The organism is Xanthobacter sp. SG618, from assembly GCF_012932745.1.
Taxonomy (GTDB): domain Bacteria; phylum Pseudomonadota; class Alphaproteobacteria; order Rhizobiales; family Xanthobacteraceae; genus Xanthobacter; species Xanthobacter flavus.
The window spans coordinates 1-57011 of sequence record NZ_JABBHL010000005.1; the positions used below are offsets into that span (position 1 = coordinate 1).

Annotated in this window: 51 protein-coding genes and 1 pseudogene (1 of these 52 running past the window's edge); 17 read left to right on the plus strand and 35 right to left on the minus strand. The window is 68.5% G+C overall.

The annotated features are described in order from the left end of the window. Positions 1-132, plus strand: a pseudogene (locus tag FHT36_RS24535) (electron transfer flavoprotein subunit alpha/FixB family protein); the annotation flags it as partial. Between the two features lie 90 nt (positions 133-222). Then, complete coding sequence (locus FHT36_RS14505; protein WP_169123228.1) at positions 223-1104, plus strand: 3-hydroxybutyryl-CoA dehydrogenase; 882 nt, start codon at positions 223-225, stop codon at positions 1102-1104. A gap of 71 nt (positions 1105-1175) precedes the next feature. On the opposite strand, the gene FHT36_RS14510 is transcribed toward FHT36_RS14505, so the two are convergent. Together FHT36_RS14510 and FHT36_RS14515 are read right to left on the minus strand one after the other, a co-directional pair. After that, entirely contained in the window at positions 1176-2525 is a 1350-nt protein-coding gene (locus tag FHT36_RS14510) for an ATP-binding protein (RefSeq protein WP_169123229.1), read from the minus strand. Further along, positions 2522-3244 carry a response regulator gene (locus tag FHT36_RS14515; protein WP_348644468.1) on the minus strand — a complete coding sequence of 241 codons (723 nt, stop codon included), beginning with the start codon at positions 3242-3244 and terminating at the stop codon, positions 2522-2524. The genes FHT36_RS14510 and FHT36_RS14515 overlap by 4 nt, the downstream gene beginning before the upstream one ends. A gap of 199 nt (positions 3245-3443) precedes the next feature. On the opposite strand from FHT36_RS14515, the gene FHT36_RS14520 reads away from it, so the two are divergent. From FHT36_RS14520 to FHT36_RS14550, 7 genes are all read left to right on the plus strand, one after another. Then, entirely contained in the window at positions 3444-4070 is a 627-nt protein-coding gene (locus tag FHT36_RS14520) for a hypothetical protein (protein ID WP_169123230.1), read from the plus strand. Positions 4071-4251: 181 nt separating this feature from the next. Then, on the plus strand, positions 4252-5313 hold the full coding sequence (locus FHT36_RS14525; RefSeq protein ID WP_169123231.1) for a LacI family DNA-binding transcriptional regulator: 1062 nt from the start codon (positions 4252-4254) through the stop codon (positions 5311-5313). Positions 5314-5322: 9 nt separating this feature from the next. After that, complete coding sequence (locus FHT36_RS14530) at positions 5323-6348, plus strand: ABC transporter substrate-binding protein (RefSeq protein WP_246702245.1); 1026 nt, start codon at positions 5323-5325, stop codon at positions 6346-6348. A gap of 21 nt (positions 6349-6369) precedes the next feature. Continuing rightward, positions 6370-7188 carry an ABC transporter permease gene (locus FHT36_RS14535; RefSeq protein ID WP_169123232.1) on the plus strand — a complete coding sequence of 273 codons (819 nt, stop codon included), beginning with the start codon at positions 6370-6372 and terminating at the stop codon, positions 7186-7188. Between the two features lie 9 nt (positions 7189-7197). After that, a complete protein-coding gene (locus tag FHT36_RS14540; protein ID WP_169123233.1) occupies positions 7198-7989 on the plus strand; it encodes an ABC transporter permease in 792 nt (263 codons plus the stop codon). Continuing rightward, the gene (locus FHT36_RS14545; RefSeq protein ID WP_169123234.1) at positions 7986-9026 is read left to right on the plus strand and encodes an ABC transporter ATP-binding protein; all 1041 of its coding nucleotides are present in this window, start codon (positions 7986-7988) and stop codon (positions 9024-9026) included. The genes FHT36_RS14540 and FHT36_RS14545 overlap by 4 nt, the downstream gene beginning before the upstream one ends. Positions 9027-9029: 3 nt before the next feature. Next, positions 9030-9854, plus strand: a complete 825-nt coding sequence (locus tag FHT36_RS14550) for a phosphodiesterase (protein ID WP_169123235.1) — start codon at positions 9030-9032, stop codon at positions 9852-9854. A gap of 58 nt (positions 9855-9912) precedes the next feature. Here the strand turns inward: FHT36_RS14550 and hemA are convergent, their stop codons facing one another. Beyond that, positions 9913-11196 carry a 5-aminolevulinate synthase gene (hemA, locus tag FHT36_RS14555; protein ID WP_169123236.1) on the minus strand — a complete coding sequence of 428 codons (1284 nt, stop codon included), beginning with the start codon at positions 11194-11196 and terminating at the stop codon, positions 9913-9915. An 828-nt stretch (positions 11197-12024) separates the two neighbouring features. Between hemA and FHT36_RS14560 the strand changes: the two genes are divergently transcribed. Continuing rightward, positions 12025-13155 carry a type III PLP-dependent enzyme gene (locus tag FHT36_RS14560; protein WP_169123237.1) on the plus strand — a complete coding sequence of 377 codons (1131 nt, stop codon included), beginning with the start codon at positions 12025-12027 and terminating at the stop codon, positions 13153-13155. A gap of 270 nt (positions 13156-13425) precedes the next feature. Continuing rightward, positions 13426-13980, plus strand: a complete 555-nt coding sequence (locus FHT36_RS14565) for a GNAT family N-acetyltransferase (protein WP_169123238.1) — start codon at positions 13426-13428, stop codon at positions 13978-13980. Between the two features lie 83 nt (positions 13981-14063). On the opposite strand, the gene FHT36_RS14570 is transcribed toward FHT36_RS14565, so the two are convergent. The 4 genes from FHT36_RS14570 to FHT36_RS14585 form a co-directional block, all read right to left on the minus strand. Next, positions 14064-14426 carry an MmcQ/YjbR family DNA-binding protein gene (locus FHT36_RS14570; RefSeq protein WP_169123239.1) on the minus strand — a complete coding sequence of 121 codons (363 nt, stop codon included), beginning with the start codon at positions 14424-14426 and terminating at the stop codon, positions 14064-14066. 36 nt (positions 14427-14462) lie between these two features. Further along, the gene (locus tag FHT36_RS14575) at positions 14463-15893 is read right to left on the minus strand and encodes a homospermidine synthase (RefSeq protein ID WP_169123240.1); all 1431 of its coding nucleotides are present in this window, start codon (positions 15891-15893) and stop codon (positions 14463-14465) included. A 249-nt stretch (positions 15894-16142) separates the two neighbouring features. Next, complete coding sequence (locus FHT36_RS14580; protein ID WP_169123528.1) at positions 16143-17360, minus strand: MFS transporter; 1218 nt, start codon at positions 17358-17360, stop codon at positions 16143-16145. A gap of 191 nt (positions 17361-17551) precedes the next feature. After that, entirely contained in the window at positions 17552-18769 is a 1218-nt protein-coding gene (locus FHT36_RS14585) for a polyhydroxyalkanoate depolymerase (protein ID WP_169123241.1), read from the minus strand. Positions 18770-19151: 382 nt separating this feature from the next. Here FHT36_RS14585 and FHT36_RS14590 point away from each other — a divergent pair, with 382 nt between their 5' ends. After that, positions 19152-19802 (plus strand): glutathione S-transferase family protein, encoded by a 651-nt coding sequence (locus FHT36_RS14590; RefSeq protein ID WP_169123242.1) that lies wholly within the window; start codon positions 19152-19154, stop codon positions 19800-19802. Between the two features lie 15 nt (positions 19803-19817). Then, on the plus strand, positions 19818-20606 hold the full coding sequence (locus FHT36_RS14595; RefSeq protein WP_348644469.1) for a sulfite exporter TauE/SafE family protein: 789 nt from the start codon (positions 19818-19820) through the stop codon (positions 20604-20606). Between the two features lie 12 nt (positions 20607-20618). Here the strand turns inward: FHT36_RS14595 and FHT36_RS14600 are convergent, their stop codons facing one another. The 3 genes from FHT36_RS14600 to FHT36_RS14610 all read right to left on the minus strand — a co-directional run bounded on the left by FHT36_RS14600 (position 20619) and on the right by FHT36_RS14610 (position 23746). Then, positions 20619-21770: a patatin-like phospholipase family protein gene (locus FHT36_RS14600; RefSeq protein WP_169123243.1), complete on the minus strand. Its 1152-nt coding sequence runs from the start codon at positions 21768-21770 to the stop codon at positions 20619-20621. Positions 21771-21841: 71 nt separating this feature from the next. Next, positions 21842-22591, minus strand: a complete 750-nt coding sequence (locus tag FHT36_RS14605) for an acetoacetate decarboxylase (RefSeq protein WP_169123244.1) — start codon at positions 22589-22591, stop codon at positions 21842-21844. A gap of 150 nt (positions 22592-22741) precedes the next feature. Beyond that, the gene (locus tag FHT36_RS14610) at positions 22742-23746 is read right to left on the minus strand and encodes a WD40 repeat domain-containing protein (protein WP_169123245.1); all 1005 of its coding nucleotides are present in this window, start codon (positions 23744-23746) and stop codon (positions 22742-22744) included. A 133-nt stretch (positions 23747-23879) separates the two neighbouring features. Here FHT36_RS14610 and hrpB point away from each other — a divergent pair, with 133 nt between their 5' ends. Further along, positions 23880-26387, plus strand: coding sequence for an ATP-dependent helicase HrpB (gene hrpB, locus FHT36_RS14615; protein ID WP_169123246.1), 2508 nt, complete (start codon positions 23880-23882; stop codon positions 26385-26387). A 69-nt stretch (positions 26388-26456) separates the two neighbouring features. On the opposite strand, the gene FHT36_RS14620 is transcribed toward hrpB, so the two are convergent. Beyond that, a complete protein-coding gene (locus FHT36_RS14620; RefSeq protein WP_024276778.1) occupies positions 26457-26849 on the minus strand; it encodes an acyl-CoA thioesterase in 393 nt (130 codons plus the stop codon). Between the two features lie 310 nt (positions 26850-27159). Between FHT36_RS14620 and FHT36_RS14625 the strand changes: the two genes are divergently transcribed. Then, positions 27160-28281 (plus strand): linear amide C-N hydrolase, encoded by a 1122-nt coding sequence (locus FHT36_RS14625; protein WP_210257783.1) that lies wholly within the window; start codon positions 27160-27162, stop codon positions 28279-28281. Positions 28282-28305: 24 nt separating this feature from the next. Here the strand turns inward: FHT36_RS14625 and FHT36_RS14630 are convergent, their stop codons facing one another. The 9 genes from FHT36_RS14630 to tesB all read right to left on the minus strand — a co-directional run bounded on the left by FHT36_RS14630 (position 28306) and on the right by tesB (position 40321). Beyond that, complete coding sequence (locus tag FHT36_RS14630) at positions 28306-29247, minus strand: hypothetical protein (protein ID WP_169123247.1); 942 nt, start codon at positions 29245-29247, stop codon at positions 28306-28308. A 195-nt stretch (positions 29248-29442) separates the two neighbouring features. Continuing rightward, a complete protein-coding gene (locus FHT36_RS14635; RefSeq protein WP_229646150.1) occupies positions 29443-30735 on the minus strand; it encodes a pitrilysin family protein in 1293 nt (430 codons plus the stop codon). A 116-nt stretch (positions 30736-30851) separates the two neighbouring features. Then, positions 30852-32261 (minus strand): pitrilysin family protein, encoded by a 1410-nt coding sequence (locus FHT36_RS14640; protein ID WP_246702246.1) that lies wholly within the window; start codon positions 32259-32261, stop codon positions 30852-30854. 127 nt (positions 32262-32388) lie between these two features. Next, on the minus strand, positions 32389-33114 hold the full coding sequence (locus FHT36_RS14645) for a hypothetical protein (protein ID WP_169123249.1): 726 nt from the start codon (positions 33112-33114) through the stop codon (positions 32389-32391). Between the two features lie 52 nt (positions 33115-33166). Then, positions 33167-33697: a signal peptidase II gene (gene lspA, locus FHT36_RS14650; RefSeq protein WP_169123250.1), complete on the minus strand. Its 531-nt coding sequence runs from the start codon at positions 33695-33697 to the stop codon at positions 33167-33169. Positions 33698-33802: 105 nt separating this feature from the next. Further along, on the minus strand, positions 33803-36922 hold the full coding sequence (ileS, locus tag FHT36_RS14655; protein WP_169123251.1) for an isoleucine--tRNA ligase: 3120 nt from the start codon (positions 36920-36922) through the stop codon (positions 33803-33805). Between the two features lie 330 nt (positions 36923-37252). Then, complete coding sequence (locus FHT36_RS14660) at positions 37253-38749, minus strand: ammonium transporter (RefSeq protein ID WP_169123252.1); 1497 nt, start codon at positions 38747-38749, stop codon at positions 37253-37255. Positions 38750-38778: 29 nt separating this feature from the next. After that, positions 38779-39117: a P-II family nitrogen regulator gene (locus FHT36_RS14665; RefSeq protein WP_024276769.1), complete on the minus strand. Its 339-nt coding sequence runs from the start codon at positions 39115-39117 to the stop codon at positions 38779-38781. Between the two features lie 328 nt (positions 39118-39445). Then, positions 39446-40321: an acyl-CoA thioesterase II gene (tesB, locus tag FHT36_RS14670; protein ID WP_169123253.1), complete on the minus strand. Its 876-nt coding sequence runs from the start codon at positions 40319-40321 to the stop codon at positions 39446-39448. Positions 40322-40527: 206 nt separating this feature from the next. Here tesB and FHT36_RS14675 point away from each other — a divergent pair, with 206 nt between their 5' ends. Next, entirely contained in the window at positions 40528-41832 is a 1305-nt protein-coding gene (locus FHT36_RS14675; protein ID WP_169123254.1) for a ubiquinone biosynthesis hydroxylase, read from the plus strand. 54 nt (positions 41833-41886) lie between these two features. Next, positions 41887-43764, plus strand: a complete 1878-nt coding sequence (locus FHT36_RS14680; protein ID WP_169123255.1) for an ABC-F family ATP-binding cassette domain-containing protein — start codon at positions 41887-41889, stop codon at positions 43762-43764. Here the strand turns inward: FHT36_RS14680 and FHT36_RS14685 are convergent. From FHT36_RS14685 to atpA, 15 genes are all read right to left on the minus strand, one after another. Then, on the minus strand, positions 43733-44677 hold the full coding sequence (locus FHT36_RS14685; protein ID WP_169123256.1) for a LysR substrate-binding domain-containing protein: 945 nt from the start codon (positions 44675-44677) through the stop codon (positions 43733-43735). The two genes, FHT36_RS14680 and FHT36_RS14685, sit on opposite strands and share 32 nt — an antisense overlap. Positions 44678-44759: 82 nt before the next feature. Further along, positions 44760-45827: a YeiH family protein gene (locus tag FHT36_RS14690; RefSeq protein ID WP_169123257.1), complete on the minus strand. Its 1068-nt coding sequence runs from the start codon at positions 45825-45827 to the stop codon at positions 44760-44762. Positions 45828-45914: 87 nt separating this feature from the next. Next, a complete protein-coding gene (locus tag FHT36_RS14695) occupies positions 45915-46472 on the minus strand; it encodes an SH3 domain-containing protein (protein ID WP_169123258.1) in 558 nt (185 codons plus the stop codon). 85 nt (positions 46473-46557) lie between these two features. After that, complete coding sequence (locus FHT36_RS14700; RefSeq protein WP_024276763.1) at positions 46558-47331, minus strand: ferredoxin--NADP reductase; 774 nt, start codon at positions 47329-47331, stop codon at positions 46558-46560. 7 nt (positions 47332-47338) lie between these two features. Further along, positions 47339-47674: a ferredoxin FdxA gene (fdxA, locus tag FHT36_RS14705; protein ID WP_169123259.1), complete on the minus strand. Its 336-nt coding sequence runs from the start codon at positions 47672-47674 to the stop codon at positions 47339-47341. A gap of 214 nt (positions 47675-47888) precedes the next feature. After that, on the minus strand, positions 47889-48764 hold the full coding sequence (locus tag FHT36_RS14710; RefSeq protein WP_169123260.1) for an ABC transporter ATP-binding protein: 876 nt from the start codon (positions 48762-48764) through the stop codon (positions 47889-47891). Between the two features lie 7 nt (positions 48765-48771). Further along, on the minus strand, positions 48772-49737 hold the full coding sequence (locus tag FHT36_RS14715) for an ABC transporter permease (RefSeq protein ID WP_246702247.1): 966 nt from the start codon (positions 49735-49737) through the stop codon (positions 48772-48774). Positions 49738-49742: 5 nt separating this feature from the next. Next, a complete protein-coding gene (locus tag FHT36_RS14720; protein WP_169123261.1) occupies positions 49743-51176 on the minus strand; it encodes an ABC transporter substrate-binding protein in 1434 nt (477 codons plus the stop codon). 169 nt (positions 51177-51345) lie between these two features. After that, positions 51346-52122 carry a Crp/Fnr family transcriptional regulator gene (locus FHT36_RS14725; protein ID WP_169123262.1) on the minus strand — a complete coding sequence of 259 codons (777 nt, stop codon included), beginning with the start codon at positions 52120-52122 and terminating at the stop codon, positions 51346-51348. Between the two features lie 80 nt (positions 52123-52202). Beyond that, positions 52203-52814 (minus strand): nucleoside deaminase, encoded by a 612-nt coding sequence (locus FHT36_RS14730; RefSeq protein ID WP_246702248.1) that lies wholly within the window; start codon positions 52812-52814, stop codon positions 52203-52205. A gap of 146 nt (positions 52815-52960) precedes the next feature. Beyond that, positions 52961-53383, minus strand: a complete 423-nt coding sequence (locus tag FHT36_RS14735; RefSeq protein ID WP_169123263.1) for a F0F1 ATP synthase subunit epsilon — start codon at positions 53381-53383, stop codon at positions 52961-52963. A gap of 132 nt (positions 53384-53515) precedes the next feature. After that, positions 53516-53749 (minus strand): hypothetical protein, encoded by a 234-nt coding sequence (locus FHT36_RS14740; RefSeq protein ID WP_168457145.1) that lies wholly within the window; start codon positions 53747-53749, stop codon positions 53516-53518. A gap of 27 nt (positions 53750-53776) precedes the next feature. Next, positions 53777-55213: a F0F1 ATP synthase subunit beta gene (gene atpD / locus FHT36_RS14745; RefSeq protein ID WP_169123264.1), complete on the minus strand. Its 1437-nt coding sequence runs from the start codon at positions 55211-55213 to the stop codon at positions 53777-53779. Between the two features lie 33 nt (positions 55214-55246). Beyond that, a complete protein-coding gene (locus FHT36_RS14750) occupies positions 55247-56122 on the minus strand; it encodes a F0F1 ATP synthase subunit gamma (protein WP_169123265.1) in 876 nt (291 codons plus the stop codon). Positions 56123-56158: 36 nt separating this feature from the next. Continuing rightward, positions 56159-57011, minus strand: partial view of a F0F1 ATP synthase subunit alpha gene (gene atpA / locus FHT36_RS14755; RefSeq protein ID WP_169123266.1) — the 3' portion only. 680 nt of this gene lie beyond the right edge of the window; 853 of the gene's 1533 nt are visible here — the last part of the coding sequence; the start codon falls outside the window, past its right edge — the gene reads right to left on this strand; it ends in the stop codon at positions 56159-56161.

The window sequence follows — 57011 nt, forward strand, 5'->3', positions numbered from 1 at the left end:
TCCAAGGTCATCGTCGCCGTCAACAAGGACGAGGAAGCCCCCATCTTCCAGGTGGCCGACTACGGCCTCGTCGGCGATATCAACACCGTCATCCCTGAACTCAAGGCGGAAATCGCCAAGGTTAAGGGATAGGATCATTCTGGCTGCGGCCGGAGAACCACCGGCCGCAGTTTCGGGGATGCCCGCCCCGGTCACCGGCAAACAAGGCGAAACGAGAGAATCATGCCGCTCGAGATCAAGAAGGTCGGGGTCATCGGCGCAGGCCAGATGGGCAACGGCATCGCGCACGTGTGCGCGCTCGCCGGCTACGACGTGGCGCTGAACGACGCGGACCCCGACCGCATCCGCTCCGGCCTCGCCACCATCAATGGCAACATGGCCAAGCAGGTGGCGAAGGGCTCCGTGTCCGAGACCGACCGGCAGGAAGCCCTCGCCCGCATCGTCGCCGCGGACAAGACCGAGGACCTCGCCGACTGCGACCTCGTGATCGAATCGGCCACCGAGCGGGAAGAGGTGAAGCGCAAGATCTTCTCCGCGCTGTGCCAGGTGGTGAAGCCGGAGGCGATTCTCGCCTCCAACACCTCCTCCATCTCCATCACCCGCCTCGCCGCCGCCACCGACCGGCCGGAGCGCTTCATCGGCATTCACTTCATGAATCCGGTGCCGCTGATGGAGCTGGTCGAGCTGGTGCGCGGCATCGCCACCGACGACGAGACCTTCGAGGCCTCCAAGACCTTCGTCACCCGCCTGCACAAGACCTATGCGGTGGCCGAGGACTTCCCGGCCTTCATCGTCAACCGCATCCTGCTGCCGATGATCAACGAGGCGATCTACACCCTCTATGAGGGCGTGGGCTCGGTGGATTCCATCGATCGCGCCATGAAGCTTGGCGCGAACCACCCCATGGGTCCGCTGCAGCTCGCCGACTTCATCGGCCTCGATACCTGCCTCGCGGTGATGCAGGTGCTGCACGAGGGCCTCGCCGATTCCAAGTACCGGCCCTGCCCGCTGCTGGTGAAGTATGTCGAGGCCGGCTGGCTCGGCCGCAAGACGCAGCGCGGCTTCTACGACTATCGCGGCGAGAAGCCCGTCCCCACCCGCTGAGGCTTGGGATGGCGAGGCCAGCCCCGGCCTCTCCCTGAGATCCGCCCGGCCGAAGGCGGCCGGGCTCCCGATCATTCGTCGGCGCCCTGCCCCGCCTCGGCCGCCGGCAGTTCCACCCGCTGCAACAGGCCGCCCCCGGGACGGTTCGAGAGGGTGAGCCGCCCCCCATGGCGGCCGATGATCTCGTTGGCGATGGCGAGGCCCAGGCCCGCCCCGGGGATCTTCACCTGCCGCGCCGGGTCGACCCGGAAGAACGGCTCGAACACCTGCCCCATCAAGGCCTCGGGAATGCCGGGGCCATCATCCTCAATCACCAGCACCACCCGCTCCGCATCCGCGCTGACGGCGAGCCGCGCGCCGCCGCCATGGGTGGCGGCATTGACCGCGAGGTTGCGCACCGCGCGCTTGAGCGACAATGGCCGCCCCGCCACATAGGCTGGCACCGCCGCGAGAAGCGCGACGGCGAGCCCGATCTCCTTCAATTCCATCGCCACGTCGGCGGCGAGGCGGTCGATGCGCACCGTCTCCAGCGTGCCGCCCTCCACCTCCTCGCGCACGAGGCGGATGGCGCTGTCGGCGATGCGGTCCAGCTCCGCGAGGTCGGAGAGCCACTGGGCGCGCTCCTCCTCATCCGGGATGAATTCGGCGCGCAGGCGCATGCGCGTGAGGGGCGTGCGCAGATCATGGGCCGCGCCGGCGACAATGCGCATCCGGCTGTCCATGGAGGCCTTCAGCCGCGCCGACAGTCGGTTGATGGCAGCCGCCGCGGCGCGCACCTCGGCCGGCCCCCGCTCCGGCAGCACAGGCAGCTCGCCATCGGGGCCGATGCGCCGCGCCGCCTCCTCCACCAGCGCCAGCGGCCGGGTGAGGCGGTGCACGGCGAGGATGACGACCCCGGTGACGCCGAGGATCATGAAGGCAAGCCACACCGCAAAGCCCACCGCACCGCCAGGCGGGCCGGGCGGCGGACGGGGCGGCCGGCGGCCATCCACCACCAGCCAACGCCCGTCCGGCAACCGCAGAGCCGTAACCCCCGCCGCGCCGTCGGGGCCGGGATCGTCGGGAGGGGCGGAACCCGGCGGCCCGGACGGCGGTGGGCGACGCAGCACCTGGACGGGCAAGGTGGAGCCGAGCCGAGCCAGCGCCTCGCTCATCAGCCGCGTCTCAACCGGATCGATGTCGCCCGCGGGCGGGTCGTGCCGCAGCAGCGCCGCGCCGATTTGCGACCGGACCTCGGTGCCCTGCGGAACGGCTGCCGCCAGATCGGCCATGAGGAGCAGGTCGGCGGCATGGGTGCCATGGTCGCCGAAGGGGGGCCACTCCGGACGGACGATGAAGAAGGACGCTCCGTTCGCCAGCGCGATCACCACCAGCACGGCCACCACGAGGATGGCGGTGACCTGGGCGCGCAGGGTCCTCACGGGGCCTCCTCGATATCCACCCGCACGGAGAGCTGGTAGCCGCCGTTGCGCAGCGTCTTCAGGATCTGGAACGCGCCCTGGTCGCCGAGCTTGCGCCTGAGCCGGCTGACCAGCACGTCCACCGAGCGGTCGAACGGGCCGGCCTCGCGCCCGCGGGTGATGTCGAGCAGCTGGTCGCGGGAGAGAATGCGGCCGGGCCGCTCCAGAAAGGCCATCAGCAGGTCGAACTCGGCCCCGGTGAGGGGCACCTCCGAGCCGTCCGCCGCAGTGACGCGGCGCAGGTCCGGCTCGGCCCGGAAGCCGGCGAAGCCGTAGGCGCGCACGGCGGAGGTCGTGGGATCGGTGACGCTCGTGCGCCTGAGGACGGCGCGGATGCGGGCCACCAGCTCCCGCGGGTTGAACGGCTTGCCGAGATAGTCGTCCGCCCCGATCTCGAGGCCGATGATGCGGTCCACGTCCTCCTTCAGGGCGGTGAGCAGGATCACCGGCACCCGCGAGCGGGCGCGCAGGGCGCGGCAGAGGTCGAGGCCGGAGGCGTCGGGCAGCATCAAATCCAGCACCACGAAATCGATGCGCTGGGTGGTGAGCTTCTCGTCCATCTCCCGCCCATCGCCGGCTGCCGTCACGCGGAAGCCCTGCGCGGCGAGATAGCGGCTGAGCAGCTTGCGGATTTCGAGATCGTCGTCGACGACGAGAATATGCGGTCCGTCCTGTTGCACCGGTTCCTCCGTTCGGACCGATGCTATCCCGCCTCCCCTGCCACCGCACGCATCCATGCTTCCCAGCGTTGCCACGGGGTGCCCGGCAACATTGCGTTACAAATTCCGCCCGGCGGGACAAGTAGCGATACCTCCCCGACCTCATTTGGCTACGAGCCGCCTCCATCCTCGCGGCAACCTGATGGACAGGAGGCACGCCATGACGTGCAACGCACCGATACGGAAGACGCCGCGCCAGAGTTTCCGGGCCCTCATGCTCGCCGGGGCGACCCTCGGCATTCTGGCGGTGGCCGGTTTCATCGTGTCCTCGCCGGGATACGCCAAGGTGGACGACCACATGCCCCCGCAGGACCAGGTCGCGGCCGGGCCGGATACCCCGCCCATGCCCTTCGGCCCGCCCGTGCCTTTCGGCCCGCCCGGCCCGCCCCATGGCCCGGGGGGTGGACCGATCGGTGGACCGCTGACCCTTGCCCGCCACCTTGCCGCCGCCGAAACCGCCCTCGGCATCCGCGCCAACCAGCTGGACGCCTGGCGCGACTTCACCGATGCGCTGCAGGAGGCCCTGCCGCCTCCGCCGCCGCCCCCTCAGCCCGGCGCCGCGCCGCTCTCCCTCGTCACCGCATTCGGCGTGCGCAGCGAAGAGGCCGGCAAGGCCGGTACCCGGCTCCTCAAGGCCGTGGACGCCCTGAAGGCGCGCCTCTCGCCCGACCAGATCGAGAAGCTGGGCCGCCTCGAATTCGCACTTCTGCCGCCGCCTCCGCCGCCCCCCGGCGTGCCGTTCGGCGGCCACCCCGATCGCCCCACGCCGCCACCCGCGCGTCCGTGAGGCCAAGAGAAGGAAGGGAATCTCGCCGCCCTTGATCTTCCCTTCCCCGCAGCGGGCGTGCCTCGGCACGCCCGCTGTCCGCATTTCACGTCCCGTCCCAGCCCGTCACACGCCTGTCGCGCGTTGCACCTATTGATCTGAAAACGGTTTCACGCTCCATTGGAGCCCACCGGGGTCGGACGTGCCGCGCATCGTCACCATCAGGACCGTCGCCGAACGGGCGGGCTGCTCCATCGCGACGGTCAGCCGCGTCATCAACCGCTCGGCGCCGACCAGCGCCGAAGTGGAGGCCCGGGTCCGTGCGGCCATCGACGAGCTGGGCTTCCGCCCGAGCGAGATCGGCCGGGCGCTGAAGACGCTCAAGACCCGCACCGTCGGCGTCCTGATTCCGAGCCTCACCAATCCGGTCTTCGCCGCCTCCGTAGCGGGAATGCAGGCGGCCGCCCGCGAGCGCCGCCACACCCTGCTCCTGACCGCCACCGACTACGATCCCGCCGCCGAGGCGGAGCTGGTGGAAACGCTGGTGGCGCAGAATGTCGCCGGCCTCGTGCTCACCGTCGCCTGCGCCAGCCACAACGCCACGCTGGACCTGCTGGAGGCGGAGAATATTCCCTTCGTCCTCGTCCACAACGAGCCGGAGGGCGATGCCCGCGCCGCCGTGTGCGTGGACAATGCGGCCGCCACCTCCGCCCTGACGGAGGCGATGATCGCAGCCGGCCACCGCAACATCGCCTATCTCGCCGGCCGCTTCGCCACCTCCGACCGTTCGCTCAGGCGCTATGAGGGCTATCGCGCGGCCATGGAGAAGGCCGGGCTCCATGCCGCCGCGCCGCTGGAACTCGACTATCTGGGCGACGCGCCGAGCCATGCCGCGGCGCTGGCCGGGCTGTTCGGCGGCATATCCGCCCCCACCGCGGCGCTCTGCTCCAACGATCTGCTCGCCCTCTCCGTCACCGGCGCGCTGCGCGACCTCGGCATCCGCGTGCCGGACGACGTCTCGGTGGCCGGGTTCGACGGCATCGCCCTCGGCCGCGCCATGAGCCCGAGCCTCGCCACCGTGGACACCCCCACCCGCCGCATGGGCGAACAGGCGGTGGAGTTGCTGTTCGAGATGATCGAGACCGGCGCCGCCCCCCACGTGGAGCGGCTGCCCTTCAGCCTGCGGTCCGGCGGCACCCTTGCCGCCGCGCCGAAGCCGACCCGCCGACAGGAACCTACCCCGCCGTCCCTGCCCAACACGTGAGGCCCAGCCATGCGCCACCTCAAGACCCTTTCCGCCGTGACGCTTTCCGTCCTGACCCTCGCCGCTGTCGCCGTCGCGCCCGCCCGGCCGGCCGCTGCGGCGGACGCCATCTGCTACAATTGCCCGCCCGAATGGGCCGACTGGGGCGCCATGCTGAAGGCCATCAAGGCCGACACCGGCATCGACGTGCCGCAGGACAACAAGAATTCCGGCCAGTCCCTCGCCCAGATCCTCGCCGAGAAGGCGAGCCCGGTGGCGGACGTGGCCTATCTCGGCGTCACCTTCGGCATCAAGGCGAAGGATGCCGGCGTCACCCAGCCCTATGAGCCCAAGGGCTTCGCCGACATTCCCGAAGGCCTGAAGGACAAGGACGGCAACTGGTTCACCATCCATTCCGGCACGCTCGGCCTGTTCGTGAACAAGGATGCGCTGGGCGGCGCGCCGGTGCCGGCCTGCTGGGCGGACCTGCTGAAGCCCGAATACAAGGGCCTCGTCGGCTATCTCGACCCCACCTCCGCCTTCGTGGGCTATGTGGGCGCGGTGGCGGTGAACGGCGCCATGGGCGGCTCGTTCGACGACTTCAAGCCGGGCATCGAATACTTCAAGAAGCTCCAGGCCAACCAGCCCATCGTGCCCAAGCAGACGTCCTACGCCCGCGTGGTCTCCGGCGAGATCCCGATCCTGTTCGACTACGACTTCAACGCCTATCGCGCGAAGTACAACGAGAAGGGCAACTTCGCCTTCGCCATCCCCTGCGAGGGCTCCGTCGTCGTTCCCTACGTGATGACCATGGTGAAGGGCGCGCCGCACCCCGAGGCGGCCAAGAAGGTGCTCGACTACGTGCTCTCCGACAAGGGACAGGCCATGTGGGCCAAGGCCTATCTGCGCCCCGCCCGCAACATCGCGCTGCCGCCGGAAATCGCCAGCCGCTTCCTGCCGGCCGCGGACTATGCCCGCGCGAAGCCCGTGGACTATGCCCGCATGGAGACGGCACAGAAGGCCTTCTCCGACGCCTACCTCAACAACGTGAAATGAGGCGGGCTCACGCCTGACGCCATGCACAGCGCCGATCGCCTCGCCCGCCTGTTCCTGCTGCCGCTCTTCCTGTTCGTGGCGGCCTTTTTCCTGCTGCCCATGGTGCGGCTCATCGGCGTGGCGGGGTCCGGCCCCAACGGGATGGCTGAATATGTCGCCATCCTCACCAACCCGCGCTACGTCGCGACGCTGGTCGCGACGCTGCTGCTCTCGGCGGCGGTGACGGCGGCGACCCTCGCCATCGGCACCGTCGTCGCCCTGTTCCTCGCCCGCAACCGCTTCTGGGGCCGGCCGCTGCTGGTCTCGTGCCTCACTTTGCCGCTGGCCTTTCCCGGCGTGGTGGTGGGCTTCATGGTGATCCTGCTCGCCGGCCGGCAGGGGCTGCTGGCCAGCCTCTCCATGGGCCTCGGCATGGGGCGATGGGTGTTCGCCTATTCCATGGCCGGCCTGTTCGCGGGCTATGTCTATTTCTCTTTGCCGCGGGTGCTCGTGACGCTCATGGCCGCCGTGGAAAAGCTTGATCCGGCGCTGGAGGAGGCGGCCCGCTCGCTCGGCGCAGGGCGCTTCGAGGTGCTCAGGGACGTGACGCTGCCGGGCATTGCCCCGGCGCTGATGGCTTCCGGGGCCATCGCCTTCGCCACCGCCATGGGGGCGTTCGGCACCGCCTTCACGCTGGCGACGCGCATCGATGTGCTGGCGATGACCATCTATACGGAGTTCACCCTCAACGCGAACTTCGCCACCGCGGCGGCGCTCTCCATCGCCCTCGGCCTCATCACCTGGGCGGTGCTCGCCCTCTCGCGCAACCTCGCCGGCTCCGGCGTGGCGGCGGCGGGCTGAGGGCGATCCATGAAAACCCATCGCCTCACCTTCGCCTTCCAGCTCTTCGTCACCCTGCTGGCGGCCGCCTTCCTCATGGTGCCGGCCGGCGCCTCCATCCTCGCCGGCTTCACCGCCAACTATTTCCGCGGCGTCTCCTCCGGCCTCACGCTGGACTGGGTGAAGCAGGTGCTGGCGCTTTATTCCGACACCATCTGGCTTTCCATCGGCATCGCGCTCGGCACCCTCGCGGCGACGCTCGTCCTCGCCGTGCCCGCCGCCTGGGCGCTGGTGCGGCGCCCCTCGCGGCTTGCCCGCATCGTGGAAGAGGTGGTCACGCTGCCGGTGGCGGTGCCCGGCCTCGCCTTGGCGCTGGCGCTCATCCTCGCCTATGGCGCCATCCGCGAGTTCCGCATGAGCCCGGCCTTCATCCTCACCGGCCACGTGCTCTACACTTTGCCCTTCATGCTGCGCTCGGTGATGGCGGTGCTCGCCGCCGTCGATATCCGCTCGCTGGAGGAAGGCGCGGCGTCGCTGGGCGCCTCGCCGCTGCAGCGCTTCTTCCATGTGGTGCTGCCCAATGCGAAGGGCGGCATCCTCGCCGGGGCGCTGATGGTGGTGACGCTCTCCATCGGCGAGTTCAACCTCACCTGGATGCTGCACACGCCGCTGACCAAGACTCTGCCGGTGGGCCTCGCCGACAGCTACGCCTCCATGCGCCTCGAGATCGCGAGCGCCTACACGCTGGTCTTCTTCGTCATGATCGTGCCCCTGCTCCTCGCCCTCCAGCTGTTCGGCCGCACCACGGGGAGCGCGCGATGACCGCCCCCACCGGCGCCGCCATTTCCATCGCCGGCTGCGGCAAGACCTATCCGGACGGCACGCGGGCGCTCTCGCCGGTGGATCTGGAGGTGAAGGCGGGCGAGACGCTGGTGCTGCTCGGCCCCTCCGGCTGCGGCAAGACCACCCTCCTGCGCCTCATCGCCGGGCTGGAGACGCCCGACGCCGGCGGGCGCATCGCCTTCGACGGGGCTGACGTGACGGCCCTGCCCATCGAGAAGCGCAATGTGGGCATGGTGTTCCAGTCCTACGCTTTGTTCCCGAACATGAGCGTCATCGACAACGTGGCCTACGGCCTGCGCGTGCGCGGCGTGGGAACGGAAGCGCGGCGGGCGCAGGCGGCCTCCGTGCTCGCCATGATGCGCATCGAGGCGCTGGCCGAGCGGCGCATCGACCAATTGTCCGGCGGCCAGCGCCAGCGCGTGGCCCTGGCCCGGGCGCTCGCCGTGCGGCCGCGCGTGCTGCTGCTGGACGAGCCTTTGACCGCCCTCGATGCCGCCCTGCGCGAGCATCTGCGCAGCGAGATCGACGCGCTGCTGCGCCGCCTCGCCATCACCGCCGTCTATGTCACCCACGACCAGGCCGAGGCGCTGGCGCTGGGCGACCGCATCGTGGTGATGAAGAACGGCGCCATCGCCCAGGTGGGCACGCCGCGTGAGGTGTACTTCCAGCCGGCGGACGATTATGTCGCCGGCTTCGTCGGCTTCACCAACCGGCTGGAGGGCATCGTGCGCAACGGCCGCTTCGAAACCGCCGCCGGCATCCTGCGCGTCGCAGCACCGGACCGCGCCAAGGCGCGTCTCCTGTTCCGCCCAGAGGCCGTGCGCCTCGTGAGCCCGGCCGACGCGACACTGGTGTTTCAGGTGACGCAGGTGGAGTTTCAGGGGCCACGCCAGCGGGTGACGCTGAATGCGGGCGACGGAACACGCATCATCGCCGAGGCGCCCGCCGACCTGCCCCTGAGCGCCGGCACCGCCATCGGCCTCGTCCTCGACGCCAACCGCTACAGTCTGGCCTGACCCATGCTGATCGCCCAGCTCACCGACACCCACATCCGCCGCCCCGGCACGCTCGCTTACGGGGTAGTGGACACCGCGACCTATCTGGAAGCTGCGGTGGCGCACATCCTGTCCCTGGACCCGCGCCCCGATGCGGTGATCGTCACCGGCGACCTGACCGATTTCGACGACCCGGAAGAATTCGCCCGCTTCCGCGCCATCGTCGCGCCCCTCGGCCTGCCGCTGTTTCCCATTCCCGGCAATCACGACAGTTCCGCCGGGCTGCTGGCCGCCTTTCCCGAGATCGCCGCGCGCTGCGCGGGCGGGCGGGTGAACTATGTGGTGGAGGATTTCCCGCTCAGGTTGGTGATGCTCGATTCCACCGTCTACGGCCGCCCCCATGGCACGCTGGGCGACGAGGGCCTCGCCTTCCTCGATGCGGCGCTCGCCGCCGCGCCGGACCGGCCGGCGCTGGTCTGCGCCCACCATCCGCCGTTCCTCACCGGCATCCGCCACATGGACGTGCAGAACCTGTTCGATGCTCCGGCGCTGGAAGCGGTGCTGCGGCGGCATCCGCAGGTTGTCGGCTTCACCTGTGGCCACGTGCATCGGGCGGTGACGACCACCTTCGCCGGCATCGCCGCCACCATCGCCCCGGCGCCGGCCCATTCGGTCAGCCTCGCGCTGGACCCGGACGCGCCGCCGACCTTCCACATGGAGCCGCCGAGCCTGTCGCTGCACCTGTTGAAAGACGGGCACCTCGTGACCCACCGCAGCTTCATCGGCAGCTTTTCCGGCCCGCATCCCTTCTTCCGGCCGGACGGCAAGGCCATCGGCACGCCGGGCTAGGCCTCAAAAACAAAAAGCCCCGGCACAGCCGGGGCTTTTCAGTCGGGGAGAGATCGGATCAGCCGCCAGCCATCGGCAGCGGGATGGGCGCCGCCCCGGCCGCGGTGCTGCGGGAGGCGGTGTGCTGCGTCACCCGGTCCGCATAGGGCAGCTCAAGCCGCTCCCACACGTCCGACAGAGCGGTCGCCAGATGGGCGATCAGCGCGTCGTCGTGGAACGGGGTGGGGGTGATGCGCAGGCGCTCCGTGCCGCGCGGCACGGTGGGGTAATTGATCGGCTGGATATAGATGCCGTACTCGGCAAGCAGCAGGTCCGAGGCCATCTTGCAGGCCTTGGCGTCGCCCACCATCACCGGAACGATGTGGGTGGGCGTCTCCATCTGCGGCAGGCCGGCGGCGGCGAGGGCCGCCTTGACCTTGGCCACCTGGGTGCGCTGGCCGGTACGCTCGGCCTGCGAGTTCTTGAGGTGGCGCACCGAGGCGGTGGCGGCGGCAGCAACGGCCGGCGGCAGCGCGGTGGTGAAGATGAAGCCCGGCGCATAGGAGCGGACGGCGTCGATGACGAGGCGCTTGCCGGTGATGTAGCCGCCGACGACGCCGAAGGCCTTGCCCAGCGTGCCTTCGATCACATCCACCCGGTGCATCACGCCGTCACGCTCGGCGACGCCGCCGCCGCGCTCGCCATACATGCCGACCGCGTGCACCTCGTCGAGATAGGTCATGGCGCCGTAGCGCTCGGCGAGGTCGCAGATGGCGCCGATGGGGGCGATGTCGCCGTCCATGGAATAGACGCTCTCGAACACCACGAGCTTGGGCCGATCGCCCGCCGCCTTCAGCAGCTCTTCGAGATGGTCGAGGTCGTTGTGGCGGAAGATCGCCTTCTGCCGGCCGCCGTGGCGGACGCCCTCGATCATGGAATTGTGGTTCAGCTCGTCCGAGATCACCACGCAGTCGGGGATCAGCTTGACGATGGTGGAGATGCCGGTGGCGTTGGAAATGTAGCCCGAGGTGAAGACGAGGCCGGATTCCTTGCCGTGCAGGTCGGCGAGCTCGCGCTCCAGCATCACGATCTCATGGCTGTTGCCCGAGATGTTGCGGGTGCCGCCGGCACCGGCGCCGCGCGCTTTGGCCGCGTCGCACATGGCGGCGACCACGTCGGGATGGCTGCCCATGCCGAGATAGTCGTTGGAGCACCACACCACGATGTCACGCGGACCGCCCGGGGAGTGCCACACCGCCCGCGGGAAGTGCGAGGCGTCGCGCTCGATCTCGGCGAAGGTGCGATAGCGGCGCTCCTTGCGCAGGGCGTCGATGGCGTCGGCAAAGAAGGTGTCGTAGGTCATTCCGAACCCTGCGGCGGCAGACGGGATCGCGGGTGGATCCTCATTGTTCTAAGATTATGCTGCAAGCTTGCTCCTTGTATTGATGCCAATCAAGGGCTGAGCGCGACGCGCGGCGATCCGGCGCAACCCCGTGCAGGAACTGCACAAATGCCGCACCGCAACAGGCCGCGCGGAAGCAAGGTAGGGCAACGGCCTTCCGTGCAGCTTGCGTGAAAATGGCGGCTTCCGGCGGATCGCGCCGCGACCTGCGCAATCTCGTCAGACCTGCCCTGCGCCGGCGCACTGATTTTCATCAAATTGCCTCTTGCACGGGCGGGGCGAATCCCCTAAATCCGCGTTGCCCAAATTCGCACGTGCCTGTGGTCGCGTGTCGGTCGGTAGGATCTCCGGACAAGAGGCCGGAAAGCTGCCAGGACGATCGACAAGCCGGAGGGAACCGGCCCACCCCGCTCCTCAATGCGGGGGACGTGACTTGAAGCAACGACGTAAGGGCTTTTTTGGTCTCGGTCGGCCCTCCAAAGGTCGGCGTTACTAAAGAGGCACTACATCTTGCCGGCCGTGCGGAGCGGGATATCCCTTCTCCAATCGTGCGCAGTCGTCTCCACCCTGCTTAGCCCTGTGGCCAAGCGGGCGGTTCTGCTGCCGTTCGGTCCGATGATGCGGCCGGGTAAAGCCCCGGCGAAGCGGGTACGGCCCGCAGACGGTCGGCGTGTCCACATCGCCGGGCGAATGCGAGCGCGTGCCCCGGGCTCTCCCAGAAGGAGCGTCCGTCCTGTCGTCGCGCAGTTCCCTGCGCTTCACGAGGCTTCAGGTCACGGGGAGGTATCCATGACCGATCGCATCCGCGAATTCCTGCGTACCCGACGAGAGGATGGCCCCTGCGTGGTGGTGGACCTCGACGTGGTCCGCACCAACTATCTCTCGTTCGCCCGCGCGCTGCCGGACACCCGCGTGTTCTATGCCGTGAAGGCGAATCCCGATGCCGCCATCCTGACGGCGCTGGAAGAGCTCGGCTCCTCGTTCGACTGCGCCTCCACCGGCGAGATCGACATGGTGCTCGCCACCGGCGCGGGCGCCGACCGCATCTCCTTCGGCAACACCATCAAGAAGGAGCGCGACATCGAGCGCGCCTTCAAGCTGGGCGTGCGCCTGTTCGCGGTCGATTCCTACGAGGAAGTCGAGAAGATCGCCCGCGTCGCCCCCGGCGCCAAGGTGTTCTGCCGCATCCTCTGCGACGGTGCCGGCGCCGAATGGCCCCTGTCGCGCAAGTTCGGCTGCGAGCCGGAGATGGCGGCGGACGTGCTGGAGCACGCCCATCGCCTCGGCCTCGCTGCCTATGGCGTGTCCTTCCACGTGGGCTCGCAGCAGAAGAACGTGCACGCTTGGGACGGCGCGCTCGCCTCTGCCGCCGCGATCTTCCGCGCCTGCGCCGAGCGGGGCATCTCGCTGTCCATGGTCAACCTGGGCGGCGGCTTCCCCACCCGCTACCTGCAGGACGTGCCGGGCGCCATCTCCTATGGCGAGGCGATCTTCGCCTCCCTGCGCCGTCACTTCGGCAACGCGATTCCCGAGACCATCATGGAGCCGGGCCGCGGCATGGTGGGCAATGCCGGCCTGATCGAGACCGAGGTCGTCCTCATCTCGAAGAAGTCCGAGCAGGACGCCATGCGCTGGGTCTATCTCGACATCGGCAAGTTCGGCGGCCTCGCCGAGACGATGGACGAGGCGATCCGCTACCCGCTGCGCACCCCGCGCGACGGCGACGACACCGCCCCCTGCGTGCTGGCCGGCCCGACCTGCGATTCGGCCGACGTGATGTATGAGAAGACCCCGGTCGAGCTGCCGCTTTCGCTCTCGATCGGCGACAAGATCATCATCGAGGCGTGCGGCGCCTACACCACCACCTATTCGGCGGTGGCGTTCAACGGCTTCCCGCCGCTGAAGTCCTACGTGATCTGAGGGCGGCTTCCGCCGCCGAAAGATCCAAACCCCGTGGCCCCTGATCGGAGCCACGCGGAGACCCGCCCGCGCGGCGCCCGAGCGTATTCCGCGACCCGGCCGCAGAAGGTCCCCCGGCATCGGCTTTCCGCCGTCCGGGGCGTGAGGAGGGGATGTGTCCCCTCGTCTTCCGCACCCGTCCCCGAAGGCGATCGCCCCGAAGGTATTTTCCTGGCTGTGATGCAGCCGGGACGGGCTTCTTCACCTCTCACGTTGGCGCAGGAGCTGCCGATGACCGAGATCGTGCTTGAATCCGTGGAAGATGTGGCCCCCCGCGAGGCCCTGCTCGACCTCACCATGGGCGAGGGGCGCAAGGCCAAGTCGTCCGAGCGTCTGCGCGAGGGCCGCCTGCCGGCGGATGGCCTCGCCTTCTCCGCCCACGGCCCGGACGGCCGTCTGGCCGGTACCGTGCGGCTGTGGAACGTGACGGCGGGCCCCGCCCGTCCGGCGCTGCTGCTCGGCCCGCTCGCGGTCCATCCCTGGTTCCGCACCCGCGGCCTCGGCGGCGACATGATGCGCGCCTCCATCGCAGCGGCGCGGGCCAAGGGCCACGGCGCCATCCTGCTGGTGGGCGATGCGGCCTATTACGAGCGCTTCGGCTTCTCCGCGGAGAAGACTGGGCAGCTCTGGATGCCCGGCGCCTATGACCGCAACCGGCTGCTGGCTTTGGAGCTGAAGGCCGGTGCGCTGGACGGCGCCCGCGGCCTCATCAGCCCCACGGGCACCCGCATCGCCCTGCCGTCTCTGGCAGAGCTTTTGGCGCCGGCGCTGCTGAAGTCCGCCTGACGCGTCAGCGACAGCCAAAGCCGCGACAGCCAACGACAAAATCCCCGGCTCGATCCGTCGAGCCGGGGATTTTTGTTTCCGGGTCAGGACTCAGATTCCGAAGCCGTTCGCCGCTTCGGCTTCGACTTGGCTTTGGAGGCGGCGAGGCGATGCGCGGCCTGAAGAGCCGAGGCGAGCGTCGCCGCGTCCACCATTGTGAGGTCGCAGCGGGTGGCGCCCATCCTGCCCCATCCTCCCGGCACCGGGGCGAAGGCGTCGGGCACCTGCTCACAGTAGAAATCGCGCAGGTCGGGATCGAACATCAGATTGAGGTCGAGCCCGCTCGGCCCCAACGTCGCGAAGATCTTGCGTGGCGTGCGGAAGGCACGGCGATCGACGTGCGGCGTCTCGCTCGCCTCAGGCAGATCGAGGGCCATCTCCCGGACACGCGCGGCATCGACCGCCATCGAAGGTCTCCTTTGGACGGGAGACCTCCGCTGGTCTCACCGCACGATGATGTTCTTGAACTGCCAGGGATCCTCGAGGTCGAGATCCTCGGGGAACAGCTTCTGCCGGCCGGTGAGGGGCGTCCAGTCCGTATAGGTGCCGATCACCGGGCCCAGATAGGGCAGCTGCACTTCGAGGCAACGGCGGAAGTCCATCTCGTCGGCCTCGACGATGCCCGCCTCGGGATTCTCCAGCGCCCACACCATGCCGGCGAGCACGGCGGAGGTCACCTGAAGGCCGGTGGCGTTCTGGTAGGGGGCGAGTTCGCGCGTCTCCTCGATGGAGAGCTGGGAGCCGAACCAGTAGGCGTTCCGGGCGTGGCCGTAGATGAGCACGCCCAGTTCGTCGATGCCGTCGACGATCTCGTGCTCATCGAGGATCTTCCAGCTCTCCTGGAAGTGCCCGCCATTGCCGAACATCTCGTGCAGCGACAGCACCGCGTCGTTGCAGGGGTGATAGGCGTAGTGGCAGGTCGGGCGGTAGAGCACCTGGTCGCCGTCGCGGACGGTGAGGTAGTCGGCAATCGAGATGCTCTCGTTGTGGGTGACGAGGAAGCCGTACTGGGCCTGCGGCGTCGGCGTCCACGAGCGCACGCGGGTGGCGGCGCCGGCGGAGAGCAGGTAGATGGCCGCGCCGCAGCCCCCCTCGTGGGTGCGGCCGTCCGCCGGCAGGCTCTTCTCGTGGGTGCCCCAGCCCAGTTCGGCCGGCTGCAGGCCCTCGGAGACGAAGCCCTCCACCGACCAGGTGTTCCAGAACTGGCCCATCACCTTGGGCTCGCGGGCGCGCTGGGTGTCCCGCTCGGCGATGTGGATGCCCTTAATGCCGAGGCTGCGGGCGAACTGCGCCCATTCCTCGCGGGTCTTGGGCTCCGGCCGGTCGAGGCCGGTGTCGGCGGCGATGTTGAGCATCGCCTGCTTCACGAACCAGGACACCATGCCGGGATTGGCGCCGCAGGTGGACACCGCCGTGGTGCCACCGGGATTGCGGCGGCGGGCGGCGAGCAGGCTCTCGCGCAGCGCATAGTTGGTGCGCGCGGCGGTGGGCATCGCCTCATCGAAATAGAAGCCCTTCCAGGGCTCCACCACGGTGTCGATATAGAGCGCGCCGATCTCGCGGCACAGCTCCATCATCGCCACCGAGGACACGTCCACGGAGAGGTTCACGCAGAAGCCGCGGCCGCCGCCATTGGTGAGCAGCGGGGTCAGCAGGTCGCGATAATTCTCGGCGGTCACTTCCGACTGGACGTAGCGAATGCCCCGGGAATCCAGCAGCTTGCGGTGGTCCGCCACCGGATCGATCACCACCATGCGCTCGCGGTCGAAATCGAAATGGCGCTCGATGAGCGGCAGGGTGCCCCTGCCGATCGAGCCGAATCCGATCATCACGATGGGGCCGTCGATCTTTGCGTGGACCGGCCAGTCGCTCATGGTGAAACACTCCTCGGGGTGGCAGCGCCGGCTCGTCACGGCGCCGCGAAAGTCACGGGACGCGCGACAACGGGGCAACCCGTGACATCGGCGCGGCGTGGATACGATGCCGCGCTCGGGCGCGGCGGGGGAAAGGCAGCGCCAAAGCGCGTGCGGGCGCACCATGGGAAAAGCGCAGCCCGGCGTCAACCGAAGAGCTTGAGCAAAGCCGGCAAACCAAGCAGCGGCGCGGGCGCGGCGGGGTTTGGATCAGCGCCGGGTTTCAACCTTCACCGGCATCGCGTCGACATGGAAGAGTGCGGGAAAGAGCCGCGTCCACAGCGCCACGACCATGAGCGTTCCGACGCCCCCCACCACCCCCGCACCCACCGCGCCAATGAGCGCGGCCACCATGCCGGATTCGAATTCCCCGAGCTGGTTGGAGGTGCCGACGAACAGGGAATTCACCGCGCTGACCCGCCCGCGCATCTCGTCCGGCGTGGAGAGCTGCACGAGAGAGGAGCGGATGACGACGCTCACATTGTCCGCGGCGCCCAGCACGAACAGCGCACCCAGCGACAAAAGGAAGCTGGAGGAGAGCGCGAACACCACCGTCGCCAGCCCGAACACCGCCACCGCGGCGAACATGATGTGTCCCACCCGCCGGGTGGGCGGCCGGCGCACCAGCACGAGGGACATCAGCACGGCCCCCACCGCCGGCGCGGCGCGCAGGGCGCCGAGGCCCTGCGTTCCCACATGCAGGATCTCGCCCGCATAGATGGGCAGGAGCGCGGTGACGCCGCCGAGCAGCACCGCGAAGAGATCGAGGGAGATGGAGCCCAGCACCACCGGGCTGCGGCGGATGAAGGAAAGGCCCGAGAGCAGCGTCTCAAGGGTCATGGCGCTGCGCGGCCCGGGCGCGTGCACGTGGCGGATGAAGGCCATGGAGCCGGCCGCCACCGCATAGCAGGCCGCTGCCAGCGTCAGCGGCACGGCCGGGCCGAAGACATAGGCGAAGCCGCCCACGGCCGGGCCGGCGATGGTCGCCATCTGCATGGCGGAGGAGGCCACCGCCAGCGCCCGCGGCAGCACCGCGCCGGGTACGAGGCGGGGCAGCAGCGCCGCCATGGTCGGCGCCTCGAAGGCACGGCTGGCGCCGATCGTGATGACGGCGGCATAGATTGGCAGCAGCCCCGCATGGCCGGACCCTTCCGCCAGGGCGAGAGCCCCCACCGTGAGCGCAGACAACGTCTGGCAGGCCAGCACGATGCGCCGCCGGTCGAAGGTGTCGGCCGCATGTCCCACCAGCAGGGTCAGGCACAGGATCGGCAGGAACTGGGCGAGGCCCACGAGGCCGAGGGCGGCGGCGCTGCCGGTGAGGCTGTAGACCAGCCAGCCCACCACCACCCCCAGCATCTGGAAGGCCAGCGCCGAGGAGACGCGGCTGATCCAGAACAGCACGAAGGCGGGATGATCCCTGAGCCGCATCTCGGCGGAAGGCGCGGCCGCGGTCACAAGGGCAGCACGGGTCGGAGCGGGGGCACGATCACGGGGCAGGTCCGCGGGGTGGCAGGTCCGAAGGCGGGACGCGCGTTGGACCCCGTCCGCGTACCGCCGCAGGCAGGGGTTGGCAACTCCTGCCCCAGCGTCCGCTCACGCAGGGTTCAAATGCTCGCCGTTCAATCGCTCGCCAGAATATGGTTCTGGACGATGGGATAGACCTGAGAGGCCCATTTGCGGCCCGAAAACACGCCGTAATGGCCGACGCCGGCCTGCATATGGTGGCGCTTCTTGTGCGGACGCAGCGCCGAGCAGATGTCCTGCGCCGCCATGGTCTGGCCGATGGAGCAGATGTCGTCCCGCTCGCCTTCCACCGTCAGCAGCGCCGTCTTGCGGATGGCGCGGAAATCGATGGGTCGGCCGCGATAGGTCAGCTCGCCCTTGGGCAGACGGTATTCCTGGAATACGTAGCGCACGGTCTCCAGGTAGAATTCGGCGGCCAGATCCAGCACGGCGAAGTATTCGTCGTAGAAGGCCTTGGTGGTCTCCGCCTTCTCCTCGTCGCCCTCGGCGAGGGCGTTGTAGAGGTCGAGGTGCGCCTTGATGTGCCGCGTGAGGTTCATGTTCACGAAGGCGGTAAGCTGGAGAAAGCCGGGATAGACCCGCCGCCCCGAGCCGGCGAAACCCTTCGGCACCGTCGAGATCAGGTTCTTCTCGAACCAGGAGATCGGCTTGGAGGTGGCGAGCTCGTTCACCTTGGTGGGGTTGATGCGGCAGTCGATGGGGCCGGCCATGAGCGTCATGGAGGCCGGCACCGCCGGGTTCTTCTCCTGCGCCATCACCGCCGCGGCGACGAGGGACTGCACGCACGGCTGGCACACCGCCACGAGATGGGAGCCCGGCCCCATGATCTCCAGGAAGCGGATGACGTGCTCGACATAATCGTCGAAGCCGAAGGGACCGGCCGAGAGCGGCACCTCGCGGGCGTTGTGCCAGTCGGTGATGTAGACGTCGTGGTCCGGCAGCATCGTCTTCACGGTGTTGACGAGCAGCGTCGCGAAATGGCCCGAGAGGGGCGCGACCACGAGGACGCGCGGCTGGGCGACGTCCACGTCCTTCTTGAACCGCAACAGGGTGCCGAAGGGCAGGACGGCGGCGTTTTCCTCCGTGACCTGAACTTCGCGATTGCCGACTTCAACCGTTTTGATGCCGAAGGATGGTCGGCCGTGGGTGAGGCCGGAGCGCTCGATGAGCTCGTAGGCGGCCGCGAGCTGACGGAAGCCGAGATGGCCGTAGCCATTGACGAGGGGGCCGTTGAGGGTCTGCCGCGCGAGGCTGGCGAAGAACCTCATCGGGCTCATGAGGTCGGCCTGAGCCTGATAGGCGGAATAGATCATGGCAGCGCGCGCCGGACCGTCCGACACCGCGGTGCCGGAGGAATGAACCTGGAAGAAGTCTGCAGCATGATGCCGAAAGGTCCTTCTGCTCCGCGTCCCCCACGCCCGGCCCCCGACGGCCGGCGGAAGCATTAAGTAGTTGTCGCAGGCCCAGCTTTCCGCTTTGCAGCAAGCCTGAACGGATGTACCTGTTAAGTTGATATTGGAGCTATGCGTGGTGCATTGCAACACGCATCCTTAGCAGTGGGGCTGAAGGCCGAGCGACCGCGCCGGATGCCCGACCAAAGTCGAAGCCGCCGGCTGCGCCAAGAAGAAACAAAGGGCGGAAGGGTCGAGGGGAACGGTCAGGTCAGGGATCGCAAATCCGAGGCACGGGACAGGCATGGCGACGCTCACCATCTCCAGCAAGAATTACTCCTCCTGGTCCATGCGCGGCTGGCTGCTGTGCAAGATGGCCGGCCTCTCCTTCGATGAGGAGCGGGTGCCCACCGACGATCCCGACGCCAAGGCGGAGCTGCTTTTGCTGTCGCCCTCCTTCCTCGTCCCGCGCCTGGTGCACGAGGACGTGACGGTGTGGGACACGCTGGCCATCGCCGCCTTCCTCAACGAAGTCTTCCCGGAGGCCGGGCTGCTGCCCGCCGACCGCGCGGTGCGCGCGCACTGCCTCTCCATTTCCGGCGAGATGCATTCGGGCTTCGCCAACATGCGCTCGGCCCTGCCCATGAACATCAAGGCGCACTATCCGGGCTTCAAGGTCTGGGCTGGCGCGCAGGCGGACATCGAGCGCATCGCCGCCATCTGGCGCGGCTGCCTCACCGCCCATGGCGGTCCGTTCCTGATGGGCGCGACGCCCACCTTGGCCGACGCCATGTATGCGCCCGTCTGCTCGCGCTTCACGACCTACGACGTGAAGCTCGACCCGGAATGCGAGGCCTATCGCGCCCGCATCATGGCGCTGCCGCTGGTGCAGGAATGGATCGACGGCGCCCTGTCCGAGCCGGAAGAGCTAGAAGAGCTGGACGCCGAATTCTGATGCGGCCGATTTCCGGTGATTGAAACGGCGGCCGCCGCCGTCGCCTCGGTCAATCCGGGGCTGATCGCCGCCGGCTTCGCCGTGCTCGTGCTGGCGGGCATGGTGAAGGGCGTCATCGGCATGGGCCTGCCGACGGTCGGCATCGGCCTGCTCAGCGTGTTCCTGGCACCGACCGATGCGGCGGCGCTGCTCATCCTGCCCGCGACCGTCACCAATTTCTGGCAATACTTCACCGGGCCGAACATCCTGCCCATCGCCCGGCGCTTCTTCTGGATGATGGCGATGGTGGCAGCGGGCACGCTCGTCGGCGGCCTTCTGCTGGGCGGCCTCGCCTCGCCCGCCGCGCAGCCGGTGCTCGGCGCGACGCTGCTGGCCTATGGCGCGCTCGGCCTGTCCTCGGTGCAATTGAAGGTGCCACAGAAGCACGAGCCGTGGCTGTCCCCGCTCATGGGCTTCCTCACCGGCCTCGTCACCGGCACCACCGGCGTCTCGGTCATGCCCTCGGCGCCCTATCTCCAGTCGCTGGGGCTGGCGCGGGATGATCTAGTGCAGGCTCTCGGCCTCACCTTCATCGTCTCCACCACCGCACTCGCCGTGGTGCTGTTCCATCCCGGAGACGGCGGCGGGGCGATGGCTGATCCGGCCACCGCGCTCGCCTCGGCGGCCGCGCTGCTCCCGGCCTTCATCGGCATGCAGCTCGGCGCCATGGTGCGCCGGGCGGCCTCGCCGCAGATGTTCCGGCGCATCTTCTTCTCCGGCCTCGGCCTGCTCGGCGCCTACATGCTGGCGCGCGGCCTCCTCTGAGCCGGCCGCCTCTCATTCGGAGAGGCGGTGGATGTCGTGGATCACGATGCCGATGGAATCGTCCGGCTTCTTCAGCCATTCCTTGCGGCGCAGGGTCTTCACCGTGTCTTCGTAGCCGGTCTGCCAGTGCTCGCGCATGGAGGTCTGCGAGAACTCGTAGTCCTTGGATTCGCGCTCGTACGTCTTTTCCTGATAGATCAGGTGGCAGATGTTGACCGGGCCGGAGCTGGAATAATCGTCGATCAGCGCGATGTCGTCCTCGGTCCGAAGCTGCTCGGGAATACGCTGGAGCGCGTCATAGAGCTTGGAGCGCAGGTCCTGCACCCGCCGGAACACATCGGTGGTGTAGCGGGTACGGCTCGAATAGGCGACGTCCTTCTGGCGCTCCGACACGTCGAACATGTCGCGCGGCAGCTGTCCGCGGGCGCTGAACAGGTCCACCTGGAACACCAGCGCGCTCGGATGGTCCGGCTGGTCGAGCAGGAACTGGAGCGGGGTGTTGGAGACGACGCCGCCGTCCCAGTAGAACTCGCCGTCGATCTTCACGGCAGGAAAGCCCGGCGGCAGCGCGCCGGAGGCCATGATGTGCTCGGGCGCGATCTTGTGCTCCTGATTGTCGAAATAGATGAAGTTGCCGGTGCGCACGTTCACCGCACCCACCGAGAAGCGCTTCTCGCGGGAATTGATGCGGTCGAAGTCCACGAGCCGCAGCAGCGTGTCCCGCAGGGGCGCGGTGTCATAGAAGGACGTGGCCCCCGGCGCCCCCGACGGCAGCATCCAGGGATTGGGAAAGCGCGGCGTGAAGAAGCCGCGCTGACCCTGCAGGATGGTGCGTGCGGCGCTGATCTGGTTGCGCCACTGGCGGAAGATGTCGCCCTCCAGGTTGAAAGGCAGGACGCGCTGGGAGGTGATGGTCTCCCAGAAGTCCCGAAGCTTCGTCACCCGGTCCTGCGGCGCGTTGCCGGCGATGATCGCCGAGTTGATGGCACCGATGGACACGCCGGATATCCAGTTCGGATCGCACCCGACCTCGGACAGAGCCTCGTAGACGCCGGCCTGATAGGCACCGAGCGCGCCGCCACCCTGGAACACCAGCGCCACGCGCTTGTATTCGTCGATGATGTCGCACAGTTCGGCGGAACGCTGGTTGGCTGCCTCGGTCATCGACCCTCACCTTCTTGAAGTTGGTTCCCTCGACCGGCGGCGCGCATCGCGCCGCCGCTGGAAGGCGGACGTCAGGCGCCGTTTTCCTTCATGTAGTCGTAGACCACCTCGCCGAGGCCGAGCGTCAGGTCGGCCTTGATGTGCACGGCGGAGAGAACCTCCAGCACCGGCAGCGCCGCGACGTTGCACAGAGCGTGCGGGAACAGGCCGAGGGCGCCGGGCCCGACCCAGCATTCCTTCAGCGTGACGTCCACGAGATAGTAGCGCACCAGCTCGCAGATGCGGGGGGTGGCGTCCACGTCCGGGATGATCTTGAGCAGGAAGCTCGGGGTGAGCAGGGAGGCGAGGATCTTCTCCTTGTCGCCGGCCACCCACTTGTAGCCCATGGTCGCGGAGGCGCAGAGCACGCTGCCGTAATGGAGCGTGCCGACGAGCGTGTCGGTCTCCACCTTGAGCTTCGGCTGGGCGTACTTCTTGGGAAAGCCCCACAGCTCGCGTCCGCCAGCGATGGGGGATTCGTCGTCCAGATACATGGAGTGGACGTAGCCGCCTTCCTGCCCGTTGAAGCGGACCGGAATGACCTGTCCGGTCTCGGTGTAGTCACCGAAGCCGGTGGAATCTGGCATGCGGATGAATTCGTACTTCACCACCGGCTCGGTGATCTCGAGCGGTTCGGGCACCACCTTCGCGAGCGCCTCCGGATCGGTCCGGTAAGTGATGATCATGTATTCGCGGTCGATGAAGCGGTAGGGCCCCGGCGGGAACGAGGGGTTGGTGAGCGGCATCGAGTAGGCAGTGCGGCGGACGTCAGCGATCTTCATCGGCAGGTCTCTCGTGCGCTTGTCCCGTTTCGCACCTGCGAATGGACGCCGCCAAGGTAGAGCGGACGCGCGCCCGTGAAAAGCCGCCCGCAGCACAAGTTTCCTGCACGGCTAAGGACTTGGTGCGCCACGCGGGTACCGCGCCGCGGCTCAGAAGGCCAGCAGCCCGCCCTGTCCCTTTTCCGTGCCGAACGCAACGGCACCGCCGGAGCCGTGCCAGGCGATGGCGGTCACGGGGTCGGTGTCGGGGGCGCGCAGCAGGATCTCGGCGCCATCCGAGATGCGCACCATCATCACCATGCCGTCCTCGTAGCCGATGGCGACCACCGGGTCCTTGGGGTGGGGCGCAACCACCGTCACCCGCGAGGTGGGTGATGGCGCCAGCATGGCCGGCTCCTTGCCCATGGGGCCGTCCTTGGCCTGGAAGGGCCACAGGATGGCCTCGCCCGAGCCGGAGGTGGCGAGCCACTTGCCGTCGGCGGTGAAGGCGAAGGACTTCACCCGCGAGGGATAGCCGGACATCCGCATGTGCGCGCCATCCACCACGCGCCAACCGTGCAACGCCGGCTCCTGCATGGTGGTGACGAGGAAGCGGCCGTCGGGCGAGAACGTCACGCCGAGATGCGAGCCCTTCCAGCCATAGACCTCCGGCTTGGCGCCCGCCGCATTGGGAAACCACAGCGACACGCCGCCATAATGCGCCACCGCGAGGCGCAGGCCCTTGGGGGCGAAGGCGAGGCCGCCCACGGTGGAGGGCACTTCCAGCGACTTCGCCTCGCCCTTGGCCTGCAGCACGTGGGCGACCTTGCCGGCCGAATAGGCGACGGCCCCGTCCGGCCCCAGCGCCACCCGGTCGATCCAGCGGCCCTTCTGCTGCGCCAGCTCGCGGGTGGTGCCATCCGACAGCATCTCCATCACCCGCCCGTCGTCACCGCCGGTCACCAGCCGCTTGCCGTCCGAGGCGGTGCTCAACACGCCACCCTGGTGCACTGCGACCGCAACCGGCGTCGCCCCTTCCTCCAGCCCCATCAGGAACACGGCGTCGTCCGTGCCGACGAAGGCGACCTTCGAATCGAGGAAAGCGAGGGCGACGATGCCGGCCTCGAAGGCGAGCGGCCGGACCTTGCTGGTGAGGCTGGACGGGGCGGAAACCATGGTGCTCTGATCCCGGTGATGGACGGGGCGTTCCTTAAGGCACCGATGCGGGCCGCTGGCAACACCCCCTCTGCCCTGTCCCTCCTCAACCCTTGGCCTTCGCGCGGCGCGGCCGCATAAGGGCGGGCGCGCCATGTTCGACACCAAGCTCCCCATCGACGCCGTCCTCGGCGACATCCGCTCGACGCTCGCGTCCACCCCCTGCGCCGTGCTGGTGGCTCCGCCCGGCGCCGGCAAGACCACGCGCGTGCCCCTGGCTCTGCTGGATGAGCCGTGGGCCGCGGGCGGAAAGATCCTCGTGCTGGAACCGCGCCGCCTCGCCGCCCGCGCCGCTGCCCGGCGCATGGCCCAGACCCTCGGCGAGGCCGTGGGCGGTACCGTGGGCTTTCGCACGCGGCTTGCCACCGAGGTGTCGCGCCGCACCCGCATCGAGGTGGTCACGGAAGGCATCTTCACCCGCATGGTGCTCGACGACCCCGAACTGTCCGGGATCGCCGCCGTGCTGTTCGACGAGTTCCACGAGCGCAGCCTCGACGCCGATCTCGGCCTCGCCCTCGCCCTCGATTCCCAGCGCGGGCTCAGGGACGACCTCAGGCTCCTCGCCATGTCGGCGACGCTGGACGGCGCCCGCGTCGCCTCCCTGATGGGCGTCGGCACGCCCGCGCCGGTGATCGAGAGCGAAGGCCGCGCCTTTCCGGTGGAGACCGCCTATCTCGGCCGCGATCCGCGCGCGCCCATCGACCGCCAGATGGCCGACGCCATCCGCCGGGCCTTGGAGCGAGAAGACGGCTCCATCCTCGCCTTCCTCCCCGGGGCGGCCGAAATTCGCCGCACCGAAACGCTGCTCCTGGACGCGGTGCGCGACCCCAAGGTCGATGTGGTCGCGCTGTTCGGCGCCCTGGACGCCGCCGAGCAGGACCGCGCCGTGCTGCCGGCACCGGAGGGACGGCGCAAGGTGGTGCTGGCCACCTCCATCGCCGAGACCTCGCTGACCATCGAGGGGGTGCGGGTGGTGGTGGACAGCGGCCTTGCCCGCGTGCCCCGCTTCGAGCCCGATGTGGGGCTGACACGGCTTGAGACCGTCCGCGTCTCCCGCGCCGCTGCCGACCAGCGCCGGGGACGCGCCGGACGCACCAAGCCCGGCGTCTGCTATCGCCTGTGGAGCGAAGGGGAGACGGCGAGCCTGCCGGCCTTCGCCACGCCGGAAATCCTCGCCGCCGACCTCACCGGCCTCGTGCTCGATCTCGCCCGTGTCGGCGTGCGCGATCCCGCCGCCCTCCCCTTCCTCGATCCGCCCCCCGCGCCGGCCGTGACCGAAGCGAAGGCGCTGCTGCGCCTCCTCGGCGCGCTCGATGCGGACGAGGCGGTGACGCCGCTCGGCCGCCTCATGGCGCGCCTGCCTTTGCCGCCGCGCCTCGCCCATATGGTGGCCATCGGGGCGGCGCGGGGCGTGGGGCGCCTGGGTGCGGAGATCGCCGCGCTGCTGGTGGAGCGCGGGCTCGGCGGCGACAGCGTGGACCTCCTCGCCCGCCTTGACGGCTTCCGCCGCGACCGTTCCCGCCGCGCGGAGGATTCCCGTCGCCTCGCCGGGCGGTGGACGGAGATGGCGGCGCGGGAACTGGCGGCAGACGGGCGCTCTCCGGGCACCGCGCCTCCCCCCTCCCCCGCTGCCCTGCTGGCGCTCGCCTATCCCGACCGGGTGGCCAAGGCCCGCGAGGGACGGGCTGGCGAGACCCAGGTGCGCTTCCTGATGGCCAACGGCCGCGGTGCGGTTCTGGAGGGCACATCCCCGCTCGCCCGCGCGCCCTTCCTCGCCGCAGCGGAAGCCTCCGGCCGCGCCGAGGGCGCGCGCATCACCCTCGCGGCCGCTTTGTCGGCGGACGAGGTGGAGGCGCTGTTCGCGGATGACATCACCTCCGGCCTCGAAGTCGCCTTCGAACCCGCCGCCATGGCGGTGCGGGCGCGGGAGGTGCGGCGGCTCAAGGCGCTGGTGCTGGCGGCCCGGCCCCAGCCGGTTCCGGCGGACGCGGAGACGGCGCGCGCGCTCGCCCGGGGCATCGCGGATGCGGGAATCGACCGCCTGCCCTTCTCCGCCGCGTCCCGGCAATGGCGCGAGCGCGTCATGTTCCTGCGCGCAGCCGAGGGCGAGCCGTGGCCAGACCTCTCCGACGCGGCACTGGCCGCATCGGTGGAGACGTGGCTCGCGCCGTTTCTCTCCGGCCGCACGTCCCTTGCGGACATCTCGGGCGCCGACGTGGGCAACGCCCTTCACGCCTTGCTGCCCTATGAGCTGACGGCCCGGCTGGAGGCGGAGGCGCCCACCCATTTCACCGCCCCCACGGGCTCGCGCCTCGCCATCGACTATGGCGCGGAGGGTGGGCCGGCGGTGGAGGTGCGGGTGCAGGAATTGTTCGGCCTCACCGCCCATCCCGCCATCGCGGGCGGGCGGGTGCCCCTGACCCTCGCATTGCTGTCACCCGCGCACCGGCCGATCCAGGTGACGAAGGACCTGCCGCAATTCTGGCGCGGCTCGTGGCGGGATGTTCGCGCCGACATGCGCGGCCGATACCCCAAGCACCCCTGGCCGGAAGACCCCGCCGCCGCCCCGCCGACCACGCGGGCAAAACCGCGCGGGACGTGAGGGGCGGAGCTTCCTTTGCCTTCGCTCAGGCGCCGCGCGGGCTGTGTGCGCACCCCTTGAAGAGCCCTGCTACTCCGCCGGGATGGCCCGCGGGCGGCCCTCGCCGTCGATGGCGACGAAGGTGAAGACGGCTTCCGTGACCTTGGTCGACTGCTCGCTCTCGCGCGCCCGGCGCCAGGCTTCCACCTCAATGCGCAAGGACGTGCGCCCCACCCGCGCGATGTTGGCGAACAGGCTCACCTCGTCGCCCACCGCCACCGGGGAGAGGAAGCTCATGGCCTCCACCGCCACCGTGGCCGCGCGGCCCCGCGAGCGGCGCGCCGCAACGTTTCCGGCGGCAAGGTCCATCTGCGACATCAGCCAGCCGCCGAAGATATCGCCGCTCGGATTGGTATCGGCCGGCATGGCGATGGTCCGGATGACCGGAATGCCATCCGGCATCTGCGACTCCTTGTCGTGCATCCCTTCTCCCCGCACGCCTGAGGCGTGCTCTGCGCAACGTTCCGGCGAAGCTGATAGCAAAATTTCGCCGCTGCGCCGCCAAATTTGATCCATCTCAGAGAATCGAGGGCGGGGGTGTGGTTTCTAACACTTGTCCATGTCTTTTCGGGGCAGACAGGGCATGGATGACCGGCTCCGCCTTGCTGTGTGGGCGGAGCCGGTATCTCTTTCAGCCGAACCTTTTCAAAAGGCCGGCACATGATTCCGCCGGAACGGGGCTGACCTCGTTACCGGCGGTTTTCATTTTGGGCCGGTCGCATCGGAGGCCCCCATGGTCCAGACCCGTCCCGAAAGCCGCATCTCCCGCATCCGCCGCCGCGCCCTCGCCGCCACAATGCTGGCCGGAGCGCTCGCCGCCACGCTCGCCCCGGTGGCGCAGGCCTGCACGCGCGCGGTCTATCTGGGCTCCGACGGCATCGTCATCACCGGCCGGTCCATGGACTGGATGGAGGACATGCGCACCAATCTGTGGGCCTTCCCGGCCGGCATGGCGCGCGATGGGGCGGCGGGAGCCAACACCCCGAAATGGGTGTCCAAATACGGCAGCGTCACCGCCTCCGGCTATGACGTGGGCACGGCCGACGGCATGAACGAGAAGGGTCTCGTCGCCAACCTGCTGTACCTCGCCGAATCCGAATACGCGAAGCCCAACGGCAAGCCGGCCCTCTCCATCAGCGTGTGGGCGCAGTACGTGCTGGACAATTTCGCCACCGTCGCCGAGGCGGTCACGGCGCTTTCCGCCGAGCCGTTCGTGGTGGTGACGGCGACCCTGCCCAACGGCTCCGGCGCCCAGCTCCACCTCGCCATCTCCGATCCCTCCGGCGACAGCGCCATCTTCGAGTATCTCGGCGGCAAGCTCGTGGTGCATCACGGGCGGCAGTACCAAGTGATGACCAACTCACCCAGCTACGACCAGCAGCTCGCGCTCAACGCCTATTGGCAGGATATCGGCGGCACGGTGTTCCTGCCCGGGACCAACCGCGCGGCGGACCGCTTCGCCCGCGCCAGCTTCTTCATCAAGGCCGTCCCCGCGAAGGCGGCGCCGGAGATTTTGTCCGCCGTCCCGGACCAGACCTATGCCAATCAGGCGGTGGCGAGCGTCGCGAGCGTGATGCGGTCGGTGAGCGTGCCGCTCGGCCTTTCGACGCCGGGCGAGCCGAACATCGCCTCCACCCTGTGGCGGACGGTGAGCGACCAGAAGGACAGAGTCTATTTCTTCGATTCCGCCACCAGCCCGAACACCTTCTGGGTGCCGATCGCCGACCTCGATTTGAAGCCGGGCGCGCCGGTGAAGAAGCTCGATCTCACCGGCGGCAAGGTCTATGGCGGTAACGCGGCCGCGCAGTTCGTGCCGGCGCAGCCCTTCACCTTCCTGCCCGTCAAGCTGGACTGAGCCGCTCGCGGATCGGCGCGCCGCCTATTTGGGCGGCGGCGCGAAGGTGCTGGTGGAGGGCGGCGGGGCGAAACCGCCGCTCGACGGAGGTGGCGCGAAGCTGCCGCCACTGCTGCCGCCGCTCGATGGGGGCGGCCCGAACACGTCCTTCGAGGTCGAAGACGACGAACTGGTGGACGAAGAGCTTGCGGGCGCGGGCGCGCTCGCGGCGGCGGGTGCCGGGGCAGGCTGCGCGGCGGTAGCCGGCGGCTTCGGCTTCGGCCGCGCGGCGGAAGGCTTGGGCCGCTCGCGCACCTCGGGCGTGCCCTGCGGGTCGAAACCCACATAGATGATGTAGCGCTCCATCTCGTACGGCTTCAGCAGCGGGAACGCGATCTGGTCCTCCACCACGGTGAAGGGCGCGTGGCCCGGATCGGCCGGAACGTCGACGGCAACGGCGAAGAACTTGGTGGTGACTGTCTTGGGCGAGGGGCCCTCATTCACCACGGCGATGCGAACCGGCACCTTCACCTGACCGGGGCTGCCCTTTTCGCCCATCAGGACGCGGCCTTCGATGCCCACCTTCACCAGCATCATGCCGTTGGAGATGGTGCATTCGCGGGCGAGGCGGCCGATGGTGGCCTGATAGCGCAGCCCGCCGCCGGCCGTGACCTGCCAGCTGCCGGCGCCGGTGCGCACGGTGAGCATGGGGCAATCATAGGACACCTGGTCCGGGCCGGCACCGACCACGAGCGAGCCGGAGGTGGCGCTGTTCACGACACCGGCAGAGGTGCCACCCGGCGTCGCAATGGCGGTGCCACCGGCGACGCCCGTGTCCTGCGCGCCGAAGGAACCATCGAGGCCTTCACCACCCGCGCAGCCGGCGAGAACCGCCGCCATGAGGCCGGGCAGCATCAGCCGCGCGACGGAAAGCCGGGGAAACGGGAAGCCGAGGCGGCCCGCCGGATCGGACGGGGGTGCGCACACGCGTGAAGCTGCCGTCACGGGCCTTTCGGTGGCCCGGATCTGCGCGACCGTCCGTGTTGCACCCGCCATATCTTCAACTCCATGGGCGCCCTGGATCGCGCGCTTATAGCAAAGGGAAGCCGGCGTGGGGACTCCCCGCCCGCCCCTGCGGGTCCCCTGCGCCGGCTCCGTGAAAGTAAGGTTACCGCGGGCCGATCAGCCTCCGAGGCCGACCGGCTTGCCCACCACCACCGTCAACGCATCCTTCGCCGTGGCCAGCCGGCCGGCGACGCGCTTGAGGTCGTCGAGGGTGACGGCGGCGATCAGCGCGTTGCGGCGGTCGATATAGTCGATGCCGAGCTCGTCGAGCTGGATCTGCAGCAGCTGGCCAGCGACCTTGGACGAGGTGTCGAAGCGCAGGGCATAGCTGCCCATCAGGTAGCTCTTCGCCTCCTCCAGCTCCTTGGCAGTCGGCCCGTCCTTGAGGATCTGGCCGAACTCGTGGGTGATGAGGGAGATGGATTCCGCCGCCCGCTCATTCTTGGTCGCCGTCCCGGCGAACCAGAGGCCGACATGGGAGAGCGCCACCTGGTAGGAATAGACCGAATAGGCCAGCCCCCGCGCCTCGCGCACTTCCTTGAAAAGGCGCGACGAGAAGGCGCTGCCGCCGAGAATGTGGTTGAGCACGTAGGCCGGGATGAAGTCCGGGTCGCGCCGCTCCAGCCCGCCGGTGCCCATCACCACCACCGACTGCGAGACGTCGAGGGGGATGACCTCCACCGTGCCGATCTTCTGCGGCGTCACATTGGCGACGGGCGTCAGCGTCGCCTGGGCCGGAAGCTTGCCGAACACCTCGTCGAGCCGCTTGCCCAGTTCCTCGGCGCTGATGTCGCCCACCACGGCGACGCGCAGGTTGGAGCGGGCGAAGGTCTTGCCGATGAAGCCGGCGATGTCTTCGCGGGTCAGCTTGGCCACGCTGTCCAGCGTGCCGTCCACCGGCCGGCCATAGGGATGGCCCGGAAAGGCGAGCGCGAACCAGCGGTCGTTGGCGATGGCGTTGGGCTCGGTGGAGCGGCGGCGCAGCATGGCAAGCTGGGAGGCGCGGATGCGCTCCACTGCTTCCCCGTCGAAACGCGGCTCGTTCACCGCGAGGCGCAGCAGCTCGAAGGCCTTGTCGCGGTTTTCCGAAAGCGTGCGCAGGGAACCGCGCATCTCGTCGCGGCCGGCGTCGAAATGCAGCTCCACCGCATGATCGGCGAGCGCCCGCTGGAAGGCGTCGGAATCCATCGGGCCGGCGCCCTCGTCCAGCAGCGAGGAGGCGAGGTTGGCAAGGCCCGCATGCTCCGGGCCATCCTGGGCGGCACCGCCGAGGAAGGCGAACTCGAAGGCGATGAGCGGGAGCGTCGTGTCGTGGACCAGCCAGGCCTTGATGCCGCCGGGGCTCGTCACCTCGGTGATGCGGCTCGACTGGGACTGCGCCGTATCGGCGGCGAGAAGGGAAAGGGCCATCGTAACCATCGCAAGAAAAAGCCGGGCGGCAGGGCGAAGGCCCGCGCCCGCGAAAAAGGCGCGCCGGCCCGAACGGGCCGACGAACGGAACACCTCGAAAGCCGGGACGGCCGCCGTCACGAGCGATTGTCCTTCTTGCCGTCCGCCTTGCCCGCGTCGCCGGCCTTCGGCTCGGTCTGCTTGAGATAGCCGGTCACGGCCCGGTCGGTGACGAGATAGCGGCGGGCCACGTCGCGCACCTGATCGGCGGTCACGGCCTTGAGCCGCTCCGGCCACTCGCGCACGTCCTTGGCGGAGAGGCCGGTGGCCCAGGAGGCGCCATAGATGCGGGCGAGCGTCGCCTGGTTGTCCTGCGCATAGATGGTGTCGGCGATGAGCCGGGTCTTGGCGCGGGCCAGTTCCAGATCGTCGACGCCCTTCTCCTGCAGCTCGGCCACCACCGCATCAACGGCCGCTTCCAGCGTCTCAAGGCTCACGCCCGGACGCGGGGAGGCATAGGCGACGAAGCGGGTCGCGTCATAGGCGGTTCCTTGATACCAGGAACCGGCGCCGGCGGCGAGGCCCTTCTCGGCCACGAGGGTGCGGTACATGCGGCTGGTCTGGCCGCCGCCGAGAATGTGGGAGAGCACTTCCAGCGCCTCCGCGTCGCCCGGCGCCGCGGTGCGGGCCGACGGCACGAGGTAGGAGCGCTGCAGGCTCGGCTGGGCGACGCGCGGGTCGGCCAGCGCTACCCGCCGGTGGGCGCGCGGCTCGGGCTCCTGCGGGCGGTTGCGCGGCGGGGTGTCGGCCTGGGCGACCTTGCCGTAGGTCTTTTCCGCCAGCGCCTTCACCTCGGCCGGGTCCACATCGCCGGCCACCACGAGCAGGGCGTTGTTGGGGGCGTAGAAGCGGCGATAGAAGGCCAGCGCGTCCTCGCGGTTGAGGCCCTTGATCTCGTGCTCCCAGCCGATGATGGGATGCTGGTAGGGGTGGTTCACGTAGGTCGTGGCCTGCAGCACCTCGGAGAGGCGGGCGCCGGGATCATTGTCCGTGCGCATGCGGCGCTCTTCCAGCACCACGTCGCGCTCGGGCAGCACCACCTCGTCGGAGAGCTTGAGACCGCGCATGCGGTCGGCCTCGAAACCCATCACGGTCTCCAGGTGCTCCTTCGCAACCCGCTGGAAATAGGCGGTGTAATCCTGCGAGGTGAAGGCGTTCTCCTGGCCGCCGAGACGCGCCACCTCGGCCGAGAACTGGCCCTGCGGGTGCGCATCGGTGCCCTTGAACATCAGGTGTTCGAGGAAATGGGCGATGCCGGACTTGCCCGGCTGCTCGTCGGCCGATCCCACCTTGTACCACACCATGTGGGTGACCACCGGGGTGCGGTGATCGGGGATGACCATGACCTGAAGGCCGTTGGCGAGCTTGAATTCGGTGACTTCGGGGCCCGCCGCGTCAGCGAGGCGGGGAGAAAATGCGGCCGCTCCAGCGGCGAGAATGGCAACCATGGCGAGACGGCTCATCTGCACGTGAGGATCTTTCGGCATTCGACGCGCCCGCAAGCGCGTCCGTCAAGGAAAGATAGGGTGCCCGCCGCCGCTTAAAAGGACGGGCCGCAGCGCTTTCATCCGCTGCCCCGCTCCGTCCGGTCCCTGTGTGCGTCCCTCGCGTCCGTCACTGGCGATCGAACAGGGTCGGCATCTTCCAGGGCTCCTTCTTCTCCTCCACCACGCCATAGGGGGCATTGGGGGCGGGCGTCTGGTAGCCGGGCGGGGGCTGGATCAGGTTCTCGCGGTTGGGCTCGCCATTGAAGGTGAGCTGCTCCTGCTTGCCGCCGAGCCCCGGGAAGCCGGAGGAGCCGAGCTGGCTGGGCATCAGCACGTCGCGCGTTGAGCCAGCGCCCACCGGCTCGCTCGGCGAGGTGCTGTTGCCCACCGCCCGCTTCTTGCCGCGGTTGAGTTCGGACGGCATCAGCGGCTTGCCCGGATCGTCACGCACGATGGGCTGCTTGGCCGCCTGCGCCGCGGCATTGCGGCGCTGAAGGTCGTAGTCCTTCGGCCAGTTGGGATGGGAATCCGCGGCGCTCTTCTGCGGCGGCGGCAGCGCGTCGGGCACGCGCGGCGGCACCACGAGGGGGGCGCGCTCGCGATAGTCGATCTCCGGCTTTTCCTCTTCCTCCTTGAGGCCGAGGACCTGGAGGGCGCTGTCGAAGATATTGGTGCTGCCGTCGAGGCTCTGCGCGGCGGCCGGGGCGGGCGCAGCAAGCATGAGGGCAAAGGCGGCGAGCAGCGCACCGCCCCCGACACGAAGCGGGACCAGGCGGAATGCGGGGGACAGGATGGTGCCCGCCGCGCGCGGCGCGGCATCAGCGCTATGCGGGAAAAGGGAAATCTCTCGCATGGGTCTCACGTCCTCGATGCCATCCTCTGATGCGTTCTCAAAGCGTGCGCTCTCACGGCTCGCGCTCAGCTTCGGACCGGGGCGCCATTGGCGCGGCCGAGGGCGGCGATTTTGAGGCGCCACCGAGAAATGCATCGTAAAGGAGCAGTCCCACGCCCACAACAACCGCCACATCGGCGAGGTTGAACACGTACCAACGGTATCCGAAGGCGTGGAGCGAAACGAAATCGAACACCGCGCCATAGACCACCCGGTCCACCGCATTGCCGATGGCGCCGCCGATGAGCAGGCCCAGCGCGAACGCCTCGAACCGGCTGCGGGCGCGGGCCAGCCACACCGCGAACAGGATCGCCGCAGCCACCTTGATGGCCACCAGCACCCAGCGCCCGGTCTCGCCCTGCGGAAACAGACCGTAGCTGATGCCGTAATTCCACAGCGCGGCGAAGTCGATGAAGGGCGCCACCGGCTTGATCTGCGCGTCCCAGGACGCCGACCACGCGAGCACGATGCCCTTGGAGGCCTGATCGGCCACCAGCACAGCGAGAGCGACGAGAAGACCGAAGACGATGGGACGGCGCTGCAAGGGGCCTCTCTCAGGAATGGCTTCTCTGACCGATGGCCGGACGCGATCCGCCGTTCATAGACGAGGCCGCCCGACCCGGCAACGCGAGGGCGGGCGGGCCTCGTTTCACTCCGCCGCGGCGCGCGCGGCGTAGAACTCCCGCAGCGCGGCGGCATCGCGCGGCGTCACGTCCGGGAATTCCAGGTCGGTGCCCACCTGCGGCGAGACCTTCCACGAGCGGGCGCACTTGGTGCCTTCCGCACGGACCGGCACCACGGCGACACCCGGCACGTCCGCCAGCCGGAAGGCATCGGCCGGCCCCTCGCCGCGGATCAGCTTCGCATCCGAGGTGATGGCGATCTCGGCAAGGTCGAGGCCGGAGAGGGCCTCGGCCAGCGCATCGTCGCCCACATAGACCTCGGGGGCGGCCTCGAGGGAGGAGCCCATGCGCTTGGCGGCGCGCTCCACCTCCAGCGCGCCGAGCACCACACGGCGGATGAGACGCACCTTGCGCCACTGCTCCGCCAGAGCCTCGTCGCGCCACGCGGCGGGGGTGTCCGGGAAAGCGAGGAGATGCACCGAGCCCTCTTCATCCCCCGTGCGGGCGATGTAGGCCTCCTCGCAGGTGAAGGCGAGGATGGGCGCGAGCCAGGTGATGAGCCGGTTGAACACCTCGTCCAGCACCGTCAGGCAGGCGCGCCGCGTCACCGAGGAGATGGGATCGCAATAGAGCGCATCCTTGCGGATGTCGAAATAGAAGGCCGACAGCTCGATGTTCATGAACTGGGCGAGGGCCGCGTGCACCTTCTTGTAGTCGAAGGCGCGATAGGCGGCGCGGATCTCGCCGTCCAGCTCGGCGAGACGGTGCAGGATGAAGCGCTCCAGCGACGGCATGTCGGCCACCGCCACCTTCTCCTCGGGCCGGTAATGGTGCAGCGAGCCGAGCAGCCAGCGGATGGTGTTGCGCAGCTTGCGGTAGGTGTCGGCCGTGGTCTTGAGGATTTCCGGGCCGATGCGCAGGTCGTCCGCATAGTCGGAGGCACACACCCACAGGCGCAGGATGTCGGCGCCGGACTGCTTGATGACGTCCTGCGGCGAGGTGACGTTGCCCAGCGACTTGGACATCTTGCGCCCGTCCTCGTCGAGGACGAAGCCGTGGGTCAGCACCACGTCATAGGGCGGGCGGCCGCGGGTGCCGCAGCTCTCCAGCAGCGAGGAATGGAACCAGCCGCGGTGCTGGTCCGAACCCTCGAGATACATCACCTTGTCGCGGCCCTCGGGCGGACGCTCCGCCTTGAGGTCAGGGCGCACCTCCAGCGTGAAGGTGTGGGTGGAGCCGGAATCGAACCACACGTCGAGGACGTCATCCACCTTCTGCCAGCCCTCGGAGGCGCGCTCGGCGAGGAAGCGGGCGCTGGCGCCTTCCTTGAACCAGGCGTCGGCGCCTTCGGCGGCGAAGGCCTCGGCGATGCGGGCGTTGACGGCGGCGTCCTTGAGGATTTCGACGGTGCCGTCGCCCTTGTCCTTCACGAACACGGCGATGGGCACGCCCCAGGCGCGCTGGCGCGAGACCACCCAGTCCGGCCGGTTCTCGATCATGCCGGTGATGCGGTTCTCTCCCGCCGCCGGCACCCATTCCACCGTCTTGATGCCGGCCAGCGCGCGGGCGCGCAGGGTGTCCGGCGCGTTGCCGGCCAGCGTCGCCGGGCGCGGCGCCGCCTTGCCGTCCGCCGCGCGGATGTCCTGGTCCATGGCGATGAACCATTGCGGCGTGTTGCGGAAGATCACCGGCTTCTTGGAGCGCCAGGAGTGCGGATACTGGTGCTTCACCCGGCCGCGCGCGAGCAGGTTGCCGGCCTTGATGAGGGCGTCGATGACGGCGCCGTTGGCATCGCCCTTCTCGCCCTTCTCGGTGATGACGCGCTTGCCCTCGAAGCCGGGGGCCTGGGACGTGTAGAAGCTGTCTTCGTCCACCGTGTAGGGGATCGCCGGATTGATGCCGCGCTCCTCCAGCCAGCGGCGATGGTTCACCCACGCCTCGAAGTCCTCGCGGCCATGGCCGGGGGCGGTGTGGACGAAGCCCGTGCCGGCATCGTCGGTGACGTGCTCGGCTTCCAGCAGCGGCACCTTGAAGGTGTAACCGCCGAGCCCGAGGTCCGCGAGCGGATGGGCGAGGATCAGGCTGCCCAGCACATCGGCAGGAACGTCGCCGCGCCGCTCATAGGCAGTGACGCGGGCGGCCTTGAACACGTCGTCGGCCAGCTTGTCGGCGAGGATCAGGCGATCACCCGTCTTGGCCCAGTTGTCGGCCGGCGCGTCGGTGACCTCATAGAGGCCATAAGCGATCTTCGGCGCGTAGGTGACGGCCCGGTTGCCGGGCATCGTCCAGGGGGTGGTTGTCCAGATGACGACGGTCGCGCCGATCAAATCATCTGCACGCTTTGCCAGATCAATCTGCGACGCAGCGATCTGATCGATTTCTGCAGCCCCAGCCACACCAATGAGGCCAGTAGTGGAGGACAGTCGCCCCACCACCGGAAACTTCACCCAGACCGTATCGCTCGTGAAATCCTGGTACTCCACCTCCGCCTCGGCCAGCGCGGTCTTCTCGACCACCGACCACATGACCGGCTTGGAGCCGCGATAGAGCAGGCCGTTCTCGGCGAACTTCATGATCTCGCGAGCGATCTGCGCCTCGGCCATGAAGGCCATGGTGGTATAGGGATGATCCCAGTCGCCCTCGACGCCGAGGCGCTTGAACTCCTTGCGCTGCTCGTTCAGCCAGTGCTCGGCATAGGCGCGGCATTCCTGGCGGAAGGCGACCATGGCAGCGGCGTCGGAGAAGTCGGGCTTCTGCTTGCCCTTCTTGCGGTAGTTCTCTTCCTCGATCTTCCATTCGATGGGCAGGCCGTGGCAGTCCCAGCCGGGCACGTAGTTCGAGTCGTAGCCGAGCATCTGCTGGGAACGCGTCACCACGTCCTTCAGGATCTTGTTGAGCGCGTGGCCGATATGGATGTTGCCGTTGGCATAGGGCGGGCCGTCATGCAGCACGAAGCGATCGCGACCGCGCCCGGCCTCACGCAGCCGCTCATAGAGGCCGATGCGCGCCCAGCGGGCCAGCAGCTCCGGCTCCTTCTGGGGCAGGCCGCCGCGCATGGGGAAGGCGGTTTCCGGCAGGAACAGGGTCTTGGAATAATCGGGGGCGGACGCCTCGGCGGACGGCTTGGTCTCGGACTTCTCGGTCATGGAACGCTCGGGGGATGAAGGCAGGATCGGGGCGGAAAAATCCCGGCAGCCCCCGCGCGCTCAGCCGCGCCGGCGGGGGGCCGGGCCGATAATTCGCGCCGCGAGGGGACGGCTGCGGCGAGGCATGGCCCCGCGATAATGAGAAAATCCGCTCATGGTGCGGCTTCTATCAGGCGCGGGGGGCCGGGAAAAGCCCGCAGATCGGCGCAGCGCCAGCGCCCTCGAGCCGCGGCGGGCAAAGAAAAACCCCGGCACCAACGGTGCCGGGGCTCTTCTTGGTTCCCCTCTTTTAAAGAACCACGGGGCGGCGACGAGGCCGCCCCGCCAGGATCACGAGTGATACGCGCGCTCGCCGTGCTCGTTGATGTCGAGACCCTCGCGCTCCACGTCCGTGGAGGGACGCAGGCCGACGATGACGGAGATCACGAACAGGATGACGGCGGTGCCGACGCCCGACCACACAACGGTCACGCCGACAGCCTTGAGCTGGGCGATGACCTGGGCGGTCATGTCGTAAGCCGCGACCGCACCGGTGGTGTAGTCGTAGATGCCCGTGCCGCCCAGCGAGGGGCTCACCAGGATGCCGGTGGCGATGGCGCCGACGATGCCGCCGATGCCGTGCACACCGAACACGTCGAGGGCGTCGTCATAGCCCAGCGCGTTCTTCACCGCGGTGCAGAAGATGAAGCAGATCGGCGACACGACGAGGCCGAGGACCAGCGAGCCCATGATGCCGGCGAAGCCCGACGGCGGCGTCACGGCGACGAGGCCGGCGACGATGCCCGAGGCGAGGCCGAGCATGGAGGGCTTACCCTTCACCAGCCATTCCACGAACATCCAGGACATGCCGGCCGCGCAGGTGGCGATGAAGGTGTTCATCATCGCGAGAGCGGTGACGGCATTGGCCTCGAGGTTGGAGCCAGCGTTGAAGCCGAACCAGCCGACCCACAGGAGGGAGGCGCCGACCATGGTGAGCGTCAGCGAGTGGGGCGAGAGCGCCTCCTTGCCGTAGCCCAGGCGCTTGCCGACCATGATGCAGGCGACGAGGCCGGCGATACCGGCATTGATATGCACCACGGTGCCGCCCGCGAAGTCGATGGCGCCGAGGGAGAAGATGTAGCCGGCATCGGCCAGCACGGCGTCGAGCGCCTGCTGCGCGGCGGCCTTGGCGGTGCCGTCAGCAGCGGCGGCGACAGCCTTGGCGGCAGCGTCGATCGCGTCCGGGCCGGCCCAGTACCAGACCATGTGGGCGACGGGGAAGTACACGAAGGTGACCCACAGCGGCACGAACAGCACCACGGCGGAGAACTTCATGCGCTCGGCGAAGGCGCCGAAGATGAGGGCCGGGGTGATCATGGCGAAGGTCATCTGGAAGGCGATGTACACCCACTCCGGAATGGCCACGCCCACCGAGAAGGTGGCGGCGAGGGATTCGCCGGTGACGCCGGAGAGGAACGCCTTGGAGAAGCCGCCGATGAAGGGCGAGCCGCCGGTGAAGGCGAGCGAGTAGCCGTAGAGCACCCAGATGAGGCCGACGATGCACACGCTGTAGGCGACCTGCATCAGCACGGAGAGCATGTTCTTGGCGCGCACGAGGCCGCCGTAGAACAGGAACAGGCCGGGCACCGACATCATGAGCACGAGCAGCGCCGACGTGAGCATCCAGGCGACGTCGCCCTTGTTCACGGTGGGAGCGGCTGCCGCGGCGGGAACGGCGGTGGCGGCGTCAGCCGCCGGCGGCGCCGTCTGGGCCAGTACCGGCGCGGCTACCGCCAGCGCCAGAAGAAGCGCGGGAACCCCCACGCGGGACCACGTCTTGGACGTCATGGATGAATGCTCCGTGAAAGAGATGAGGCTCAAAGGGCGTCGGCGTCGGTCTCGCCGGTGCGGATGCGCACGGCGTGCTCGATCGGAATGACGAAGATCTTGCCGTCGCCGATCTGACCGGTCTTGGCGGACGCGGTGATCGCCTCCACGACCTTGGAGACCTGGTCGGCGGAAACCGCGACCTCGATCTTCAGCTTCGGCAGGAAGCTCACGGCATATTCAGCGCCGCGGTAGATCTCGGTGTGGCCCTTCTGACGCCCGTAGCCCTTGACCTCGGTCACGGTGAGGCCGTGCACACCGATACCGGTGAGGGCGTCGCGCACCTCCTCCAGCTTGAATGGCTTGATGATGGCCATGACGATCTTCATGGATCGGTCCCTGTCCCCTGGTTCCGCTGCGCTTCGCATGAAGCCAGAACGGTGTTTCTCGCGGCGGCTTCGCCGAGCGGGTCGGGGAGATCCGCGCCGCGGCTGGCAAGCCTGCGGACAGAGGAATCAAGTACCGTGCCAAGAGAGACAGAAGGCGGCGGATGCCGGGAGTCCCGTGCATATTTTTCCGCCACGGCGCGCGCCGCAGGGGCTCTGCCGCCTGCTCGCCGCTTTTTGTGCCTATTTTTTAATCTCGACGCACAAGGGAACGACATATCTCGTTCGCACTTGCGTGATGAGCCATTGCAGCGCCGAACGCAGGGCCTGCCTAGGCCCGCGGCGTGACCGGCCGCATGAGGCCTTCCTGTGCCGCCGAAGCAACCAGAATCCCGTCGCGGGTGAACAGCTCGCCGCGGCAGAATCCCCGTCCGGCCGAGGCCGCAGGGCTCTCTTGGGTGTAGAGCAGCCAATCGTCGGCGCGGAACGGGCGGTGGAACCAGAGCGCGTGATCAAGGCTCGCCACCTGCACGTCCGTGTCGAACACGGACTTGCCATGGGGCAGAAGCGCCGCCTGCAGCAGCGACAGGTCGGATGCGTAGGCGAGCACCGCCTGATGAATGGGCAGATCGTCCGGCAGCGGGCCGCGGGCACGGATCCAGATGCTGGGCCTGGCCCCCGGCGACCCGAGATAGGCCATATCCAAGCTGGTGGGCTTCACCTCCAGCGGCCGGTGCGCCATCCAGTCGCGGCCGGCGGCGCCGGGGAAGCGGGCGAGCAGGCGATCCCGCCACACCTCGTCGCCGGGCAGATCCTCGGGCTGGGGCACCTCGGGCATCTGGCTCTGGTGCGTGAAGCCTTCCTCCGGCTTCTGGAACGACACCGACATACTGAAGATGGCTTCGCCATGCTGAATGGCCACCACCCGGCGGGTGGTGAAGGAGCGGCCGTCGCGGATGCGGTCCACGTCGTAGATGATGGGGACGGTGGGATCGCCGCCGAGCAGGAAGTAGCCATGCAGCGAGTGGGTGACGCGCGCGTCCTCCACCGTGCGGCGGGCGGCGACCAGGGCCTGGGCGATCACCTGCCCGCCGAACACCCGGCCCCCTGTGGGGGATGCGCTGCGACCCCGGAACAGGTTGATCTCGAGCGGTTCGAGGTCAAGGATGCCGAGGAGCTTGTCCACGTCGGGATTCTGGGCGGTCATTCAGGGGCTCGCCGATGGCTGCGCGCCCTGCGGGCGGCAGCATCAAAGAAGGTGGAACGGGATGCGGGTCGCACGGTTCAGTCGAGGGCAGGACGCCACGCCCACGCCTCGACCGTCAACCCCAAAACGTCAGCCGGCTCCCCTATAGGCGAGCCAATCGCCACCCGGCAGCGTAGAACGAAGAACGATCATCAGGAGTGAAGGTCATGGGCTCCCCGAACGCACCGCTTCCGGAGACCGGCTGGTCCGCAAACCCGGCCGCCGCCGATCGCGCGCAAGCGGAACGGGCACCGGCGGAACGGGCGGATGTGGCCATCGTCGGCGGGGGCCTCGCGGGCCTGAGCCTCGCCCTTGCCCTGCGCCAGGGCCTCGGCCCCGATGCCGACATCGCCCTTTACGACCCCACCCTTTCACGCGCCGGGCTCGATGACGGGCGCTGCTCCGCCATCGCCGCCTGCGCCCGGCGCATGCTCACCAGCCTCGGCGTGTGGCACGAGATCGCCGCCAAAGCCGAGCCCATGCGCACCATGGTGGTGACGGACAGCCGCACCAAGGACGTGGCGCGCCCCACCTTCCTCACCTTCGACGGCGATGTGGAACCGGGCGAGCCCTTCGCCTTCATGGTGCCGAACCTCGATTTGCAGCAGGCGCTGGTGGCGGCCTCCCGGTCCGCCGGCATCGACCTGCGCGAAGAGGCAGTGACATCGTTCCGCAGCGAGGGCGGCGGCGTCGAACTTGCCTCCGCCTCGGGCGTGCCGCTGCGCGCCGGCCTGCTGGTGGCGTGCGACGGCGCGCGCTCGCGCATCCGGGAGATGGCGGGCATTTCCACGGTGTCCTGGGGCTACGGGCAAAGCGGCATCACCTTCGTGGTGGAGCACGAGCGCCCGCACGAAGGCCGCGCCGAGGAGCATTTCCTGCCCGCCGGCCCGTTCGCCATCCTGCCTTTGCCGGGCAACCGCTGCTCGGTGGTGTGGACCGAGCGCACCGCCGACGCCGAACGCCTGCTTGCCTTGCCGTCCGCCATCTTCCAGGAGGAGCTGGAGCAGCGCTTCGGCCATCGCCTGGGCTGGGTGAAGCCGGTGACGAAGCCCCGCGCCTATCCCCTCGGCTTCGCCATGGCGCGCGCCTTCATCGGCGACCGGCTCGCGCTGGTGGGCGATGCCGCCCATGTCATCCATCCCATCGCCGGGCAGGGCCTCAACATGGGCCTGCGCGATGTGGCGGCCCTCGCCGAGGTGGTGACGGACGCCGCGCGCGTCGGCCTCGACTTCGCCTCCCCCACCGTGCTGGAGCGCTACCAGCGCTGGCGGCGGTTCGACACTTTGGCCATGGGCGTCGCGACGGATGGCCTCAACCGGCTGTTCTCCAACCATTCCGATGCCCTGCGCGCCATCCGCGACGTGGGCCTCGGGCTGGTGGACCGCCTGCCGCGCCTCAAGGGCCTGTTCATCAAGGATGCGGCGGGCCTCACCGGCGAGGTACCGAAGCTGCTGCGCGGCGAGACGCTCTGAAGCGGGACGCTTCCGCATCTTGCCCTGCCCGGCCCCGCCTGCGAAAAGCCCGGCATGATCGTTCTGGACGATATTTCCCTGCGCCTTGCCGGGCGCCTGCTCATCGACCACGCCTCCGTCGCCCTCCCCGAGAATGCGCGCGTCGGCGTGGTCGGCCGCAACGGCTCGGGCAAGACCACCCTGTTCAAGGCGCTGGTGGGCGAGCTGGAGCTGGAATCCGGCGCCATCCGCCTGCCCAACCGCACCCGCATCGGCCGCGTGGCCCAGGAGGCGCCGGCCGGTCCGGACAGCCTGATCGACCGCGTGCTCGCCGCAGATACGGAGCGCGCCGCGCTGCTCAAGGAGCGCGAGACCACGCAAGACCCGAACAGGATGGGCGATATCGAGATGCGGCTGCTCGATATCGGCGCCCATGCGGCGCCGGCGCGGGCGGCCACCATTCTCGCCGGCGTCGGCTTCGACGAGAGCGCCCAGCAGCGGCCCTGCTCGGAATTTTCCGGCGGCTGGCGCATGCGCGTGGCCCTCGCCGCCCTGCTCTTCACCGAGCCGGACCTGCTGCTGCTCGACGAGCCCACCAACTATCTCGATCTTGAAGGCACCCTGTGGCTGCAGGATTACCTCGCGCACTATCCGCGCACGGTGATCCTCATCTCCCATGATCGCGACCTGCTGGACGAGAGCGTCGACCATATCCTCCACCTCACCGGGCAGAAGCTGACCCTCTACAAGGGCGGCTTCACCTCGTTCGACCGGCAGCGGCGCGAGCGGCTCTTGCTGGACCAGAAGGCGCGCAAGAAGCAGGAGATGCAGCGCGCCCACATGGAATCCTTCGTCGCCCGCTTCCGCGCCAAGGCCACCAAGGCGAAGCAGGCCCAGTCGCGCCTCAAGGCCCTCGCCCGCATGGAGCCCCTGGCCGCGCAGGTGAGCGAGGAGGCGGCGGCCATCTCCATCCGCCATCCCGAGAAGCTGCTCTCCCCGCCCATCGTGGTGCTGGAGAAGGTGGCGGTGGGCTATGTGCCGGGCCGGCCGATCCTCCAGAACCTCAATTTGCGCATCGACGAGGACGACCGCATCGCCCTGCTCGGCCCCAACGGCAACGGCAAGTCCACCTTCGCCAAGCTCCTCGCCGACCGGCTGAAGGAGGAAAGCGGCCGGGTGGTGCGGGCCGACAAGCTGGAAGTCGCCTATCTCGCGCAGCACCAGATCGACGAGCTCATCCCCGGCGATAGCCCCGCCCAGCATGTGCGGCGCCTCATGCCCGACGCGCCCGAGGCGCGGGTGCGGGCGCGGGCGGCGGAGATGGGCTTTTCCGGCGGTGCGGCCGACACCAAGGTGTCGTCCCTCTCGGGCGGAGAGAAGGCGCGCCTGCTGCTGGGGCTCGCCACCTTCCGCGGGCCGCATCTGCTCATCCTCGACGAGCCCACCAACCATCTCGACATCGAGGCGCGCGCGGCGCTCATCGAGGCCATCAACGACTTCCCCGGGGCCGTCATCCTCGTGTCCCACGACCGGCATCTGCTGGAGGCCTGCGCGGAACGGCTGTGGCGCGTCTCGGGCGGCACGGTGAAGGCCTATGACGGCGATCTCGACCAGTACAAAGCTGAGGTCCTCTCCCGCTCCGACGGCGACCGCATGACCGACAAGGGGCGCAAGGACCGCTCCGAGACCAAGGCGGAAGCCACCCCTGCCCCGCGCCGCATCGCCACCGGCCCGCTCAAGAAGCGCATCCGCGAGCTGGAAGGCGCGGTGGACAAGCTGACGAAGCAGATCGAGGGGCTGGACGCCAAGCTCTCCGACGCCGGCCTCCATGCCGCCAAGCCCCTGGACGCCGCCCGCTTCGCAAAGGAACGGGCCGAGGCGGCCGAGAAGCTGGCGCAGGCCGAAGAGGAATGGCTGGAGGTCAGCGCCGAGCTCGAGGCCGCGGGCGGCTGACCGGCGCGGCCGGGGCGATCCCCGGCGCCGCCTCCGGCTCGCGCACCAGCGCCAGCAGCGCCTGCGCCGCCCGCGAATTGTAGCGGTCGGCATGGCGCAAGGCGTAGAAGCGCCGGGCCGGCAAGGTAAGCGGCAGCTGTTTCAGCGTGCCCATGGCGAGGCCCGAGGCGGTGACGAGGTCGGAAATCACCGTCGCGCCCGCCCCGGCGGCGACCGCGCTCACCACCGCCTCGTTGGACGGCAGCTCCAACACCACCTTCAGCTGGGACGGATCGAGGCCCGAGGCGCGCAGGGCATCCTCGAACACCTGCCGCGTGCCCGAACCCGGCTCGCGCAGCACGAAGGGCATGTCGATGAGATCGGCCGGGGTCAGCGCCTTGAGCTCGGCGCGGGGATCATGGGCCGCCACCACCAGCACCAGCCGGTCGCCGGGCACCGCGACCCGGGCCAGCAGCGCCTCCTCCACCTCGCCTTCCACGAAGCCGAGATCGGCCTCCCCCGCCCGCACGGCGGAGGCGACCTGCGCGGTGTTCCCGATCACCACTTCCAGCGCGATGTCGGGATAGAGCTTGTGGAAGCGGTGGAGCAGCGGGCCGAGCCAGTAATTGGCGATGGTCTGGCTGGCGTGGATGGACAACCGTCCGCGCCTGAGGCCGGACAGATCGGCAAGGATCGTCTCGGCGGCTCCGGCCCGGGCGAGCACGGCTTCCGCTTCAGGGACGAAGACGCGGCCGGCCTCGGTCAGCTCGATGCGGCGTCCGACGCGGTGGAACAGGGCGACCCCGCAGGAGGCCTCGAGGGCCGCAACGGAAGCGCTGACCGCCGACTGGGTCATGTTCAGCGTTTCGGCGGCGCGGGTCATGTGGAGCGCGCGGGCGACGGCGACGAAGACTTTCAGTTGCTCCAGCGTCATCCCGCCCGACCGTCCCGCTCCGCTCAGGCGCCGCGCGGGCATGAAGACAGGCCCGTGAGCGACGCCCACGGGCCTGTTGGTATCACATCAGCGTCTTGATGAGGATGAAGCTCAAGCCTGAGATGAAGAGCCAGGCCGCGGCGCCGAGCAGGAGGGGCTTGATGCCCTTCAGCCGGAGCTTGCGCATGTCCGTCTCCAGCCCCATGGCGCCCAGCGCGACGGCGAGGAGGAAGGTGGTGGTGGTGGCGACGGGCATCTTCACCTCGGGCGGCACGTAGCCGCTGGACGCGACCATCACCATGGCGATGAAGCCGAACACGAACCACGGCATGGGCGGGCTGGCATGGCCGGCCGACTTGTCGCCGCGCGCCCGCATCACCGCCGCCGCGCCGAGGCCGATGACGAGGGGCGCCAGCAGCATCACCCGCGAGAGCTTCGCCACGGTGCCGAACTCGCCGGCCTGCTGGCCGCCCTGGAAGGCGGCGGCCACCACCTGCGCCACCTCATGGATGGAGGCGCCGGTCCACAGGCCGAAAGCATGGGCGTCGAAACCGGTGAACGGGATCAGCGCCGGCATCAGCAGCATGGAGAGCGAGCCGAAGATGGTGACGCAGGCCACCGCATAGGCCACGTCCTCGTCCGAGCCGCGCGTCACCGTATTGGTGGCGATGACCGCCGAGGCGCCGCAGATGGCGGTGCCGGCGGCGATCAGCTCCGAGAGCTGCCGGTCCACGCCCATGGCGCGGCCGAGCCAGCGGGTGACGAAGAAGGTGGCGAACAGGGTGAAGGCGACGATGGAGAAGCCCACCACGCCCACCGAGCGCACCTGCTCGAAGGTGAGCTGCAGGCCCAAGAGCACGATGGCAAAGCGCAGGATGCGCCGGAGCGCGAACTTCACGCCGGGCTTGATGATGGCCGCCGTGCCGAAGATGTTGTGCAGCGCCATGCCGATGACGATGGCGAGGATGAGCGGGCTGACGAGGCCCATGCCCGGCACCTGGCGGATGGCATAGGCCGCCGCCGCGATCACCACCGTATAGGCAAGGCCCGGCAGGATGCCGCCGAAGGCCGTCACCAGCGGGCCGCCAGCGGCGGACACGGCGGGAACGGGGGGAATGAGAGCGGGATCGGTCAGGTGCTTGTCGGTCATGGCAGGGGGTCCTCTTGAGACGAGGATGGCCCCCGGCCATGGATCGATCAAACGAGTTGTTTTTCTACAATTGATCGATGAATCCGATTATCGGACCACCACGCCCCGCCGCACCACCGTGTTGCCGGCCGGCCCGCGCGTCGCGCCCGCGTGGCGGCAGACGCCGTTGTAGCAGCGGGTGGCACCCACATGGCCCACAGGTCCACGCGCATAGGGGCCGTAATAGCGGTTCCACTGGCCATACCACGGACGACCCACATAATGGGTGTTCCAGTAGGACTGGTTGAACGCCACCGCGGCGATGCCGAGGCCCGCCGCGACCGCAGCGGTCATCACCACCGGCGAGGCTCCGGCGGACGGCACGACCTTGATATACTGCGCCGCCATCCAGCCGCGCACGCTGCCCAGCGCGACATCGCACCACGAATAGTCCGCAAGGCAGCCGTAGGTGGCAAGGGTCGCGCCGGCGGGCACGGTGACCACGGTCGGGAAGCTGGTGCTGGGACCGGCCCGCAGATTCACATTCGTCACGGCCACCGCCGGGGTCGCCGCGGCGGCCGCTCCGGCCGTGAGAAAGCTGGCCAGAACGACGGCCGCTCCGGCCACGGCGCGCAGGCGCGATCCAAGTTTGACACGTATCGACACCAGCATCTCCATCATCAGGATCTGGCGCGACAGCCTAGCTTCGGATCGTTACCGGCCCGTTGCCCGATTTTGCAATGTGCAACGCTCAGCGCTCGGCGAAGGCCTTCTCGACCACATAGGTCTCCGGCCGGTTGCCGGCGCCCTCCACGAAGTCGCGGGTCTCCAGCAGCGCCTTGGTGTCGGCGATCATCTGCGGCGAGCCGCACAGCATCACCCGGTCGTGCTCGGCATCGAGATCCGGCAGGCCGAGATCGGCGAAGAGCTGGCCGCTCTCCATGAGGTCGGTGACACGGCCGCGATTGCGGAACGGCTCGCGGGTGACGGTCGGATAGTGCAGCAGCTGCGCCTGCGCGTATTCGCCGAGGAAATCGTGCGCCTTGAGGTCCGCCACCACCTGCTCGCCATAGGCGAGTTCCGCCACCTCGCGGCAGCCATGGACCAGAATGATGTGCTCGAACCGCTCATAGGCCTCCGGGTCCTTGGCGATGGAGACGAAGGGCGCAAGGCCGGTGCCGGTCGCGAGGAGATAGAGCCGCTTGCCGGGCTTGAGATTGTCCAGCAGCAGTGTGCCCGTGGGCCGGCGGCCGACGAGGATGGGATCGCCCGGCTTCAGCATCTGGAGGCGGGAGGTGAGCGGCCCGTCCGGCACCTTGATGGAGAAGAATTCCAGCTGCTCCTCGTGGGGGGCGCAGGCGAGCGAATAGGCGCGCAGCAGGGGCTTTTCGTTCACGTCGAGGCCGATCATCGTGAACTGGCCGCTCTTGAAGCGGAAGGCGCTGTCGCGGGTGGCGGTGAAGGAGAAGAGGCGGTCGGTCCAGTGGCGGACCTCGAGCACGGTCTCGGTGTTCAGGTTGCTCATGATGCCCTCACGCCTGCGCCGGTGCCGGGGAGAAGGCGCTCTCGAACTTGCCGTCCACGTTCATCCACTGCGCGGCATCCGCCGGCGGCTCCTTCTTCTCGGCGATGTTCGGCCAGAGGGCGGCATATTCGGCGTTGAGCGCGATCCAGGGCGCGGCCGCCGGGTCGCTGTCGGCGGAGATGGCGGCGGCCGGGCATTCCGGCTCGCAGACGCCGCAGTCGATGCACTCGTCGGGCTTGATGACGAGCATGTTCTCGCCCTCATAGAAGCAGTCGACCGGGCAGACGGCGACGCAATCCATGAATTTGCAGCGGATGCACTTGTCGGTGACGACGTAGGCCATGGGGCAGGTCCGGTTGTTGTTCGATCTTTATTTTAGCCGGAGGGTGCCGCACTCTTGAGGACTAAGGCCTTGGAGGGTCAATTAATTGCAGATTTTCGGGAGGGTCGGGAAAGTCGGAAAGACGGCCCTCAAATGCCATCGCCCTCCGGCTGGACCGGAGGGCGACAACGGCAAACCACACGGGCAAGTCAGACCTGCACATCACACCGGCACGTCACACCACCTCGGCCAGGTTCGCGCCGTTGAGGTTCACCGCGAGGCCCTTGAGCGCGTCCTCGTTCAGCTCGCCGCCCATGGCCTTCAGGCTCTCCTCGCGGATGAGGGCGCCGAGATCGGCCCGAAGCTGCACGAATTCCGGCGAGAGCTGGAGGGCGGCATCGCGCGGACGCGGCAGGGGCACCGTCACCTCGGCCTTGATGGTGCCGGGGCGGGCGGTCATCACGTAGATGCGGTCGGAGAGGAAGATCGCCTCGTCGATGTCGTGGGTGACGAACAGCACGGAGATGCCGAGCCGCTGCCAGAGGTTGGTGAGGATCTGCTGCATGATGACCCGCGTCTGCGCATCGAGCGCGCCGAACGGCTCATCCAGCAGCAGCACCTTGGGCCCGGTGGCCAGCGCGCGGACGATGCCCACGCGCTGCTTCATGCCGCCGGAGAGACGATCGGGATAATGATCCTCGAAGGCGGAAAGCCCGGCGAGGCCGAGCAGCGTGCGCGCGGCGACCGCCCGCTCCGATTTGCCCATGCCGCGCATCTTCAGGCCGAATTCCACGTTCTCCCGCACCGTCTTCCAGGGGAAGAGCGAATATTGCTGGAAGACCATGCCACGGTCGGCGGAGGGGCCTTTCACCGGCTCCTTGTCCACCGTCACGATGCCGGACGTGGGCTTCAGGAAGCCCGCCACGGCATTGAGCAGCGTGGACTTGCCGCAGCCCGAAGGACCGATGATGGAGACGAACTCGCCGGGATTCACCACGAGGTCCGCATCGCTCACGGCGATGACGGCGCCGTCAATGGTGTCGTAGGCGAGGTTGAAGTCGGAGACCTCGATGAGGCCGGTCCTCGCCGGCGCGGTCGCGGGGATCGCCATGATGGCCTCACTTGGCGCGCGACCAGGGCGTCACGGCCCGGCCCGCGATGCGGATGAGAAACGAGGAAGCGAGCCCGAGCACGCCGATGGTGATCATGCCCAGCGCGATGTCCGGATATTGCACCAGGGAATAGGCCTCCCAGGTGAAATAGCCGATGCCGAACTGGCCGGAGATCATCTCCGCCGCGATCAGCGACACCCAGGCGACGCCCATGCCCACGGTGAGGCCGGTGAAGACCTGCGGCAGCACGGCGGGGAAATAGACCTCGCGGAAGGTCGCCCGCTCGGTGGCACCAAGGCAGCGGGCGGCGCGCACCAGCACCTCGTCCACGTTCGCCATGCCGTGCAGCGTGTTGAGCAGGATGGGGAAGAACGAGCCGAGGAAGGTGATGAAGACGATGCTCTCCTCGTTGGTCGGCCACAGCATGATGGACATGGGCACCCAGGCGATGGCCGGGATGGGCCGCAGAACTTCCGAGACGGGGAAGACGAATTCCTTCAGCAGCTGGAAGCGCCCCATCAGCAGGCCCAGCGGCACGGCCACGACGGCGGCCAGCGCGAAGCCGATGAAGATGCGCCGGCAGGAAATGTAGATGTGGTTGAGGAAAGCACCCGTGGAGAACGCCGTGCGGGCGCTCTCCAGCACCTGCTCGGGCGAGGGCACGTTGAGGAACCGCACGTAGAAGGTCATGCGGTTCGCCGTCACCACATGCCAGGCGAGGATGAACAAGCCGATGGCCAGCGCCCCGAGCAGAGTGGCGCGGATGGTGTGGGCGTTGAGCTTCAGCCAGCGCCGCGCGCGTCCGGCGAAGGACCGGTCCGGCGCCGCCACTGCCGCCACCGCGCCCCGCTCCGGCCGCAGCACGATGTGACCGGGCGCGGCCGGCCGATGCACCCCGCCGTCGCCGGCGAGGTGGAACGGGGCAGCGATGGGCGCGGATTTCGCCGCGGGCTTCATGGCAATGCTGTTCATGGCGCTCACCCGCGGGCCCCGGACGCCGCCTTCAGCGCGTCGGTGAAGGGCAGCACCTTGCCGCCGCCCTTGGCCGCAGCCGCCTCGGCATCGGCCTTCAGCATGAAGGGCTGGATCTCCGTCTTTCCGTCCTTGGTGGAGACGGCGTAGAAGGCATCCGTCGCGAACAGCTTGATGCCGCGGGCGGTGTCGAACAGATAGGTCATGTTGATCTTCTTGCCGGCGGCGTTCAGCTCTGCGAGCGCCCCGAGGGTGCAGGCGGCGCTGGAATAGGGCTTGATGCCCTCGCCCTCCACCCAGATCTCGCCCGCCTTGCGCGGCTCGGAAATCTTGACCTTGCAGAAGCTGTCGTCGCCGGCGATCTCGTAGTTCGCGAGGCTTTTCAGCTGCGCCTCGTAATCAAGCCCGAGCTCCTTGTAGGCTTGGCGCACATAGGTGTCGTTCACCCAGGCCTTGACGTCGAACTCCTTCATGCGACCGAGCTTCTGGAGCACCGCGGCATCCTGCGCGGCATCTTCCACCAGCTGCGGCTTGATGGTGGGGTCCATGGTCATGATGCCGCCCGGGCCAAGGAAGATGTAGACGACTTCCTTGTCGATGCCCGTCCACTTGGCGATCTTCTCGGCCGCTTCCTTCGGGTTCTTGCGAACCCAGTCATTGGCTTCGATCACCGCCTTGATGTAGCCGACCACGACCTCCGGATACTTTTCGGCGAAGTCCGTGCGCACCACCACGCCGTGCCAGGTGGGGGCGTTGGTCTCCACGCCGTCGAAGATCTTGCGGGCAAAGCCGCGGAACGGCAGCAGCTCGGCGAAGGGCACGAAATCGGCGTGGGCGTCGATCTTCTTTTCCTGGAGGTTGGTGGAGCCCACCTCCGGCGACTGGCTGACCAGCTTGAAGTAGTCGGCCGGCCAGTTCTTGTCCTGCATGGCCTTCAGGATCATGCCGTGGGCCGCGGAGCCGAACGGCACGCTGAGCACCTTCCCCTTCAGGTCGCTCAGTTCGTAGTAGGGCGAGTCCTTGTGGACGACCACGCCGTTGCCGGAGCCGTAGATGTTGTAGGCGGCGACCGCAACGAGCTGGGACTTGGACTGGGGATTGGACTGGAAGGTGTAGCCGTTCACCACCAGCGGATAGTCGCCCATGCCGCCGAACTGCAGCTTGTCGGCCATCATGCCGTTGGTGACGGGCGGGCCGGAGGTGAAGTTCTGCCACTCGATGTTGTAGGTGGCGCCGGCGTACTTGCCGTCCTTCGGCAGATACTTGTCGAGAAGCTTCAGCTCCTTGATGACGACGCCTGTGGTCACCGTGTTGGTGGTGGTGTCCTGCGTCCCGATGCCGATGTTGATGGTCTCCGCGGCAACGGGGAGAACGGCGGCGCAGCTGGTCGCGAGGGCAAGGGCAAAGGCGCGAAGAATGCTGGGGCGAAACGGGTTCATCAGATCCACCTCTCGGGGCTAAGACGGCTCTCGACGGTGATCTTCAGGCGTCAGGTTCGATCCGTTCAAAGGAAGATGTGGCCGAGGTGTCGATTAGTTGCCTCCTTTGCGGACCCGCCTTCTTTTTCATCAATTCGCACATCTGCGGGTCGCCGGAGGGCCATCCGCCTCACCGGTCGCCGCGCATCACGTGGAGCGCTTCGAGGTCGTAGACCACGATCTTGGCCTTCTCCGCCTTCAGAACCCCCTGCTCCTGCAATCGCTTGAGGCTGATCGTCACCCACTGGCGGGTGGCGCCCACCATGTGGGCGAGGTCGGCGTGGGTGAAGGCCGAGCCGATGGCGATGGCACCCTCTTCCTTCACGCCATAGGTGTCAGCGAGATGGATCAGGAGGTGGGCGAGGCGTTCGGTGACGGAACGGGTGCCCAGCATCTGGGCAAGGGCCGAGTAGCATTTGCCCTTGAAGGTGAGCCCTTCGATGAGGCCGATGGCGAAGGCCGGCACCTGGGCGATCAGCCGCCGCAGGGTCTTTCCGGTCAGGTGGACCACCACGCTGTTGGTTGCCGCGACGCCGGACCAGACATGCTGGCCCTGCCCGAACAGCTCCGGTCCGCCCACGAAATTACCCGCGCTCCAGTAGGCGAGCGTGATCTCCCGGCCCGACGGCGCGATGTAGAAAACGCGGATGCGGCCGCTCTCGATCAGGAAGATGCCATCGTGCGGCGTGCCTTGGGAGAACAGCATCTTCCCGCGATAGACGACGCGCTTCTGCCCCTCCCTCAGCACCTCCTCCCGCTCCTTGGCCGTGAGCCGCTGGAACAGCAACGGAGGACCGTTGGTGAGCGCGGCATTTTCGGTGAGGAGCAGCGCCTGCGCGGGGTTGGACCCGGCCAGAAGGGGCGACGTTGCGGGCACTGGTTTGGCGTGCAGCGGGGCAGTCTGCATGCTGGATATCTCCCGTTTGGACGGCTTCCAAGCCGCAAGAAGCATACCAGCATTATAAATATTAAATCGATCTTTTTAATTCATTTTTGATCGAACAGCGCGAGGGCTTCCGGTGCGAGAACCCCGCCCGTAATCGACACCTTCAGGAAGGGCGCGGCCTCGGCCATGGTCCGCGCGACATCCAGCGCGGGCATTCCGATCTGCGGCTGCCGGCCATATTTGGCCGCCACCTGCTCCAGCGAGGCGCCGAAGACCACGCGCGAGAGCCCGCACCAGAGAATCGCCCCCATGCACATGGGACACGGCTCGGCCGACGCGTAGATGGTCGCGCCCTTCAGCTCGTCCGCGGGCCGCGCGGCGAGGAAGCGGCGGATGGCGACCATCTCGGCATGGGCGGTGGGATCGTTCAGCTGCCGGCCGAGATTCGGCCCCCGCGAAAGCACCTCCCCGCCCCGCGCGATCACCGCGCCAAACGGAAAGTCGGACTGGGCCGCGAGCGCGATGGCCTCGCGCATCAGCCCTTCGTCCTCCGGGCGCTGCGGCCCCGGCACCGCATCGGCGCGGGTCTCGGATGGGAAGAGCGACAGGACGCTACCCGCCGCAACAGCGAGGCCCGCCAGGACGCCTCGCCGGCTCGGGGCGTACGCAGCCACCCGCTGTCGTCCGGTCCGCATCGCGTCGTCGGCGGTCATGCTGTCGCCTCCCCGGGAAAGCTGAGCACGCGGCACCGGAGAGGGCAATCGCGCTCGGAGGCGAGACCACGCGATGCAAAGGCCGGAAAAACAAAAGGCCCGGGCTTGCGGCCTGGGCCTTCCTGAAGAGTCGCGCGTGTGGACGCTCAGTGCGTGGTGGCGCCGGTCCGGTCGCGCTCCAGCGCCTCATAGACCTGCTGCAGGTCGGCGAGGTGCCGGGCGGCACGCTGCTTGGTGTCGTCGCCGGTGGCGTCGTTCACGTCCTCGCGGGCGTCCTGGATCTGCTGGGCGAGCGCGGCGAGATCGAGCTCCTCCAGCGGCTTCGCCTCTTCGGCGAGAATGGTGAGGCCGGCCGGGTTCACCTCGGCGAAGCCGCCGCGGACGAAATAGCGGCGGGCGCCACCATCGGCCTTGATGGTGAGGATGCCGGGCTTGAGCATGCCGATGAAGGGCGCATGGCCCGCCAGCACGCCGAACTCGCCTTCCGCGCCCGGCACGATCACCTCGGTCACGGCGCCGGAAAAGACGAGGCGCTCGGGGGAGACCAGCTCAAAAGGTAAGGTCGCCATCTGTTCAATCTCCGGGTCGTCCCCGCCGGGGATCCCGCGGGAGCCTTGCCGGCCGCCCTCGGGAGGGTCAAGCCGGCGGAGCGGCTCCGCCATGGGTGGGAGCCGGACGGCTCCATGAAATCTTGTGCCCGATCAGCGGCGGCGGTCGGCGACGAAGCCGACGCCCAGGCCGATGATCGCGCCCACCACGGCCGCAAGCAGTATGTGGCGGGTCTGCTCGGAGGTGAGGCCGCCACGCGGCCCCTCTCCTTGAACGCGGATGTCGATGCCCGGGAGGCGCAGTTCCGCCACCTGGGGCCGGGTGAGCCAGCCGGTGATGCCACCGGCCAGCAACCCGAGCACGAGGCAGACGATCTTGATGTTCATCGCGATCGCTCCCCCGCCTGCGTCGGATCAGGCCGCCTCGGCGGCCAGCTTCTTACCCTTCTCGATGGCTTCGTCGATGGAGCCGACCATGTAGAAGGCCTGCTCGGGCAGGTAGTCGTACTTGCCTTCCACCAGGCCCTTGAAGCCGGAGATGGTGTCCTTCAGGTCCACGAGCTTGCCCGGGGAACCGGTGAACACTTCCGCGACGTGGAAGGGCTGCGAGAGGAAGCGCTCGATCTTGCGGGCGCGGGCCACGGTGAGCTTGTCCTCTTCGGAGAGCTCGTCCATGCCCAGGATCGCGATGATGTCCTGCAGCGCCTTGTAACGCTGGAGGGTCTGCTGCACCTGGCGCGCCACGTTGTAGTGCTCCTCGCCGATGACCAGCGGGGAGAGGATGCGCGAGGTGGAGTCCAGCGGGTCAACCGCCGGATAGATGCCCTTCTCGGCGATGGAGCGCGAGAGCACGGTCGTCGCGTCGAGATGGGCGAAGGAGGCGGCAGGCGCCGGGTCGGTCAGGTCGTCGGCGGGCACGTAGATGGCCTGCACCGAGGTGATCGAGCCCTTGGTGGTGGTGGTGATGCGCTCCTGCAGGGCGCCCATGTCGGTGGCCAGCGTCGGCTGGTAGCCCACCGCCGAGGGAATGCGGCCGAGCAGAGCCGACACTTCCGAGCCGGCCTGGGTGAAGCGGAAGATGTTGTCCACGAAGAACAGCACGTCCTGGCCCTGGTCGCGGAAGTGCTCGGCAACGGTGAGGCCGGTGAGCGCGACGCGGGCGCGAGCGCCCGGAGGCTCGTTCATCTGGCCGTACACGAGGGCGCACTTGGAGCCGGCGGCCGAACCACCATGCTCGTGCGGGTCCACGTTCACCTTGGACTCGATCATCTCGTGATAGAGATCATTGCCCTCACGGGTGCGCTCACCGACGCCGGCGAACACGGAGTAGCCGCCGTGCGCCTTCGCGATGTTGTTGATGAGCTCCATGATGAGCACGGTCTTGCCCACGCCGGCGCCGCCGAACAGGCCGATCTTGCCGCCCTTGGAGTAGGGCGCGAGCAGGTCCACCACCTTGATGCCGGTGACGAGGATTTCCGCCTCGGTGGACTGGTCCGCATAGGACGGAGCAGGCTGGTGGATGGCGCGCAGGCCGTCGCCGACCACCGGGCCGAGCTCGTCCACCGGCTCGCCGATCACGTTCATGATGCGGCCGAGGGTGGCATCACCCACGGGCACCTGGATGGGCGCGCCGGTATCGGTGACGCCCTGGCCGCGCACCAGGCCCTCGGTGGCATCCATCGCGATGGTGCGGACGGTGTTCTCGCCGAGATGCTGGGCGACTTCGAGCACCAGGCGGTTGCCGTGGTTGGTGGTCTCGAGCGCGTTCAGGATTTCCGGCAGGTGGCCGTCGAACTGCACGTCGACAACGGCGCCGATGACCTGGGTAATGCGTCCGGTGGGGTTCGCCATGTTCGTCGTCCTTTGTCCTCGTCCAGGCCGTGGTCAGAGCGCTTCGGCGCCGGAGATGATTTCGATGAGTTCCTTCGTGATCATGGCCTGACGCGTCCGGTTGTAGATCAGCGTCTGCTTCTTGATCATGTCGCCCGCGTTCCGCGTCGCGTTGTCCATGGCGCTCATCTGCGAGCCGTAGAACGACGCCTGGTTCTCCAGGAGGGCGCGGAAGATCTGCACCGCGATGTTGCGGGGCAGAAGGTCGGCGAGGATGTCTTCCTCGGCCGGCTCGTACTCATACACCGGACCAGCCGCATCCGCGTCCCGCGCCTCGAAAGTGGCGGGAATGATCTGCTGGGCGGTCGGCACCTGCGAGATCACGCTCTTGAACTGGGCGTAGAAGAGCGTGCACACGTCGAACGCACCCTGGTCGAGCAGGGCCAGGATCTTCGACGCGATGGCGTCGGCATCCTTGAAGCTCAGCGTACGCACCGAGCGCAGGTCCACCAGCTCGATGATCCGGTCGGGATAGATCCGGCGCAGCTGGTCATAGCCCTTGCGGCCGATGCAGAAGAACTTGACGTCCTTGCCTTCGCCGATCAGCTGCTGCGCCCGCTCGCGAGCGAGGCGGACGATGGAGGTGTTGAAGGCGCCGCACAGGCCGCGCTCGCCGGTCGCGACCAGGAGCAGCTGCTTCTGGTCGGAGCCGGTGCCGGCGATGAGGACGGGCGCCTGCCCGCCGCCGATGATCCCGGCGGCGAGATTGCCCAGCACCGTCTCCATGCGCTCGGCATAGGGACGGGCTGCTTCCGCCGCCATCTGGGCGCGACGCAGCTTCGCCGCGGCGACCATCTGCATCGCCTTGGTGATCTTCTGCGTCGCCTTCACCGAGGCGATGCGGTTCCTTAGGTCTTTCAGGCTCGCCATCGTGCCCGTCCGTCAGGTTCGAGGAACAGGCGCCGTTCAGGCAAAGCTCTTGGCAAAGGCGTCGAGGGCCTTCGTCAGCTTTTCGGCAGTGTCCTTGGACAGTTCCTTGGACGTGCGGATGGCTTCCAGGATCTCCGGATGCTGCGAGCGCAGCGCCAGGAGGAGGCCCTGCTCGAACTCGCGCACCTTGGAGACCGGCAGCGGGTCGAGATAGCCGTTGGTGCCGGCATAGATCACCGCCACCTGCTCCTCGACCTTCAGCGGCGCGAACTGGCTCTGCTTCAGCAGCTCGGTCAGGCGGGCGCCACGGTTGAGCAGCTTCTGGGTGGAGGCGTCGAGGTCGGAGCCGAACTGGGCGAAGGCCGCGAGCTCACGATACTGGGCGAGCTCGCCCTTGATCTTGCCGGCGACCTGCTTCATCGCCTTGATCTGGGCCGAGGAGCCCACGCGCGACACCGAGAGGCCGACGTTCACCGCCGGGCGGATGCCCTGGTAGAACAGGTCGGACTCAAGGAAGATCTGGCCGTCGGTGATCGAGATGACGTTGGTCGGGATGTAGGCCGACACGTCGTTCGCCTGGGTCTCGATGACCGGGAGAGCGGTGAGCGAGCCGGCGCCGTGGGCGTCGTTCAGCTTGGCCGCGCGCTCCAGCAGGCGGGAGTGGAGGTAGAACACGTCGCCGGGATAGGCTTCGCGGCCCGGCGGGCGGCGCAGCAGCAGCGACATCTGGCGGTAGGCCACGGCCTGCTTGGACAGGTCGTCATGGATGATGAGCGCGTGCATGCCGTTGTCACGGAAATACTCGCCCATGGCGGTGCCGGTGAACGGCGCCAGGAACTGCATCGGCGCGGCGTCCGAGGCGGTGGCGGCGACGACGACGGAATATTCC

Excerpts from the sequence above, each read along its gene's own strand:
- FHT36_RS14720 (WP_169123261.1), bottom strand. The coding sequence starts at position 51,176 with ATGAACCCGTTTCGCCCCAGCATTCTTCGCGCCTTTGCCCTTGCCCTC.
- FHT36_RS14605 (WP_169123244.1), bottom strand. The coding sequence starts at position 22,591 with ATGAAGATCGCTGACGTCCGCCGCACTGCCTACTCGATGCCGCTCACC.
- FHT36_RS14680 (WP_169123255.1), top strand. The coding sequence starts at position 41,887 with ATGATCGTTCTGGACGATATTTCCCTGCGCCTTGCCGGGCGCCTGCTC.
- FHT36_RS14565 (WP_169123238.1), top strand. The coding sequence starts at position 13,426 with ATGACCGAGATCGTGCTTGAATCCGTGGAAGATGTGGCCCCCCGCGAG.
- FHT36_RS14580 (WP_169123528.1), bottom strand. The coding sequence starts at position 17,360 with ATGCGGCTCAGGGATCATCCCGCCTTCGTGCTGTTCTGGATCAGCCGC.
- FHT36_RS14625 (WP_210257783.1), top strand. The coding sequence starts at position 27,160 with ATGGTCCAGACCCGTCCCGAAAGCCGCATCTCCCGCATCCGCCGCCGC.
- FHT36_RS14700 (WP_024276763.1), bottom strand. The coding sequence starts at position 47,331 with ATGAGCAACCTGAACACCGAGACCGTGCTCGAGGTCCGCCACTGGACC.
- FHT36_RS14505 (WP_169123228.1), top strand. The coding sequence starts at position 223 with ATGCCGCTCGAGATCAAGAAGGTCGGGGTCATCGGCGCAGGCCAGATG.
- FHT36_RS14635 (WP_229646150.1), bottom strand. The coding sequence starts at position 30,735 with ATGGCCCTTTCCCTTCTCGCCGCCGATACGGCGCAGTCCCAGTCGAGC.
- FHT36_RS14710 (WP_169123260.1), bottom strand. The coding sequence starts at position 48,764 with ATGGCGATCCCCGCGACCGCGCCGGCGAGGACCGGCCTCATCGAGGTC.
- FHT36_RS14575 (WP_169123240.1), bottom strand. The coding sequence starts at position 15,893 with ATGAGCGACTGGCCGGTCCACGCAAAGATCGACGGCCCCATCGTGATG.
- FHT36_RS14685 (WP_169123256.1), bottom strand. The coding sequence starts at position 44,677 with ATGACGCTGGAGCAACTGAAAGTCTTCGTCGCCGTCGCCCGCGCGCTC.
- FHT36_RS14645 (WP_169123249.1), bottom strand. The coding sequence starts at position 33,114 with ATGCGAGAGATTTCCCTTTTCCCGCATAGCGCTGATGCCGCGCCGCGC.
- FHT36_RS14725 (WP_169123262.1), bottom strand. The coding sequence starts at position 52,122 with ATGCAGACTGCCCCGCTGCACGCCAAACCAGTGCCCGCAACGTCGCCC.
- FHT36_RS14660 (WP_169123252.1), bottom strand. The coding sequence starts at position 38,749 with ATGACGTCCAAGACGTGGTCCCGCGTGGGGGTTCCCGCGCTTCTTCTG.
- ileS (WP_169123251.1), bottom strand. The coding sequence starts at position 36,922 with ATGACCGAGAAGTCCGAGACCAAGCCGTCCGCCGAGGCGTCCGCCCCC.
- FHT36_RS14730 (WP_246702248.1), bottom strand. The coding sequence starts at position 52,814 with ATGACCGCCGACGACGCGATGCGGACCGGACGACAGCGGGTGGCTGCG.
- FHT36_RS14585 (WP_169123241.1), bottom strand. The coding sequence starts at position 18,769 with ATGATCTATTCCGCCTATCAGGCTCAGGCCGACCTCATGAGCCCGATG.
- FHT36_RS14570 (WP_169123239.1), bottom strand. The coding sequence starts at position 14,426 with ATGGCGGTCGATGCCGCGCGTGTCCGGGAGATGGCCCTCGATCTGCCT.
- FHT36_RS14550 (WP_169123235.1), top strand. The coding sequence starts at position 9,030 with ATGCTGATCGCCCAGCTCACCGACACCCACATCCGCCGCCCCGGCACG.
- FHT36_RS14620 (WP_024276778.1), bottom strand. The coding sequence starts at position 26,849 with ATGCACGACAAGGAGTCGCAGATGCCGGATGGCATTCCGGTCATCCGG.
- hemA (WP_169123236.1), bottom strand. The coding sequence starts at position 11,196 with ATGACCTACGACACCTTCTTTGCCGACGCCATCGACGCCCTGCGCAAG.
- fdxA (WP_169123259.1), bottom strand. The coding sequence starts at position 47,674 with ATGGCCTACGTCGTCACCGACAAGTGCATCCGCTGCAAATTCATGGAT.
- tesB (WP_169123253.1), bottom strand. The coding sequence starts at position 40,321 with ATGACCGCCCAGAATCCCGACGTGGACAAGCTCCTCGGCATCCTTGAC.
- FHT36_RS14740 (WP_168457145.1), bottom strand. The coding sequence starts at position 53,749 with ATGAACATCAAGATCGTCTGCCTCGTGCTCGGGTTGCTGGCCGGTGGC.
- FHT36_RS14530 (WP_246702245.1), top strand. The coding sequence starts at position 5,323 with ATGCGCCACCTCAAGACCCTTTCCGCCGTGACGCTTTCCGTCCTGACC.
- FHT36_RS14735 (WP_169123263.1), bottom strand. The coding sequence starts at position 53,383 with ATGGCGACCTTACCTTTTGAGCTGGTCTCCCCCGAGCGCCTCGTCTTT.
- FHT36_RS14715 (WP_246702247.1), bottom strand. The coding sequence starts at position 49,737 with ATGAACAGCATTGCCATGAAGCCCGCGGCGAAATCCGCGCCCATCGCT.
- hrpB (WP_169123246.1), top strand. The coding sequence starts at position 23,880 with ATGTTCGACACCAAGCTCCCCATCGACGCCGTCCTCGGCGACATCCGC.
- FHT36_RS14665 (WP_024276769.1), bottom strand. The coding sequence starts at position 39,117 with ATGAAGATCGTCATGGCCATCATCAAGCCATTCAAGCTGGAGGAGGTG.
- FHT36_RS14675 (WP_169123254.1), top strand. The coding sequence starts at position 40,528 with ATGGGCTCCCCGAACGCACCGCTTCCGGAGACCGGCTGGTCCGCAAAC.
- FHT36_RS14610 (WP_169123245.1), bottom strand. The coding sequence starts at position 23,746 with ATGGTTTCCGCCCCGTCCAGCCTCACCAGCAAGGTCCGGCCGCTCGCC.
- atpD (WP_169123264.1), bottom strand. The coding sequence starts at position 55,213 with ATGGCGAACCCCACCGGACGCATTACCCAGGTCATCGGCGCCGTTGTC.
- FHT36_RS14540 (WP_169123233.1), top strand. The coding sequence starts at position 7,198 with ATGAAAACCCATCGCCTCACCTTCGCCTTCCAGCTCTTCGTCACCCTG.
- FHT36_RS14590 (WP_169123242.1), top strand. The coding sequence starts at position 19,152 with ATGGCGACGCTCACCATCTCCAGCAAGAATTACTCCTCCTGGTCCATG.
- FHT36_RS14750 (WP_169123265.1), bottom strand. The coding sequence starts at position 56,122 with ATGGCGAGCCTGAAAGACCTAAGGAACCGCATCGCCTCGGTGAAGGCG.
- FHT36_RS14520 (WP_169123230.1), top strand. The coding sequence starts at position 3,444 with ATGACGTGCAACGCACCGATACGGAAGACGCCGCGCCAGAGTTTCCGG.
- FHT36_RS14640 (WP_246702246.1), bottom strand. The coding sequence starts at position 32,261 with ATGCCGAAAGATCCTCACGTGCAGATGAGCCGTCTCGCCATGGTTGCC.
- FHT36_RS14600 (WP_169123243.1), bottom strand. The coding sequence starts at position 21,770 with ATGACCGAGGCAGCCAACCAGCGTTCCGCCGAACTGTGCGACATCATC.
- FHT36_RS14545 (WP_169123234.1), top strand. The coding sequence starts at position 7,986 with ATGACCGCCCCCACCGGCGCCGCCATTTCCATCGCCGGCTGCGGCAAG.
- FHT36_RS14535 (WP_169123232.1), top strand. The coding sequence starts at position 6,370 with ATGCACAGCGCCGATCGCCTCGCCCGCCTGTTCCTGCTGCCGCTCTTC.
- FHT36_RS14690 (WP_169123257.1), bottom strand. The coding sequence starts at position 45,827 with ATGACCGACAAGCACCTGACCGATCCCGCTCTCATTCCCCCCGTTCCC.
- FHT36_RS14560 (WP_169123237.1), top strand. The coding sequence starts at position 12,025 with ATGACCGATCGCATCCGCGAATTCCTGCGTACCCGACGAGAGGATGGC.